The organism is Pantoea sp. BR_17 (assembly GCF_041955125.1).
Lineage (GTDB): Bacteria > Pseudomonadota > Gammaproteobacteria > Enterobacterales > Enterobacteriaceae > Pantoea > Pantoea stewartii.
Window position 1 is genome coordinate 109,758 of record NZ_JAVAXT010000006.1, and the last position, 56,580, is coordinate 166,337.

The window sequence follows — 56,580 nt, forward strand, 5'->3', positions numbered from 1 at the left end:
GGCTGCCAGTTGTGCGCCGGAGTAATGCAACGGTTCTATCACCGGCATGATCAAGCCCACCGTCGTCAGGCAGGCCACCGTCGCCGACCCCTGAATCACCCGGACCGCACCGGACAGAATAAAACAGGCCAGAGCAACCGGCAGCCCGGCACCGGTTAAGGCATTGCCCAGTACCGGCCCTACGCCAGAATCAACCAGCACCTGTTTAAAGACGCCGCCCGCTCCTATTACCAGCAAAATAATCCCTGCAGGCTGCAGCGCACTGCCACAAATCTGCATCACTTTTTCTTTATCCATGCCCTGACGGTACGCCAGGCCATAGATAGCGACCAGACAGGCCAGCAGAATCGCGATGAAGGGATGCCCGATGAATTCCAACCACTCGTAAAGTGTAGAGCCCTCAGCGGTGAAGCGTGCACCAATGGTTTTCAGCCCGACCAGCACAAGTGGAAACAGGATAAGCGCCAGGCTAAAGCCAAAAGAGGGCAGCTTGCCGGCATCAACGTCGGGCTGATGATCTTCCGGTGGTGCGCTGAACGTTACGCGCTTCGCGATAAAATTGCCAAACAACGGCCCGGCAATCAGCATGCCCGGCAGAGAGGCACACAGCCCAAGCAAAATCATCCAGCCGAAATCCGCATGCATTTGCGAAGCTAACAGCATGGGCGCAGGGCCCGGCAGCAAAAAGGCCGCCGCCGCCGCCACACCGGCAAACAAGGGAATAACCAGCCTGACCAGGTTATCCCCTGTCCGCCTGGCGACAGCGAATGCGATGCTAATCAGCAGCACTACGGCCACCTCAAAGAACAGCGGCAACGCGCAGATTAAGCCGGCAATGCCCATGGCAAAATGCGCCCGGCTCTCGCCAAAGGTTTTCAGCATGCGAATCGCAATCTGATCCACCGCCCCGGTTTCGTGCAGGATCTTGCCAAACATGGCACCCAGCGCCACGACGATGGCTAAGAAACCGAGCGTGCCGCCCATGCCTTTCTGCATCGTTTCCGCGATTTTATCCAGCGGCATGCCCGACAACAGACCCGCGCCCACAGAAACCAACATCAGGGCAAGAAAAGCATGCATCCGGGCTTTCATCACCAGAAAAAGCAGCAGCAGGACAGAGCCTGCTGCAGTCAAAATAAGTGTTGCGGTATTCATGGTCTAGCCTTGATTGATTGCATCCTTAATGGTTGCAACCGTTGCCGCTACAACCTCGTCCAGGGAGTGCGTGATATCGACAGCCAGCACATCCGTTTCATCCGCACCCGGCTCTTCCAGCGTCGCAAATTGTGTTACCAGCATTTGCGGCTTAAAGAAGTGCCCTTTGCGCGCTTTCAGACGCGATTCGATGGTGTCGAAATCCCCTTTCAGGTAGACAAAACGCAGGTTGTCGTTGCCCTGTCGAAGCATATCGCGGTAATGCTTTTTCAACGCTGAGCAGACGATGATCGAGATCGCCTGCGTACGTTGCATGGCGAACGCCGCGTCGTTCAATGCCTGTAACCATGGCAAACGGTCGTTATCGTCCAGCGGATGGCCTTCTGCCATCTTTAAGATATTGGCGCGGGGATGAAGAAAATCGCCATCGAGAAAAGCGGTGTTCAACTGGTGGGAGACCCGGTTTGCCACAACGGATTTGCCGCTGCCTGAAACACCCATCAAAATAAAAACGTGATGTGGCGTGGATTGCGTCGTCATTTTCTACTCCGGCAAGTCAATGTGCCATGTTACCGATAACAATGATGCTTATCATTCTCCTGGTGACATTACACTCTGGCAACCTTTTTACTGACTGAAGCCTTAAAGTGTGAGCTGACTCATAAATTTGCGCGAATCAGATACTGCCGCCTTCCACAATAGCAAATCCCATATCCAGCGGCTGGCTGACCCGGTTTTCACCGGCAATGCGCGCCAGTAACAACGCGGCCGATTCACGACCTATTTGGTCTCGCGGCGTCAGAACCGTCGCCAGCGCAGGCGTCACCACCTGACTGATATCATGACCGTGAAAACCGGCAATAGCCATTTGGGAAGGCACCTGAAGCCCCTGACGCTGGCACTCAAACATCGCGCCCACCGCCAAATCGTCGTTGGTACAGAACAGGCTGTCCGTCTGAGGATAGCGTCGCTGCGATTCGCGGAGCAATTCGCCACCGGCACTGAAAGAGGAGGCTTCTTCCATCATGACACTGCGCGGCGTTAATCCGGCTTCGCGCATGGCACTTTCATAACCCCGCTGCTTTTGCAGCGTGCGTTCATCCAGGCGCGCGCCCAGATAAACGGTATGACGGTGCCCTTTTTTCAGAATCGCCAGCGTCATTTGCCGGGCGGCTTCGACGTTGTCAAAGCCTACCGCCATATCCAGACAGGGCGTAACGCTGTCCATCATTTCAATCACCGGAATACCGGCCACCTCCAGCATGCGTAACGTCCCTGCTGTATGTGTGCGTTCGGTCAGAATCACGCCATCGATGTTCCAGCCAAGCAGCGACCGCAGCTGGCGCTCCTCTTTTTCCGGGTTATAACCAAAGTGTGCCACCAGCGTCTGGTAACCGGCTTCATCTGTCACCGCTTCGATTCCCCGCAGAACATCGGCGAACACCTGATTGGTCAGCGAGGGCAGCAACACGCCGATGGCGCGGCTGGTCGCGTTGGACAGCATATCGGGGGCGCGATTGGGGATGTAACCCAACTCATCCAGCGCAACGGCGATCTTCTCCCCCAGCGCAGCCGACACCTGCTCAGGATTGCGCAGATAACGACTGACAGTCATTTTGGTGATACCGATACGATCGGCAACGTCCTGTAAAACCGGTCTTTTCTTCTTCATCGTAAGCGCCTGGATCTCGCTGAAAGCACATGACGACGAGTCTACCACTTTTTTACAGGCAGATTGCTAATGGGGCGAGACAGGCTCGCCCCCTTCAGGCTCAGACCGGCGGTAGGTCGAACAACAACACTTCGGCCGCGCTGTCGGCTTCAAGCGTCAGGCCAGTTTCGTCCCAAACGGCAAAGGCATCACTGTTTGACGCGGATTGCCCGTTCACCTTCACGTCGCCTTTGACAACCTGAATCCAGATACGGCGTCCCGGCTCAATGGTCACGCTGTCGCTTTCGCCTGCCGCAAATACCCAGCGCGATAGCGTCATGTCCTGCCAGACTTTGAGCGAACCGTCACGGGCATCCGGGGTGAGGATAAACTGGCGACCCTGCACATCCGGAAAGCGACGCTGATCGTAACGCGGCTCAATCCCCGTGCGCTCTGGAATGATCCAGATTTGGTAAAGATGCAGCGGTTCTGTTTTGCTGGCGTTGTATTCTGAATGACGTACGCCGGTACCTGCACTCATGATCTGGAACTCACCCGCGGGAATCTGTTCCTTGTTGCCCATGCTGTCCTGGTGTTCCACGGTACCCGACAGGACATAGGTCAAAATTTCCATGTCTTTATGCGGATGCGTACCAAATCCCTGGCCGGGATCGATCACATCTTCATTAATCACCCGCAGGGCTGAGAAGCCCATAAAATTTGCATCGTAATAGTTGGCAAACGAGAAGGTGTGCCAGCTGTCCAGCCAGCCATGATTAGCGTGGCCACGTTCTTCAGCTTTACGTAAATAGATCATGTTCAAATCTCCTCACTGTTTTTTATAGTTTGGTATCAGGTGAGAAAGATTGATAGCTGAAAAACTTCACCTCTCTGTTCAAAAATTATGAACCTCTGGCAAAGGGTTGTTGAACGGAACTGAAGGAAAGCAGGACGGGCGCGCAAAAAAAAAAGCCAGCACCCGGCTGGCTAAATAATACTGGAAGCAATGTGAGCAATGTCGTGCTTTCTGACGTCTCGACAACATCCAGAAGGCATGACAATAATAATCATTATCATTCTCGTCTGTAAAGCGCTTTTGTGTATTATTTCTGTTGACGCCTGACGTAAATCCCCTGATGTTTAAAGGGTTTACCACGTGCTCATAAGGATAACCGCCATGCCTTCAGTGATGATTCGCCATGCTGTCCCGGCTGATGCCCCCGCGTTAACTCGTCTTTACAGCCAGCCTGAAACCCAGGCCGCAACCCTGCACCTGCCCTATCCCTCGCCCTCACTATGGGAGCAAAAACTGGCCAGTCCACGCGCCGGTGTGCATATGTTGGTAGCCTGTATTGATGAGCAGGTGGTCGGGCAACTCACGCTTGAAGGCGTTACGACAGCACGGCGGCGACACTGCGCCAGCATAGGGATGGGCGTTGATCCGGCGTTTCATCGACGCGGGGTGGGCAAAGCTTTGATGGCGGCAATGGTCGATCTTTGCGACAACTGGCTTCAGGTGACGCGCATTGAACTGACGGTCTTTGCTGATAATCACAAAGCAATCGCGCTGTACCAGCAGTTCGGTTTCCGAATTGAAGGCACCGCGCAGCGCTATGCGATACGCGAGGGGAACATGACAGATGCGCATTTTATGGCGCGTATCAGAGCATAACGAAACGGGCAGCCAGAAGGCTGCCCACCGATATCAATAACCGGCACTCAGATCGCCCACCGTGCGGGGATCAGACGCACCGTACAGCGTACCGTCAGGACCAATCATAATACTTTGTGTACTGCCCATGGCCGGTTGCACTTTAACGTGTTGCCCTTTCGCTTCGAGTAAGCGCAACGTATCCGGGCTGAAGCCCTTCTCAACCCGTAACTGATCGGGCAGCCACTGGTGATGGAAACGCGGCGCATTGGTCGCCTCTGCCACGTTCATGCCGTAATCAATGCTGTTCACGACCATTTGTAATACCGTGGTGATAATGCGACTGCCGCCCGGGCTACCGGTAACCAGCCAGGTTTTTCCGTCCTTCGCAACGATAGTCGGTGACATTGAGGATAACGGACGTTTGCCAGCCTGCACCGCGTTGGCTTCCCCGCCCACCAGCCCATATACATTCGGCGTGCCCGGTTTGGCCGAGAAATCATCCATCTGGTTGTTCATCAGAATGCCGCTGTTACCCGCTACGATGCCACTGCCGAAGTTAGTGTTTAAGGTGTAGGTTACCGCAACCGCATTGCCGCTTTTGTCCACCACAGAGAAGTGAGTGGTTTGATTACTTTCGTAAGGGGCCAGTTTACCGGGCTTAATATCACTGGATGGCCGTGCCTTCGCCAGATCGATTTGCTGTGCCAGCGATTTGGCATAGGCTTTGCTGGTCAGCGCCTGCCACGGGACTTTGACGAAGTCTGGATCGCCCAGATACTCGGAACGATCGGCATAGGCATACTTCTCTGCTTCAGCCATGACCTGCATGGCGTCGGCGCTGCCAAAACCCATTTTTCCCAGATCGAAATTTTCCAGGATATTCAGGATCTGCACGATATGAATACCGCCCGATGAGGGTGGTGGCATCGAGAAGACCTCATAGCCCCGGTAAGTGCCGCTGATCGGCTTACGCTCTACCGCATGATAGGCCGCGAGATCGGCTTTCGTTATCAGGCCGCCATGCTGCGCCATCTCGGCCGCAATCTGATCGGCAATCTTGCCTTTATAAAACGCATCCGGGCCTTGTTGTGCGATCAACTGCAGGCTGTGAGCCAGATTCTTTTGTACCAGACGTTCGCCTTTCAGCCAGGGCGTGCCATCCGGTTTGAAGAAAATAGCTTTACTGTTGGGATGGGCGAGCAGGACTTCCTTGCCATAGGTGTTAAGATCGTCCGCCAGCGCATCATTCACGATAAACCCGTCGCGCGCCAGTTTGATGGCAGGTGCCAGCAGTTTATTCAGCGGCAGCGTACCGTATTTGTTCACCGCCAGCGCAAAGCCAGCCACGGTGCCAGGCGTGCCTGAAGCCAGCGGTGACGTTAGAGAAAGCTTACTGTCGGCGTTGCCTTGCTTGTCCAGGAACATATCGCGCGTGGCCGCCGCCGGGGCCATTTCACGAAAATCGATCGCCGTGGTCTGTCCTGATGCCGTTCGCAACAGCATAAATCCACCGCCGCCCAGGTTGCCCGCCTGCGGATGCGTCACTGCCAGCGCGAAGCCAACCGCCACAGCGGCATCGACCGCGTTACCGCCCTGACGCAGGATATCCACGCCCACATTGGTGGCCAGCGCATCGACTGACGCTACCATGCCGTTATGGGCTTTGACCGGATGAAACGTATCGCTGTCCACGCCATAGGAGACGGGCGGCGCCTGAACCGGTGCGGCATGTGCCCCCGTAACAACAGTAAAACTCATTAGTAGTGACCAGCTCAGCTGGCGTAACCTGGCTTGCATCATCATTCCGTTCCCACCTTCACGGTTATTTACATTTCTTTATCCTTTATGTAACTGACTACAAACAAAGCCGAATATCAAGGATTAACGCAAATTCAGTGCACTCCTGGAGCAGTAATCTGAACCAGCGCATAAACTTACGCTAACGATCACATGACCTGCTTCAGGCATGCACACACAGCACCGGTCGTTTACTGGAGGATTAAAATGAAAAAGTGGCTTATGGTTTTCGCCGCCCTGCTGCCGTTAACTGGCATGGCGAACATGCTGAACAGCACGAATGATCCCAACAAGCCTGGCTATAATCCCAGCCAGCAACGCATGCAGACCCAGATGCTTAACCAGTCGCAGCAACAGCAGACGAAGTTACAGCAGGACCAGCAGCGGCAGAATCAGGACGTACAGCGGAAGTTGCAGGAGCAGCGGGATAGTGCCCAGCAGCGCGTGATCAAATCGCAGCCGGGCCAGCAGCAGAACCAACAGAATATGAACTAGTGAAAATCGGGGCCAATGCTGTCGATGCTGTCGGTACAGATGGCATCGACGCCCCATTTCAGTAATGTCCTTGCCCGTTCCGGGCTGTTCACGGTATACACCAAAATACGCAGATCGGCCTCTTTCAGCTCAGCGACTCTGGCCTCAGTAAGGACCTTGTGATTCAGGTGAATTGAAGTGCAGTCCAGCGCCCGCGTCTTCTCCTGCCATGCGTTATCCCAGTGATGAGATAACAGGCCGCGCGGCAGTTGTGGTTCGGCCTGCATGGCTGCTTCCAGTGCCACAAAGGAGAACGAGGATAGAAGAGGAAGAGGTTGCCCCTGCCACTGCGTGGCAGCGGCCTGCGCAATGGCGCGTCCGGTTTCGGCGTCGGTCCCTGTGGTCGGTTTAATTTCGATATTGGCCATCAAGCCATGCTGACGGCAGCGTGCCGCGACCTCATCCAGTCGGGCCAGCTTTTCGCCCTGAAAGGCCGCGCTGAACCAACCGCCCGCATCAAGCTGCGACAGCTTGTCCCACGGGAGCTCGCCCGCAATGCCCCAGCCGTCGCTGGTGCGATCTAACGTATCGTCATGCAGCAGAAAAATGTGCGCATCTGCCGAGAGTTTGGCATCAAACTCAATCATCAAATGTCCGTATTTTGCGCCAACATCAATCGCAGCAAGGGTATTTTCAGGTGCCAGCTTGCCACCACCACGATGGGCGACAATGCGCGGATAGGGCCATTGCTTTTCACTCATTCCAGACGCTTCCCGTGACTTGAATCGAAGAAATGTAACGCCTCAACAGGCAGATGCAGCCACAGGGTGCTGCCTGCTTCCGGGCGCTCGCTATGGGGTAAGCGTACCACTAAACGTGCCTCACCGATGCGACCGTGTGCCAGATTGTCGGCACCCAGCATCTCAAGCGTCTCAACACGGAAGGGAATGCCGCCCTGCTGCTGGCTACTGAGTTGAACATGTTCGGGCCGGATACCGAGCACCACGGGGCGATTGGCCCATTTGGCTTTGCCCTCGCCCACCGGAATAGCGTGGGACGCATCAACCACAAAGCGAGCGCCATCTTCGCTGAAATTGCCCTGTATCAGACTCATCGCGGGGGAACCCATAAAGGAGGCCACAAACAGGCTGGCCGGGCGCTCGTAAACGTCGACCGGCGTGCCAATCTGTTCCAGCACGCCTTTGTTCATCACCATCACGCGCTGGGCCAGCGTCATCGCTTCAACCTGATCGTGCGTCACATATAAGCTGGTCGTTTGCAGACGGCGATGCAGTTGCTGAAGCTCAAGGCGCATTTGTACGCGCAGGCGCGCATCCAGGTTAGAGAGCGGCTCGTCGAACAAAAATACGGCGGGTTCACGCACGATGGCACGCCCCATGGCCACGCGCTGGCGCTGTCCACCGGATAACTCACGTGGACGGCGCGTTAACAGATGATCCAGCTCCAGGCTCCGTGCCGCATCCAGCACGCGTTGGCGAATATGCTCTTTACTCATCCCACGAATCCTGAGGCCGTAAGCCATATTTTCTTCGACGGACATATGGGGATAAAGTGCGTAGTTCTGGAACACCATGGCAATGCCGCGATCCTTGGGCTCCTCATGCGTGACGCGTTTATCGGCGATATAAATATCGCCGGACGTGACGCGCTCCAGTCCGGCCACCATGCGCAACAGCGTGGATTTGCCACAACCCGAAGGGCCTACCATCACCATAAACTCGCCGTCATTGATCGTGACGTTGAGCGGCTGGATGATTTGATTTTTACCGTCGTAAGATTTGGTCACCGCCTGAAGGGTTACGCCTGCCATCACTATTTCTCACTCTCAACCAGACCACGCACGAAGGCGCGCTGCATAACAAACACCACCACCACGGGTGGAATCAGGGTTAATAACATTGCGGCCATCACTTCGTTCCACTGCGTTGGCGAACCGTTGGTAGAGATCATGCTTTTAATCCCCGCCACGGCCGTGCCCAGGCTGGCGTTATCAATGATTAATAATGGCCAGAGGTACTGGTTCCAGCCATAGATAAACGTGATAACGAACAGCGCCGCCAGATTGGTTTTTGACAAGGGCAGCACGATGTCCCAAAAAAAACGCATCGCGCTGGCACCGTCAATGCGCGCGGCTTCAATGAGCTCATCCGGCAGCGACATAAAGAACTGCCGGAACAGGAAAGTGGCCGTCGCGGAGGCCATCAAGGGCAGTGTCAGACCGCTGTAGCTGTCCAGCATGTTGAGATCGGCAATCACCTGCACCGTTGGGAAAATGCGCACTTCGACCGGCAGCATCAGGGTGATAAAGATCATCCAGAAGAACAGTGAGCGCAGGGGGAAGCGAAACCACACCAGGGCAAAAGCGGACAGAATCGACACCAGAATCTTACCGACGGTGATGCCCAGCGCCATGATAACGCTGTTCATCAGCATCAGGCTAAAGGCCGGACCGTTGCCGTTCACGCCCTGCGTCCAGATATGCGAAATGTTTTCCCACAGGTGAGTACCGGGAATCAGCGTCATCGGGACGTTATAGACGGCGTCGTTATCCAGCGTGGCGGCCACAAAAGCCACATAGAGTGGAAACAGGATGGTCAGAATACCCAGCACCAGGACGACATGGCTGAAAATGTCCAGCCCGCGACGATTTTCAATCATTGATATTGCACCTTACGCTCGACGAAGCGGAACTGAATGACGGTCAGCGCGATAACCAACAGCATCAACACCACAGACTGCGCAGCAGATGAGGAGAGATCCAGACCGGTAAAGCCTTCACGATAAATCTTATAGATGAGCGTCGTCGTCGCCTGGACCGGGCCACCGCCTGTCGCGGCATCAATGACCGGGAACGTATCGAAGAAGGCATAAATCAGGTTGACCACCAGCAGGAAAAAACTCACCGGGGTAATCAACGGAAGCGAAATAGAGAAGAACCGACGCACCGGCCCTGCCCCATCAATGGCGGCGGCTTCGACCAGCGACTTTGGTATCGACTGTAACGCGGCAAAAAAGAACAGGAAGTTGTAGCTCATCTGCTGCCACACGGAGGCCAGCACCACCAGGAACATGGCCTGGCCGCTGTTCTGTGCGAAGTTCCAGTTATAGCCCATGTGGTTAAGCAGGTAGCTCAGCAACCCCAGTCCGGGACTGAACAGGAACATCCACAATACGGCCGCGATCACCGGTGCCACCGCATAAGGCAACAGCAGCAACATCTGATAGAGCTTGCGCAGGCGTACGACGTAGTCCACCAGCGCCGCCAGGAGCAATGAGGACACCATGCCAAAAAAGGCGACCATGCTGCTGAACTTGATGGTGGTCCAGAAGGTGTCCAGATAAAGCCCGTCGGAAAAGAGCCGTTCAAAGTTCGCCAGACCCACAAAGGTGCTGGAGATGCCGAAAGGATCCAGGTTTTGCAGTGAATACCACAACGCTTCACCCGCTGGCCAGACAAAGAAAATAGCGGTGATCAGGAGTTGCGGCAGCACCAGCAAATAGGGTAACAGGCGATTACGAAACACCGGGCGAGATGGAGACATAACGTTCTCTGACTTGGGTGAAAAAAGGCCAGCCGGAGCTGGCCTGCAGAACGGATTATTTATTCTGTTGCTCGAAACGACGCAGCAGCTCATTACCCCGCTTCACGGCGTTATCTAACGCAGCCTGCGGTGTCTGCTTGCCGGTCCAGACGCTTTCTAACTCTTCATCCAGAATGGTACGAATCTGCGGCATATTCCCCAAACGCATGCCTTTGGTGTAAGGCAACGGCGGCTTGTTCATCATCTGGCGAATCGCAATATCCGCACCTGGATTTTTCTCGTAGAAGCCTTCTTTCTTCGTCAGCTCATACGCGGCGGTAGTAATAGGCAGGTAGCCCGTTTTCTGGTGCCATTCCGCGGCAATTTTTGGCTCGGTAAGGAACTTCATAAATTCCGCCGCGCCTTTGTAGGTATTGGCATCTTTGCCTTTCATCACCCACAGGCTGGCACCGCCGATAATCGCGTTCTGCGGGGCATTCGGAATATCCGCATCGTAAGGCATCATGCCGACGCCGTAATGGAATTTGGCGTAATGGCGGATATCGGCCAGTGAACCTGACGAGGCCGTGGTCATGCCACAGTCACCGTTATAGAACTTCGCGGTGGATTCATCTTTACGACCAAAATAGGTGAAATCACCTTTCTTGTTCATGTCTTCCAGCAACTGGATATGGCGAACCTGCGCCGGTTTATTGAATTCCAGTACCGCATCGGTGCCGTCGAATCCGTTATTTTTTGTGGCCACCGGCAGACCGTTCCAGGCGCTGAAGTTCTCAATCTGAATCCACCCCTGCCAGCCGCTGGCATAGCCACAGCTCATGCCTGATTTACGCAGTGCATCGGCATCTTTTGCCAGTTCCTGCCAGGTTTTGGGTGGCTGATCCGGGTTTAAACCGGCTTTTTTAAACGCATCTTTGTTGTAGTACAGCACAGGCGTGGAGCTGTTGAACGGTTGCGAGATCAGCTGGCCTTTTGAATTGCTGTAGTAAGCCGCGACCGCAGGAACAAACTGCTTCTCGTCCATTGAAATGCCCGCGTCTTTAAAGACCTGATAAACAGGCACAATGGCTTTAGAGGCCATCATGGTGGCGGTGCCCACTTCGTAAACCTGTAATAGCGCGGGCGCTTTTCCGGTGCGGACCGCGGCGATACCTGCCGCCAGACTTTGTTCGTAGTTCCCTTTGTACACAGGGACGATTTTGTAGTCAGGGTGTTCCTGGTTAAAACGTTGTGCCAGTGAGTCAACTTCTTTGCCTAACTCGCCTTCCATTGAGTGCCAGAAAGGGATCTCAGTGACGGCCAGTGCATTACCACTGATCGCCAGACCGAGCAGGGCGCTCATCAGGCTACGACGAAAAGTAACAACGGACATAGGATTTTCCTGTTCAGGTAGGTACGCGCGCTATCACGCATTTTTTGCTCGCGAAGTAACATGACATGTGGAAATGACGGAAAAATAACAGTCAGATGACGGAAAAATGACGACAGAATGTCAGGATATGACAGTGATAAGCGCGTTTAATGGACCGGAAAGCGCCGGGCTGAACCGCGCTGCTGAAGCAGGGATAAGTATGTGCCGTAAGGGAAGGAAAATTCGCCGGGTGACAGCCCGGCACAGAGCCTGCAGTCACCCGGCATAGATGATGGCGGAGAAACCTAGGCGCCCAGATAGGCGCTGCGCACGGCTTCATTCGACAGCAGTGCCGCACCGCTGTCCTCCAGCACGACATGACCATTTTCCAGTACGTAGCCCCGATCGGCCAGCTTCAGCGCCTGGTTCGCGTTCTGTTCAACCAGGAAAATCGTCATACCTTCGCTGCGCAGTTGCTCAATCGTGTCAAAAATCTGCTGGATAATAATCGGCGCCAGACCCAGAGAAGGCTCATCGAGTAACAACAGGCGCGGCTGGCTCATCAACGCGCGGCCGATGGCGAGCATTTGCTGTTCACCGCCCGACATGGTGCCCGCACGCTGCACCTTACGCTCTGCCAGACGTGGAAACAGGGTGTAAACGCGCTCGATGCGCGCCAGATACTCCGGGCGACTGGCAAAAAAACCGCCCATGGCCAGGTTCTCTTCCACCGTCATGCGTGAGAACACGCGGCGACCTTCGGGCACGATGGCAATCGCCTCACGCATAATGCGCGCCGTTTGCCAGTCGGTAATGGTTTTGCCGTCAAACGTGATCGTACCGCTGGTGGCGCGCGGCTCGCCGCATAATGTGCCCAGCAAAGTGGTTTTGCCTGCGCCGTTTGCGCCGATCAGGGTGACGATTTCGCCCTGATCGATATGCAAACTGACATTATGCAGCGCCTGAATTTTGCCATAGTGCGCACTGACGTTATCAATGGTTAACATGGCCATATTACGCCTCTCCTAAATAGGCACGGATCACATCCGGATTATTACGAATCTCTTCCGGCGTGCCGTTCGCCAGTGGCGTGCCCTGATTCACCACATAAATACGGTCAGAAATGCCCATTACCAGCTTCATATCGTGCTCAATCAACAAAACGGATACCTTATGCTCGCCTCGTAACTCGGCGATCAGCGCATCCAGCTCATGCGTCTCTTTCGGGTTAAGTCCGGCTGCCGGTTCATCCAGCATTAGAATCTCCGGCCGCGTCACCATGCAGCGGGCGATCTCCAGTCGGCGCTGCTGACCGTAAGCCAGATTACCGGCCTGGCGATTCGCCATATCGAGTAAGCCAACCCGCTCAAGCCAGGTGGCAGCGCGATCCAGCGCCTCGCCTTCACTGCGGCGAAAAGCCGGGGTTTTCAGCAGCCCCGCAAACACGCCACTTTTCAGGTGCTGGTGCTGGGCGACTAACAGGTTTTCAATCACCGTCATTTCGCGGAATAAACGGACGTGCTGGAAGGTCCGCACGATCCCCATACGGGCGATCGTCTGTCCGGGCAGGCCAGTCAGGTTCTTGTCGCGTAAGGTGATACTGCCGCCCGTTGGCTTATAAAAGCCGGTCAGGCAGTTAAACACGGTGGTTTTACCCGCACCGTTTGGACCAATAAGCGACACAATTTCCTGGGGGCGCAATTCCAGTTTAACGTTGTTCACGGCTAACAGACCGCCGAAGCGCATCATCAGGCCTTCAACGGCTAATAAAGGCTGACTCATGCCTGTTCTCCTTGTTTATCCTGACGCAGTTTCAGGTGCGGTCGTTTCATCGGCAGTAAGCCTTGCGGACGCCAAATCATCATCAGCACCATCAGCGCCCCCAATACCAGCATGCTGTATTCGTTGAGGTCGCGCATCAGCTCACGCGAAACCACCAGCAAAATGGCGGCCAGAATAACGGCAAACTGCGAGCCCATTCCGCCCAACACCACGATAGCCAGAACAAAAGCGGACTCGACAAAGGTAAAGGACTCCGGACTGACAAAGCCCTGGCGAGCAGCAAACAGCGTCCCCGCGAAGCCAGCAAAGACGGCGCTGATAGTAAACGCGGTCAGCTTAATGCGGGTCGGGCTCAAGCCCAGCGAACGACAGGCGATCTCATCTTCACGTAACGCTTCCCATGCCCGACCCAGCGGCATGCGCAGCAGGCGGTTGATCACAAACAGCGTCAGCACCACCAGCAACAACGCCACCAGATAGAGGAATATCACCCGGTCGTTAGGATCGTACTTCATGCCAAAGACATCGTGAAACGTGCCCCATCCCCCCTCGCTGACGCGACGGCCAAACTCCAGGCCAAAAAAGGTGGGCTTAGGAATCTGAGCAATCCCATTCGGACCGCCGGTGATTGCCGTGTTATTGAGCAGCAGAATACGGACGATTTCGCCGAAGCCGAGCGTGACAATAGCCAGATAGTCACCGCGCAAGCGCAGCACCGGGAAGCCGAGCATCAGGCCAAATGCGCCCGCCACCAGGCCCGCCAGCGGCAGGCTTTGCCAGAAACCAAAACCATAGTAATGATTAAGCAGCGCGAAGGTATACGCGCCAATGGCATAGAAACCACCGTAGCCCAGCACCAGCAGACCCGATAGCCCTACGACCACGTTCAGTCCCAGACCCAGCATGATGTAGATCAGTGTCAGGGTGGCAATATCGACGCTGCCGCGTGTAACCAGGAACGGCCAGATAACCGCCGCGGCGATCATCAAGCCCATAATGGCTTTTTGCTTTGGCGTTGAGCCGTCGAAGCCCGGCAACACCAGGCCACCACCGCTACGTGTCAGCTTGCCCTGAAACAGCGGACGTAGCAGTTGAAACAAAAACACAACGGCACAACCGATGAATATCCAGTTCCAGCGCACGCTGCCGGCATTCACTATCTGTAGCTGCGTACCATTCAGATCGAGGCGCATTCCCATAAAGAAGGCCGCCAGCACCAGCAGCATGACCGCTGAAACAATCGCATTGACCAGACCAAGGCGTTTCATACTTTCTCCACCTCCGGGCGGCCCAGAATACCGGTAGGCATGACCAGCAGCACCACAATCAGTAAGGCAAACGACACCACATCTTTGTATTCGGTGGAGAGATAAGCCGAGGTCAGCGCTTCGGCAATGCCCAGCACCAGCCCGCCAATCATCGCGCCGGGAATACTGCCGATGCCGCCCAGGACCGCCGCAGTAAAGGCTTTCATCCCCGCCATAAAGCCGATAAACGGGTTAATCGAGCCATAAAACTGCCCCAAGAGCACGCCCGCAACCGCCGCCATCGCCGCACCAATCACAAAGGTCAGCGAGATCACCCGGTCAGTATTAATGCCCAGCAGGCTGGCCATTTTGAGGTCTTCCGCACAGGCGCGGCAGGCGCGTCCCATGCGGGAATAACGGATAAACAGGGTCAGGGCCAGCATTGCCAGGAACGTGACCACCCAAATCACGATCTGCATCGTCGACAGCGTGGCGGCAAAGCCGTTACTTTCGCCCAGCGTCCACTGGCCGGTGATTAAGCTCGGCAGGGCAAGGTCACGTGAACCCTGCGTCAGGCTGACGTAGTTTTGCAGAAAGATGGACATTCCGATGGCGGAGATCAACGCAATCAGACGCTTGGATGCCCGTACGGGACGATAAGCCACCCGTTCGATGCTCCAGCCATAGGCACTGGAGATGATAACGGCCATAACAAAACCGGCGGCAATCATGAGCCAGCCGGTATCAATACCCATCATCATCAGGGCTGCAATAACCATAAAAGAGACATAGCTACCGATCATATAGACTTCGCCATGGGCGAAGTTAATCATGCCGATAATGCCGTAAACCATGGTGTAACCGATGGCGATCAGCGCGTAGGTGCTCCCCAGAGTCACCCCGTTGAACATCTGCTGAATAAAATAGAGAAACTGCTCGGACATAGTGAGGACCTGCTCAGAAACCAGAAAACCCCTCTCCTGCTGCCAGAAGAGGGTTAGCCAGGCGATGGCGCGTCAGTCACGCCTTCTCCTGCTTCCCCGCTGTCGTACGACGGGGAAGAATCAGTGCCTTATTTAACTGCGGTAGACGAACCGTCTTTGTGCCATTTGAAGACGCCAAACTCGAAGCCTTTCAAATCGCCTTTCTGATCCCAGCTCAGGTCGCCCATCACTGTCGGAACCGGTGCGCCGGTTTTCAGGTTCTTCGCAATCGCATCCGGCTCATCGCTCTTACTGCGCTCCATGCCGGTCACCAGAGACTGGATAGCCGCATAGGTTGTCCAGACAAACGGGCCGGTAGGATCTTTACGGTTAGACGCGCTATTCGCTTTGATGGCGTCCACGATGGCCTTGTTCTGAGGCAACTGGTCGTAACGTTTTGGCAGGGTTACGTAGAGCCCTTCTGACGCGTCGCCCGCAATGTTAGACAGCGAGGCGTTGCCCACACCTTCTGGCCCCATAAAGCCTGCTTTCAGTCCTGCCGCTTTTGCCTGACGCAGAATCTGGCCCAGCTCCGGGTAATAACCACCGTAATAAACAAAGTCGACGTTTTCTTTCTTCAGTCGCGCAATCAGCGTTGAGAAATCTTTATCGCCCGCGGTGATCCCTTCAAACATCACCACGTTGCCGCCTTTCGCTTTCAGGGTTTTCTGTACCGATTCTGCCAGACCCTGGCCGTATTGCTGCTTGTCGTGCACCACAGCAATGCGTTTTGGCTTGATGACATCCAGAATGTAGTTCGCCGCAGTTGGACCCTGATCAGAATCCAGACCGGTCGTACGCATCACGTCGGCATAGCCACGTGCAGTCAGTTCTGGCGCGGTGGCCGCAGGCGTAATCATCAGCACGCCTTCATCGTTATAGATATCTGATGCAGGCTGCGTAGAGGAGGAGCACAGGTGACCGATAACATATTTGATACCGTCATTGATGACCTTGTTAGCCACCGCAACCGCCTGTTTCGGGTCACAGGCATCGTCATATTCGACACCAACCAGTTTGTCGCCGTTTACGCCACCTTTGGCATTGATGTCTTTAATCGCCTGTGCGGCGCCGGTAAATTCCATATCACCATATTGCGCGACCGGGCCAGTAGCGGCACCTACGATAGCGATCTTAATGTCTTTCGCCATTGCCACATGGCTCATCGCCAATGCAATGCATCCTGCCAGTAACGCGCGACCTGTCATTTTCATGCGAACTACCCCATCAGTTATGTCGTGTTTGTTGTGAGTGGTTTTATTTTGGCCAGATAAAGGGGAAAACTGATTTAACAATAAGGAGTTAGCACGCTTTTCTGGCTTTTATTAATAATAAGGCTTTATATTTCAGTCTATTAAACAGGAAGTTTATTCTGTAAAGCAACTGACATATTCATGATTCGCGGCCAAAAGCAGCATAATCAACTGGATGCAATGCGCGGCTTTTGTTCACCAGGCCAGCGCGTTATGCTGGCTTTAAATGCTGACTACCTGTTTATAACTATTATCCTGGCACTCTGTCGCTGTTTTGACCTGTTTTATTGCGTAAAATGTGCCGGGGTTCTGATTACGGGAATTGACTACACTTTCGGCTTATACACGGACAGGTGTTTGTTATGAAGCTTACTATTTTGCGGTTGACCTCTCTAACGCAGCAGGATCGGATCGATCTGGAGAAAATCTGGCCTGAGAGGGATTTGGCCACGCTGGAAAACGCGTTAAATGAAAATCACCGCCTTTATGTCGCACGCTTCAACGACCGTTTGCTGGCGGCGTTACAGTTAGAGATAGCCGGTATCCACGGTAAAGTGCATCATCTGACCGTCAGAGATGTCACGCGACGTCGCGGTGTCGGGCAATATTTGCTGGAAGACACGATGAAGCAGAACCCATCGCTGGAGGACTGGTGGATTGCTGATGACGGTAGCGAAGATCAACGCGTTCGGGCGGCGTTTATGCAGGCCTGTGGATTTCGTGCGCAGGTTGATGGCTGGGTAAAATAAATCGCGGGCAATAAAAAGGGCGACCTGAGGTCGCCCTGTCTCGTCAGGCTTCGATAGCCATTCGGAGTTTTTTCATCGCGTTCTTCTCAAGCTGTCGGACACGCTCAGCAGAAACACCGTATTGATCGGCCAGTTCCTGCAGGGTGGTTTTGTTGTCTTCGTCCAGCCAGCGGGCACGGATGATATGCTGGCTGCGCTCGTCCAGCCCTTCCATTGCATAAGTCAGCTTATCGGCTGCATGCGATTCCCAGTTGTCCTCTTCGATGCCGTCCGCAAAGTCAGAGGTTTTATCCTGGAGATACAGCACCGGCGCCATGGATTTTCCTTCGCCGCTTTCATCGTCAGCGGACATATCGAAGGTCATATCCTGAGCCGCCATGCGCGATTCCATTTCTCGCACATCTTTGCTGCTCACGCCCAGCTCACGCGCCACCATCTCGACTTCATCCTGGTTAAACCAGCCCAGACGCTGCTTGGTTTTACGCAGGTTAAAGAACAGCTTGCGCTGTGCCTTAGTGGTCGCCACTTTCACGATGCGCCAGTTACGCAGCACATATTCGTGAATTTCTGCTTTGATCCAGTGAACGGCAAAGGACACCAGACGAACACCCACTTCAGGATTGAAGCGACGAACGGCTTTCATCAAGCCAATGTTACCTTCCTGGATCAGGTCAGCCTGAGGCAGGCCATAGCCAGAATAGTTACGAGCGATATGAACAACAAAGCGTAGGTGAGACAGGATCAGCGTCTTTGCCGCATCCAGATCGCCCTGGTAATGCAGCCGTTCAGCCAACGCTTTTTCCTCTTCTGCCGACAGCATCGGCCAGGTGTTGGCAGCCCGAACGTAAGATTCCAGGTTGCCCAGAGGAGCAATAGCTAAAGTTTGCATTTCTTTGGTCATTCAAACCCTCACAAAATCAGTGGAATTGCCGCATCTTTCCATAAGCGCACGTCACATTATGTCAACGTCGCAGGAAAACCAAAAGCAATCTGTGCTACTTAGAAAACAAAGTTATCCACAAGTTCAATTATAGCAGTGAATATTTTACACACAGATGACAGCAGGGCAACATCCTCTGCGCCCACTGTCGGCAGCAGAGGATGATTATAACAAAAAAATGTTGCAGCGCTTTACTGGGGCGTAAATCGACGTAAATGTTGTACGGTTGCCAGCCAGGCGGCAATCCAGCCGATAATGGCGGCGATGAGCAACAGCAGTAACGCCTCATCCCAGGAAAACCCTTCCAGAGAGAAGGTGGTGCCAAATACCGACGCCACCTGAGCCACAACAGACTGCAGGCGCAGCACCAGCACTTCAGACAGGATCAGGGAAAGTACCGCGCCACTGAACCCCAGTAATGCGCCACCATACAGGAACGGCCGCAGGATAAATCCATCCGTTGCCCCGATCAGCTTCTGAACGTTGATCGTATCGCGGCGGGCAAAAATACTCAGCCTGACGCTGTTACCAATCACGAGGAAGACCGCCACGATCATCAGGATACCGATCATCGACGCAATTTGACCGACCAGGCCGGTCAGCGCCGCCAGACGGGCGAACCAGCTGTCATCCATCCGTACCTCATCGACGCCCTGCACTTTCGCCACTCTGTCGCGTAACGTTTGCATGGTGTCCGAATTCTGGAAGTTGAGCTTTGGCGTAATGATAACGACAGCAGGCAGCGGATTCTGTTCCAGCATGTCCATCGCGCCGCCGAAGCCTGACCAGTTGCGGAATTCATTCAGGGCTTCTTCACGCGTCAGATAGTTAACGTGATCCACGCCCTCAACCTGTTTCAGTTGCGCGGTCACATTCTCAGCAGCCGTATCATCCAGCGTTTTTGAGAGATACACCGTCAGCTGCGGCGCGGGATACCACTGCGAAGCCGCCTGACTGACGTTTTTCCACACCATATAGCAGACGCTGGGCAGCGTCAGGGAAATCGCAATCACCATCACTGTCAGCAACGTCGCCAGCGGCTGACGCCACATATCTGACAGCGTACCGCGTAGCGCGTAGCGCCACTGTTCCTGCCAGCCACCGCGTAACGCTTTACTCTTTGACGGTTGCTTCGCCTTCGGGGCTGCCGCGCGTTTGTTGCGTTTATTGACCATCGTGGCCTCCGTGCAGGCGTCCTTTATTCAGCGTCATTACCCGATAATTGCGGCGACCAATAAGGGCAACATCATGCGTCGCCATCAAAACGGTCACACCTACGCGGTTAAATTCTTCAAACAGCCGCAGGATGTCTTCTGACAGCGCCTCATCCAGGTTACCCGTTGGTTCGTCAGCCAGCAGAACGGCGGGCTTATTCACGACGGCACGGGCAATACCGACACGTTGCTGTTCACCGCCGGAGAGCTGAATAGGAAAACTTTTCGCTTTGTCGAGCAGGCCCACTTTATCGAGCGCCGCCGAAACACGACGACGGATATCCTCGCCGCTGGCACCGGAGATGATCAACGGGATGGCCACATTGTCATAAACGCTACGATCCATCAGCAGATGGTGATCCTGAAAGATCATCCCGATCTGACGACGCAGGAACGGCACTTCGCTGTTACGTAGGCGCGAAATATCGTGTCCGCTAAACCAGATTTGCCCGGCGCTGGGGCGCTCAATGCCACAAATCAGCTTCAGCAACGTACTCTTACCTGCCCCGGAGTGGCCGGTCAAAAACGCCATTTCGCCAGGACGCAGATTAAAATCTACGCCCTGCAGCGCCTGACGTCCGCCGAGATATGCCTTACTGACCTCTTCAAAGCGAATCATCCTAATTAGTCCTCTCGGGCAAACAGTGCCTCAATAAAATCCTCGGCCTTGAAGGGCCGTAAATCGTCGATGCCTTCTCCGACACCGATATAACGGATAGGGATGCCAAACTGATCGGCGACCGAGAAAATCACGCCACCTTTGGCTGTCCCATCCAGTTTAGTCAGTGTAATGCCGCTCAGCCCTACCGCTTCATGGAACAGTTTGGCCTGGCTGATGGCATTTTGCCCGGTACTGGCATCCAGGGTCAGCATGACTTCATGTGGTGCCTGCTCATCCAGCTTCTTCATCACACGGGTAATTTTCTTCAGCTCTTCCATCAGGTGCGATTTATTTTGCAAGCGCCCTGCGGTATCCGCGATCAACACGTCAACGCCACGTGATTTGGCCGCCTGGATGGCATCGAAAATCACCGAGGCAGAATCCGCGCCGGTATGCTGCGCGACAACGGGAATGTTGTTGCGCTGGCCCCAGACCTGAAGCTGTTCAACAGCTGCCGCACGGAACGTATCGCCCGCCGCCAGCATCACAGATTTACCTTCTGCCTGATACTGACGTGCCAGCTTGCCGATGGTGGTGGTTTTACCCACGCCGTTCACGCCGACCATTAAGATGACAAACGGGGTTTTACCTTCGACATTCAGCGGTTCATCGACTTTCGCCAGGATCGCCGCCATTTCGCTTTTCAGCAGGCCATAAAGCGCTTCCGCATCGCGCAGTTGCTTACGGTCAGCATGCTGCGTCAGGCTGGTAATAATGCGCCGCGTCGTTTCCACGCCCACGTCGGCAATCAGCAGTTGTTCTTCCAGTTCTTCGAACAGGTCATCGTCGATTTTCTTGCCACGGAACAGGCTGATAAAACCCGAGCCCAGGTTCTGGCGGGTCTTCACCAGGCTGCGCTTCAGGCGGGCAAAGAATCCCTCTTTGGTGGGGCGCTCCTGTTCCTGCTCGTGCGCTACCAGCGGTGCGGCGGCTAACGGAAGATCGCTGACCGTGTCGTCTGGCGCTGTCGCCCCGGCATCGTGCCCGACAGTTTCAACGTTAACGACATCCGCGTCTCCCAGCGCCAGTGCAGCCAGTTCTTCGTCACTCAACGGCGCATCGTCCGCCTGTTCAGTTTCAGCGATGGCAGCGTCGTGCGGCGCGATATCTGTCACGTCGGCATCCGCCAGCGCCAGCGCGGCCAGTTCATCGTCGCTCAGCGGCGCATCGTCCGCCTGTTCAGTTTCAGCGATGGCAGCGTCGTGCGGCGCGATATCTGTCACGTCGGCATCCGCCAGCGCCAGCGCGGCCAGCTCATCGTCGCTCAGCGGCGCATCGTCCGCCACAGGTGCCTGTTCAGGCGCGGATGAGGCAAGCTCAACCTCCGCTGACGGCAGCGCGGTCAGTTCCTCATCGTTGACGTCATCGGCAGGCTCAACGGGCGTGATCATACCGGTATGCGGATCAACCGCCGTTTCAGGCCCGGCTACACGGGCGGTAACCGGTACGTCTTCAGACGTAGCTGCATCACTTTCCTGTTGCTGTTCAACACGGTTTTCAGGTGCGGCACCGCGTTCCTGTTCAGCGGTTTCCGCCTGACTGCGTGCCGGGGCTTCCTGTTCTGGCTGCTGGGCTTCCGGTTGTGCCGTCTGCGCATCCGTTAAGGGTTGTTTCTCTTCTTCTTTGCCAAATCCCAGCCAGGAAAAAAAGCCTCGTTTCTTCTCTTTTGCCATTGTGTAACCACACTCCTCGATGGCTTCATCCCGGTAGCACAATGTTCCCAGGGTTAAAAACAGTATTGGTGATAAACGCCAAAGTGGCGTTAAACCGCAGAATTATGCATAACATCAGCAGCGTCGTAGTCTAACACTTTCCTGGCGGCTCACCACAGCACCCTTTTTTAACGTTTCTTCTCATCGTTTCGCCCGTTAAACTACGCAACAAATTATGACGATTTGTGAGCAAGATGATAAAACCTCCCCGTAAAACAGGTGGTGCGGGCCAAATCCGCATTATTGGCGGACAGTGGCGCGGCCGCAAATTACCGGTGCCAGACAGCGCGGGTCTTCGTCCCACCACCGACAGGGTGCGAGAAACCCTGTTTAACTGGCTGGCACCCCACCTGCAGCAGGCTGACTGCCTGGATTGCTTTGCCGGAAGTGGCGCACTGGGGCTGGAAGCGCTCTCACGCTATGCCGCGTCGGCAACGCTGCTTGAGCTGGAGCGCCCGGTGGCGCAACAGCTGAGCAAAAACCTTCAGACATTGCAGGCCTCAAACGGCAACGTTGTACAAACCAACACTCTGAGCTGGCTGGCGCAGGACGGCCATCCCTTTGGTATCGTGTTTGTCGATCCTCCGTTTCGGCAGGGTTTGCTGGAGCAAACCCTGCAACTGCTGGAAAAAAATAACTGGCTGACAGCGGATGCACTCGTCTACGTTGAAAGCGAAGTTGAAAACGGCCCACCGCCGGTGCCGGTTCACTGGGATTTACATCGCGAAAAAATTGCGGGCCAGGTGGCCTATCGTTTATATCAGCGCCAACAGGAGACGCATGATGTTACTTAATTTAGGACGCCTGCTGATGCTGTGCGTATGGGGTTTTTTACTGTTTAACCTGATTCATCCGTATCCGAAGCCCCTGACCTGGTTCATCAATGTGGCCTTGATATTTATGATCCTGATGCACGGCCTGCAGTTAGTCCTGCTGCGCACGACGCAGGGCAAAGATGCACCACCGCTCGATCGCGCTACCCAGATCAAAGTCTTTTTGTTTGGCGTGTTCGAACTGGTTGCGTGGCAGAAAAAAAATTTCCCACGTAAATAAAGGATAACGGCGGGCATCACGCTCGCCGTCAGTTTTCGGCAGGCGTGAAGCGGATAAAACGCGTGCCCTGAAGTGTCAGCTCGCCTTTCGTGCCCTTGTCCATCAGATGGTAGTCGCTTTCATTAACGCGCATCTTAATATCGCTTTCGCCATTGAGCGGATGAAACCAGGCCTCATAGCGCATTTCGTCTCCGGCGATCACTTCGCGCTCACGTGAGCGGCGACTGGATACCGAAAACTCACGCTTGGTTTTGACCTCAACCGCGACGGTGCGTACCGGCGAGGCATCGTTGACGGCTGCCTCGCGCCGCTGTTTGATGAACTGGCGTGTCGCGAGTACGGCAATAATGGCCACGACGATAATAAAAAGTAGCGGTGGTTTCATCTTTCCTCAGCGTTTATCCGGTCTCAGATCGTCTTGCATTGCGCGATAAAGCATACAACCAGAGTTGACCGATTGTCACATCGCGCTGGCATAACCTAGACTGACAGGAGTGTTTCAGGAACTGTCACCATTTTGGTAAAAAGGGAGAAGCAATGCTCTGGTCCTTTCTCGCTGTACTTTTCTCCGGCTGGCTGTACGTTGATGCCTCTTACCGGGGCCCGCAATGGCAACGCTGGTTATTTAAACCTGTTACGTTGCTCCTGTTAGTCGGTCTGGCCTGGCAGGCCCCCACACGCAATACATCTGATTACCTGATTGTGGCTGGGTTAGTCGCCACGCTCATCGGCGACACGCTGACGCTGCTCCCGCGGCAACAAATGCTTTATGCGCTGGGCGCGTTTTTCCTGTCGCATCTGCTGTACACGCTGTGTTTTGCGGCCAATATGACGATGACATTTTACTGGCCCATCCCACTAACGTTTCTGATCATCGGGGTGGTTGTGATTGGTGTGCTGTGGAGTAAGCTGGAAACGCTGCGCTGGCCCGTCTGTACGCTGATCGGCATGACGCTGGTCATGAACTGGATGGCTACTGAACAATATGTCTTCCGCCCCAGCGATTACAGCTTCTCAATTCTGGTTGGCTCTGCCCTGCTGCTGCTGGCCAATATCGTGTGGTTTATCAGTCATTATCGCCGCCGTTTCAGCGCCGACAGCGCGATTGTCGCGGCCTGCTACTTTGCCGGTCACTTTATGATCGTCCGCTCCCTGTGGATCTACTGAAAAAAGGCACAATAATGCTGGCGTTGGGTTAAACCTCTGGGTGTAAGATAAGCCGTGGGCACGTCGCCCACGTCTTCCGGAGGTTATATGCATCAACATCATGCTTGTGGCTGCGGTAAGCCACGCAATACTCATCGAGCCGCAAAACCACTTTGTGCCATTCGCCCTGTTCGTCCGGGCACCTTATCCATTACTGCGGCCTCTCCTGAAACGACAGAGAGCACCAGCTGCGGCGGCGACTGTAGCTGCTCTGCCGCGTCTGCCGGCGAAGCCAGTGACGAAGGTGACCGACGACGATCCTCTGATGCTTTTCAGTTCAGCTGGCAGGTTAGCGGTATGGACTGCCCCAGTTGTGCCCGCGCAATCGAAACCGCCGTTCGCCAACTCCCTGACGTCCTGCAGGTCCGCGTCGTCTTTTCCAGTGAAAAACTTGTCGTTAATGCCCGTGCCCCGGTTCAGTCTGCAATAGAAGACGCCGTGATAAAAGCAGGTTTTCATCTCTCCTCAACCTCTGTTTCTGCGCCTGCGCCATCGCCCTGGCGTGCCCGTTTCCCGCTTTTACTGCTTGCTGCGCTCATGGTAGCCAGCGCTGCGCTTACGCAGGTGAATGCCGTTTGGGGCGACCGGTTATTTATTCTGACGACGCTGGTCGGGCTGGTGCCGGTCGCGCGTAAGTCGTGGCAACGTCTGCGAACCGGCTCTGCCTTTACCATTGAAACTCTGATGACCCTGGCGTCGGCAGGTGCGTTATTAATTGGTGCGCATGCGGAAGCCGCCATGGTTCTGCTGCTGTTCCTGTTGGGCGAAAAACTGGAAGCCTATGCCGCAACCCGCGCGCGCAGTGGGGTAAGCCAGCTGATGGCGCTGCGTCCCGAGTTCGCTGTGCGCCTGCAAAATGGCACCCGTAGTGAGGTGCCCCTGTCCGCGTTGCAGCCTGGCGACCGGATCGTAATCGCCGCCGGTGGCCGTTTGCCGGTCGACGGCTGCTTACTGGCGGAAAGCGCCAGTTTCGATGAGAGCGCGCTGACGGGCGAGTCGGTACCGGTGCTGCGTCAGCGTGGCGAAAAAATACTGGCGGGTGCGACCAGCGTTGATCGTCTGGTGGAACTGGAGGTGGTTTCCAGGCCTGGCGAAAGTGCCATTGACCGCATTTTGCAGTTGATTGAGGAAGCCGAAAGTCATCGTGCTCCGGTAGAACGTTTTATCGATAACTTTAGCCGGATTTACACGCCAGCCATCATGCTGCTGGCCCTGCTGGTGATGGTGCTCCCGCCCCTGTTTGGCGCGGGTGCCTGGCTGCCCTGGGTTTATAAAGGCCTGACGCTGCTGTTGATCGGCTGTCCCTGTGCGCTGGTGATCTCCACGCCCGCCGCCATCACGTCCGGACTGGCCGCCGCCGCCCGCCGTGGTGCGCTGATTAAAGGAGGCGCGGCCCTGGAACGGCTGAGCACAGTGCAGACGATCGCGTTCGATAAAACGGGTACGCTGACAGAAGGCCGGCCGCAGTTGACGCGAATTTTGCCGTTCGGCGAGGCTAACGAAGACGCGATTCTGCAATTAGGTGCCGCGGTGGAACAAGGTTCTACCCATCCACTGGCAACGGCGATTGTGGCAGCCGCACAGTCCAGGGCACTGCCGCTTCCGTCTGCCACTCAACAGCAGGCACTGGCGGGAAGCGGTATTCAGGCTGAAGTGGACGGCCAGCGTATAACGTTGCTGGCACCGTCGTACGTCAGCAGCCTGAGCCCGGCGCACCAGGCAATGGTGCATGAGCAGGAAGCCCAGGGCGAAACCCTTGTGATAGTGCTGCGTAATGGCGAGGTGCTGGGGGCGCTGGCCTTACGGGACAAGCTGCGCAGCGAAACCCCCGCCGCCTTGCAGGCCTTAAAAGCGCTTGGCATCAACAGCCTCATGCTGACAGGTGATAACCCGCGGGCGGCCGCTGTCGTCGCCCAACCTTTAGGCATCGCCTGGCATGCCAGCCTGTTGCCAGCCGGTAAGGTGGAGGCGGTTCGTCAGCTCAGTGAGCAGCAGGTGGTGGCGATGGTGGGCGACGGTATCAACGATGCGCCAGCCATGAAGGCCGCCACGCTGGGTATTGCGATGGGCAGTGGGACGGATGTCGCGCTGGAAACGGCGGATGCCGCCCTGACGCGCAATCAGCTCAGCAACCTGGCCCCGATGATTGCTCTGGCGCGCCGCACCCGGGCGATTATCCGTCAGAATATTGGTATTGCGCTGGGGCTGAAGGCTCTGTTCCTGGTGACGACGCTGGCGGGGTTAACGGGATTGTGGCTGGCGGTGCTGGCTGATTCCGGTGCCACCGCACTGGTCACGGCAAACGCGTTGCGGCTGTTGCGCACGCGGGATGCATAACCTGACGGCGGCTCACTGCCGCCGTTATTCTCCCATCCCTTTCTGAATCAAAAACTGGTAAGGCAGCGTGTCGGTTTGTTCGGCCAGTAGTTGATGCTCCATAAACCGGCAAAAACCGGGGATATCCCGCGTGGTTGCCGGATCGTCCGCGATAATCAGCAGCGTTTCACCGTCCTGCATGCCGCGCACCGTTTTACGTACCATCATGACCGGCTCGGGACAACGCAGGCCCTGAGCATCCAGTTGATGGTCGGCGGAAGAAAATGCATCACTCATGACGGTCTCGATTTCAGTTAACGGGCGCTTATTCTAGCGCGTCCGCCCTTTGACGCAAGGCGGTAACGATTGCGTTAAAATTAGCCATTGCATTAATAGCACAACAGGGTAAGATGCGGCCGTTTTTTGTTCATAAAACTGCAGCGCACTGAATGTTCAGTTGCCTGCACTGGGTTCCCTCACCCCACCACTAAAAAGGCTTACTATGCTCGCATTTACCCCGCGTCAGCGCGCTCATGCGCTCGTCTGGTTGTCCCTGTTTCATCTGCTGGTGATCACTTCCAGCAATTATCTGGTGCAGTTGCCTGTTTCCCTTTTCGGTTTTCATACCACCTGGGGCGCCTTTAGCTTTCCGTTTATTTTCCTGGCCACTGATCTGACCGTGCGCATCTTTGGTGCGCCGCTTGCACGCCGCATTATTCTGGCGGTGATGGTGCCGGCCCTGTTTATCTCTTACGCGATTTCCAGCCTGTTTTACCAGGGCGAATGGCAAGGCTGGCAGGCGCTGCAACAGGTAAACCTGTTTGTCGCCCGTATCGCCTGCGCCAGCTTTATGGCTTACGCATTGGGCCAGATTCTGGATGTGCACGTTTTCAACCGCCTGCGTCGCTTGCCGCAGTGGTGGGTGGCGCCAGGCTGTGCCATGTTTTTAGGCAACATCAGCGATACGCTGGCCTTCTTTTTCATTGCCTTCTACAAAAGCTCCGATCCGTTTATGGCACAGCACTGGGTAGAAATCGCTCTGGTCGATTACAGTTTCAAAGTGCTGATTTGTATAATTTTCTTTTTGCCTGCCTATGGTGTTTTACTCAACGCTGCGCTCAAACGCCTGGCCGAACGCCAGGCCCAGCCGCAGATACATTTCGGCTAACCGGCAATACAGCCTTTCCTGACAATCCGCTAAAATCTCCTGACAATACTTAGGTTGCGTTTGCAACCTGATTCCTGTTGTATAAACGCCTTCGTGGAATGTTAAAAAGGGATTCTGATGCGTAATTTAGTGAAATATGCGGGAATTGGTTTGCTGGTACTCGGCCTTGCCGCCTGCGATCAAAAGAAAGATGAAGCAGCAAACGATAATGGCGCATCTGCCAGTCAGTCTGCACAAACCGTGGCGCTGATGGACGGTAAATTACGTTTTACCCTGCCACCTGGCCTGTCAGATAAGAGCGGTAAACTGGGTTCTCAGAGTACCAACATGCACGTTTATGCTGATGAAAGCGGTGCGCGGGCGATTATCGTCATTGCCGGTGAGCCGACGAATGAGACCCTGGATGTGTTAGCGCAACGCATGGAACAACAGCAGCGTAATCGCGATCCCCAGCTTCAGGTTGTCTCCAATAAAGCGGTCACGCTGGGCGGTGAGCCGGCACAGCAGCTGGATACCGTCATCTCAGCAAACAACCAGACCTCCTGGTCCTCGGTTGTTCTGGCCAAAGTCGATGGTAAGCTGATGACGATGCAGATTACGCTGCCCGGGGACAATCAACAGCAGGCCCAAAGCGATGCTGAAACCGTGGTGAAAAGCATTACCCTGAAATAACGGCAAGGGCACACCACACCACCGCGCGTTAATACTGAGCCATGCAATGATCATTCTGCCGCATGGCTCAGTTATCACTCATCCCTTCTGCTTCAGACACACTGTTCGCGCGCCTGACGCCAGTAATCAATCAGCCGCAGGTAGTTCTCTTTTACCGCCGCCACCAGTGCGTCGTCACGTATTTCACCCTGCAACCACTGGCGCGAGGGCTGTGCAAAGATTGTGCGCCCCACCGCAAACCCTTTTACCCACGGGGCCTGCGCCGCCGCGGCAAACCCCGCTTTAAGCGTGGCTTCTGGCGCATCAAGTCCCAGTAATAAAATGCCACGACAGTAAGGATCCTGCTGTTCGATCAAGGCACCTATGTCACGCCAGCTTGCCGGAGACAGGGGTGGGAGCTTCCACCAGTCAGGCTTGATGCCAAGCGCATAAAAGTGGTTCAGCATCTTCAGAAAATGCGCTTCATTGTGGTCTGGCTGGCTGTCAGGCAGGATCACTTCCAGCAGTAACTCATGACCGCTCTGGTTACAGCTTTTCCACACTTCCAGCAACAGCGCGTCCTGCTCCTCGCGCAGTTCGGCACTGTCGTGAGGATGATAAAACACCAGGCATTTTACCACATGCTCCGCTGGCCAGCCGATCAACTGGGAACCAATGCTGCCATGTTCCAGGCGTAACGGACGCGACCCCGGTAGTTCAATGGGTCGGCCAATCCATCGGTTCTTACCCGTAATCGCATTCAGCGTTTTCTGACCGAAGGTCGTGTCCGCCAGAATGCCGCTTCTACTTTCAATGCCGGCTTGCTGCACGGCCTGCTCCGCAGCCTGCAATAGCAAAAGTTTCAACTGCGGAATGCGCGAAACGTCCGCGCCAGCCTCCGTAGCCATCTCTACCAGCTGTTTGCGGTGATCAAAAGCGAAAATATTCAGTTCCGGCCAGGCGTGTTGACGCGACGTGACGCGGTGCAGATGGGTCAGACGGCTATCCAGATCGGGGCGTTTCACGTCCTGTTCGCGGCTTAAAAAGTCATCCAGCTCCTGTCGGGTGGGCATCGCAGGGGCGCACCCGTGTCGCGAAACCACCAACGCGCCACAGGCGTTTGCGTAGCGGCAGGCCTGTTCCCATCCTTCATCATTTAACCAACCGCGCAGCAGACCGGACATAAACGCGTCCCCTGCGCCCAGCACATTCAGGACCTCGACACGCACGCCGCTGTGCAGTTTCACCGCTGCCCAGTTGTCTGGAATCGCGCCTTCAAATACCACGCATCCCATTGCTCCTCGCTTACAGACCAGCGTTGCGTTGCTCACCGTGCGCACGTTTTTCAGCGCGGTCAGCGTATCGGTGCTGCCGCCTGCGATATGAAACTCTTCTTCCGTGCCGACAATGAGATCGAAATAATGCATAACCTGCTGCAGTTGCGCGGTGACTTCAGAGGAGGCAATAAACCGGGTTTCCCCGTCCCCCAGTGAAGTCAGGCCCCACAATACCGGGCGATAGTCGATGTCCAGCGCGGTACGCAGACCATGCTTACGGGCATACTCCAGCGCTTTCAGCACGGCCGCTCGCGTCTGCGGGTGCGACAAATGCGTGCCGGTTACCGCAACCGAGCGAGAAGAAGCGATAAAGTCTTCATTAATGTCGTCTGGCACCAGGGCCATATCGGCGCAGTTGTCGCGGTAAAAAATCAGCGGAAAAGTGTCTTCATCTTTAATGCCCAGGATGACCAGAGCGGTCAGCCGCTTTTTGTCCGTGATAAGTGCTTCTGTATTGCAGCCGACCCGCTGCAAACTTTCCCGCAGAAAACGGCCATTATGTTCATCGCCTACACGAGCCAGCATGGCGGATTTCAGCCCCTGAATCGCCGTACCGTATGCGACATTGCCTGATGACCCGCCCAGATATTTCGCGAAAGACGTGGTGTCTTCCAGCCGCGCGCCAATTTGCTGACCATAGAAGTCGACGGCAATGCGTCCGATACAAATCACATCAAGACGCTTCTGTTCTCTCTGCATGCTTCTGGTTTCCTTCTGTGATGAGCAGACACTGCGGACAGGTTGTGCGTGGGGTCTGAAGGTGTCTGGTTAACGATAAACGCAGTATGAGGAACAAATATTCCAAACTCAATTCAAAATGAAACTTACACTGCGATTATGTGAAGCAGTTAAAAATCTGTTATGCCCGACACGTCAGTCAGGCGTTGCCGGACGGGACCTCGCGGACCCGGTGCGACAGGGCCATGACGCTCCTGCCCGTTTTGCAGCATCTTTCTGCGTGATGAAATGAAATCTCGAAAACTTTGTAACTCTCACTAAACATTCCAGTTACGCTTATGGCATAGCTTCCCGCTGCCCTGTCAGCAAGGGTAAATTTGATCCCCCTCGCAAAATGAAATATTTCTTCTGTAATCGTATTTTATGAAAAATGCATTTGTTTATAATCCTCTGACATTTCAGTTCTTCAGGTAGCCTTTTCCGTTACGTCACGCCTTTTTAGCGCGGTGCCGGACTCTGCTACTGCCAGCACGTTGAGGAAGGTTTATGGCCACCATCAAACTGACTACCGCACAGGCATTAGTTAAGTTTCTCGATAATCAATACATTGACGTAGACGGCACAGAGACAAAGTTTGTAAAAGGCATTTTCGCCATTTTCGGTCATGGCAATGTGTTGGGACTGGGACAAGCGCTGGAGCAGGACAGCGGCGATCTGGTGGTCTATCAGGGGCGTAATGAACAAGGGATGGCCCACGCCGCAACGGGCTTTGCCAAACAGTCTTTGCGCCGCCAGATTATCGCCTGTACGTCGTCCGTAGGGCCCGGCGCCGCCAATATGCTGACGGCCGCCGCCACTGCCACCGCAAACCGAATTCCTCTTCTGCTCCTGCCGGGCGACGTCTTTGCCACCCGCCAGCCCGATCCGGTCCTGCAGCAGATTGAGCAGCCCTGGGATCTGAGTATCAGCACCAACGACGCCTTTCGTGCCGTCAGTAAATACTGGGACCGCGTCAGCCGTCCGGAGCAACTGATGAGCGCCTGTATTAACGCCATGCGCGTCCTGACCGATCCGGCTGAAACGGGTGCCGTCACGCTCTCTTTACCGCAGGATGTTCAGGGTGAAGCCTGGGATTATCCGGATTATTTCTTCCAGAAACGCGTTCATCGTCTGGATCGGCGTCAACCCACCGTTGCCCAGCTCGAAGATGCGCTGAAGCTCATCATCCGTAAACGTAAGCCATTAATTATCTGCGGCGGGGGCGTGAAATATTCCGGCGCAGGCGAGGCACTGCGTGCATTTGCCGAACGCTATCAGATTCCGTTTGCTGAAACCCAGGCGGGAAAAGGTACCTTATTATCTGATCATCCTCTCAACGTCGGCGGCGTGGGTGAAACCGGCTGTCTGGCGGCCAACCTGCTGGCAAAAGAGGCCGATCTGGTGATAGGCATTGGAACGCGCTACACCGATTTCACCACCTCGTCGAAATGGATCTTTCAGCATCCTGATGTGAGCTTTCTGAATGTCAACGTCAGCAACTTTGACAGTTATAAGCTCGATGGCGTGCAGCTGCTGGCCGACGCACGTGAAGCACTGCTGGCGCTCAGTCATGGACTGGTTTCACAGCACTATGCCAACGACTGGGGCGATCAGATTGCCCTGGCCCGGCAGCAGCTGGAAGACGAGACACAGCGCGTTTATCACATCACGCCCAACGATACCGCCTTTGAGCCTGAGATTACCGATCACCTTGACCGAAAAGCCGTCTATGCCGAATTTAACCGCCTTACGCAGTCTTTGCTGACACAAAGCAGCGTAGTGGGCACGCTGAATCAGCACCTGCCTGCCGATGCCGTGATCGTGGGCGCTGCGGGCAGCCTGCCCGGCGACCTGCAACGCGCCTGGCGTACGCGGGGTTATAACGGCTATCACCTTGAATATGGTTACTCTTGCATGGGGTACGAAGTGAATGCGGCACTGGGCGTCAAACTGGCGCAGCCTGAGCGAGAGGTTTATGCCTTGGCAGGCGATGGCTCGTTCATGATGCTGCATTCCGAGCTGGTGACCTCCCTTCAGGAAGGGGCGAAAATCAATGTGGTCCTGCTGGATAACATGAGCAATGGCTGCATTAACAACCTGCAAATGGGGCACGGCATGGACAGCTTTGTTACCGAGTTCCGTTTCCGTAATCCGGACGGTGGCAAGCTCGACGGCGGACTGGTTCCGGTGGATTTTGCCGCCATTGCTGCCGGTTATGGCTGCAAAACCTATCGCGTCAGTACGCTGGAGCAGCTTACCGCCGCGCTGGAAGACGCAAAAACGCAGCGCGTTTCCACGCTGATTGATATCAAAGTGCTGCCCAAGACCATGATTCACAACTACTTCAGCTGGTGGCACGTTGGTGTGGCACAAACCGCCCACTCGACGCGCGCGCAACAGGTGGCGAACACGCTGAATACGCATCTGGCTCAGGCCCGTAAATACTAATTTCCGGGCCGTCTGACGGCCCATGTTTCTACTCTCCGATTTAACCCTACAGGTGTAATTATGACATTGAAACTTGGTGTGATTGGAACAGGTGCGATTGGTCAGGAGCACATTCGGCGCTGCAACAATGTCTTACAAGGGGCAAAAGTGGTTGCGGTATCCGATATCAATGCGGAAGGCGCCAAAGCCGCGCTGCAACGTCTGAACAGTGATGCAGACGTATGCGAGGATGGCTTCGCAGTCATTCAGTCACCCAACGTGGATGCCGTGCTCGTCACCTCCTGGGACCCGACCCATGAAGCGTTCACGCTGGCTGCCATTGAGGCGGGCAAACCGGTCTTCTGTGAGAAGCCGCTGGCGATGAGCGCTGAAGGCTGTCGTCGTATCGTGGACGCCGAGATCAAACACGGCAAACGTCTCGTACAGGTCGGCTTTATGCGCCCCTACGATGCCGGTTATCGGGCATTGAAAAAGGTGATTACCGATGGTGATATCGGTGAGCCGCTGATGCTGCATTGCGCGCACCGCAACCCGACGGTGCCGGAAAACTACAACACCGAAATGGCGATTACCAATACGCTGATCCACGAGCTGGATGTCCTGCGCTGGCTGACCCGCGACGACTATAAAACCGTGCAGGTGGTGTTCCCGCGCGTCAGTTCTAAAGCCCGTCCACACCTGAAAGACCCGCAAATCGTTCTGTTTGAAACGCAAAAAGGGATTCGCATTGATGTGGAGATCTTTGTGAACTGTACCTACGGCTACGATATTCAGTGCGAAGTCGTGGGCGAGGAAGGTATCGCCAGACTGCCCGAGCCGTCATCGGTACAGTTACGTAAAGACGCCAAACTGTCCAATACCATTCTGGTCGACTGGAAAGATCGCTTTATTGAGGCATATGACGTTGAGCTACAGGCCTTTATCAACGACGTAAAAGCGGGCCAGTTAACCGGTCCTTCCGCATGGGATGGTTTTGCCGCCTCGGTCGCTGCTGACGCCTGTATCAAAGCGCAGAAGAGCGGCGCGATCGAACCCATTGAAATGCCCGCCCGTCCGGCATTTTATAACTGACTCCTCTCGCCTTCAGGCAGGTAACTGATGAACAATCAAAAGGTTAAGCTGGCGATCGCGCCCATTGGCTGGACGAATGATGATATGCCCGAACTGGGCAGCGAAAACACCTTCCAGCAAACGGTCAGTGAAATGGCGCTGGCCGGGTTCACCGGCAGTGAAGTCGGCAGTAAATACCCACGCGATCCTGCGGTTCTGAAACCGATGCTGGAGATTCGCGGTATTGAGATCTGTAACGCCTGGTTCAGCACCTTCTTTGCACAGGGCGACAAAGCGAAAACGATTGAGGGATTCACCGAGCACATGAATTTCCTCTTCGAAATGGGCGCCCGGGTGATTGGGTGCTCTGAACAAAGCAAGAGCATACAAGGCACGACGCTGGCGGTGCTGGACGATAAGCCCGTGTTTAACGACGATGAATGGCAGCGCACGGCGGAAGGCTACAACGAACTGGCCGCGATCGCCGCCCGTAAAGGCATGCGCGTCTGCCTGCACCATCACATGGGCACCGCTATCCAGACGCCAGCAGAAATTGACCGTTTTATGGCCATGACGAACGATACTGTCGGCTTACTTTACGACACCGGCCATATCTACTATTCCGAAGGCTCACAGCAGGTCATGCTGGCGGTACTGGAAAGCCACTTGCCGCGTATTTTCCACGTGCACCTCAAAGATGTGCGGGATGACATCGTCACTGAGGTCAGAGATCAGCATCTGTCTTTCCTGGACGGCGTAAAAAAAGGCACCTTTACCGTGCCGGGCGATGGCGTGATCGACTTTAAACCCGTGTTTAAAATCCTTGATGACTACGGCTATCAAGGCTGGATGGTGGTGGAGGCAGAGCAGGATCCCGCGCTGGCGAATCCATTTGAGTATGCGGTGAAGGCACGAAAATATATTCGCGAGCACACCGGGCTGTAAATTCACCCTGACGCAGGACGATATGCATAAGGCTGCCCCAGAGCAGCCTTTTTTCAGCCCGATCGCACCGTTTGACGACGAATCTGTGAGTCATTTCATAAACCAATGAAATAAATTATGCCTGAAAAACAAACAAATGAAATTTTCCATCCATCTGGTATCATAGCGATTCTTATCCAGCCACGCTTTCCGCACATGAGCCGACGTAATGAGCAATAACCCTTCCCAACTTTCACTGCTGCAGGACGAGATTCGTCGCCGTTATGAAACGCTGAGTAAGCGTCTGAAGCAGGTGGCTCGTTATATTCTTGATAACAGTAACAGCATCGCCTTTGATACCGTCGCGTCTATTGCTCAGCAGGCCGATGTGCCGCCTTCGACCCTGATTCGCTTTGCCAACGCCTTTGGTTTTAGCGGCTTCAACGAAATGAAACAAATTTTTCGTCAGCATCTGATGGAAGAGACGGTTAACTACACCGAACGGGCACGCCTGTTCCGCCAGACCGCCGCAGACGACGCAGCGAACGCGCCTGAAAGCCCGGCGGAAATTCTGAATGTCTTCACCATGGTAAACAGCCAGGCGTTGCAGCAACTGGCGATGCAGGTGAGCCCGGAGCAGTTGAACAAAACGGTGCAGTTACTCAATGATGCCGAGAACGTCTATGTTATCGGCCTGCGTCGCTCGTTCAGTGTCGCCTCCTATCTGGTTTACGCCCTGCGCCATCTGGAGCGCCGCGCCTTTCTGATTGACGGGTTAGGCGGCATGTTCACTGAACAGCTGACGCTGGTGAATCCGAAAGACGTGGTGATTGCTATCAGCTGTTCGCCTTACGCCCGCGAAGCGGTAGAAGTGGTTGAGCTGGGCGCCAGGCGCGGTGCCCGCCTGATTGCGATTACGGACAGCCAGGTGAGCCCTCTGGCCGCGTTCAGCGACGTTTGCTTTGTGGTGCGGGAAGCCCAGGTTGACGGTTTCCGCTCTCAGGTGGCGTCACTCTGTCTGGCTCAGACGCTGGCGGTTTCCCTGGCACTGAACAATGCCCGGACGCCCCCCGCATCCTGACGATTGCGCCACCTGACAGGGCGGCGTAGCCTGCGCCGGTCAATCGGAGACGGCCTCGTCAGGTAACAGACAGAGTCTGTCGCCGAACACCGTTCTCTGGTCAACTTACAGGTATCATCACGCAATAAAAAAGGCAGCGCATAGCGCTGCCTTGTCAGTTCTCGCCACGGATTAACGTCGCGGATAACTGTCGCTGTTAACCCAGGCGTGATCGTGCTCCCAACTGAACTTCCACAAACGTACCGGCCCCGCCATGACGTTAAGGTAGTAATTGTCGTAGCCTGCCAGCGTCGCCACAGGATGATAGCCGCGCGGCACCATGACCACATCACGGTTATACACTGCCATGCACTCATCCAGCGAACGGTCGTCAGTATAAACGCGCTGCATGGCAAACCCCTGCTCGGGTTGAAAACGGTGGTAATAGGTTTCTTCCAGATAGGTTTCGTGTTCGCTGTTTTCCTGATCGTGTTTGTGGCTCGGGTAAGAGCTGGTATTGCCCTCATCGGTATACACTTCCACGACCAGCAGGCTCTCTGCCGGTTGAGTGTCCGGCAGAATATTATGCACCAGGCGCTGATTTTGCCCTTTGCCCCGCCGTTCAACGCCAACATCCTCCGGCGCAATCAGGCGAGCGGGCAGCTTGCCGCCCTGCCCGGGTGCCTGGCAGACCGCCAGCTCAAGATCGCTTTCAGCCTGTACCCTGACGTCATCATCATGAGGAACATACACAGAATAAGGCGGCGTGCGCTCAAACGGTGACAGACGTTTGCCGATATTCGGGAAACGTGCGTGGCGCGTGGTGACGGAAGCCAGCCCCGCGACCAGCACCAGGCAAAGTTCGCTGTCGCCACTTTTCAGGTCGAGCGTTTGCCCTTTTTTCAGCAGATAGGATGAAAAACCGACATAACGCCAACCGGCGCGCGCTGGCGTCACCTGCTGAATGCAGCCGTTATTGTCGGGCTGTTTTACCTTCGAAAGTAAGGCCATTCGCCTCCTCCTGTTTTGCGGTCCTTCACCTGACAACCCGCGCCCCTGTGTGTGAAACGCTGCGTCAGTGGTGCAGGTGATTTAGCCTAACGTTGGCATGCTGAATTCGGACACCGTTTGCTGACCGCCTGGCCAACGCACGGTGGCGGTTTTCATGCGGGTGTAAAAACGCACGCCGTCTGGCCCGTGCACGTTTAACGCACCAAAGACTGACCGTTTCCAGCCCCCAAAACTGTGGAAGGCCATCGGCACCGGCACCGGCACATTGACGCCGACCATTCCGGCCTCAACATCCTGCACAAACTCCCGCGCGGTATGGCCATTGCTGGTAAAGATGGCGCTGCCGTTACCAAATTCGTGGCTGTTAACCAGCTTCAGGGCACTGTCGTAATCCGGCGCGCGCATAATGCTCAGCACCGGACCAAAAATTTCCTCACGCCAGATGGTCATCTTGGCGGTAACGTTATCGAACAGCGTACCGCCGACATAGTAGCCCTCTTCGAAACCGGCGACTTTGTGGTTGCGGCCATCAACGACCAGCTTCGCCCCTTCCTGCTCGCCCAGATCGATATAGCCCAGCACCTTTTTCTGGTGTGCCGCAGAAACCACAGGCCCCATTTCATTTTCATCGCTGCCTTGCTGGATTCCCGGCCCAACCCGTAATGCGTTGATCAGCGGTGTCAGGCGCGAAATGAGCTTATCGGCGGTATCGTTGCCCACTGCAACGACAACCGGCAGCGCCATGCAACGCTCGCCCGCCGAGCCAAACGCACCGCCCATAATCGCGTTTACCGTGGCGTCCAAATCGGCGTCTGGCATAACGATGGCGTGATTTTTTGCCGCGCCAAAAGCCTGAACGCGCTTACCGTGCGCACTGGCCGTTTTGTAAATATGCTCGGCCACACCGGATGAGCCAACGAAGCTGACGGCGGCAATACGCGGATCTTTATAAAGCTGTTCTGCATTGTCATTGGAACTGTGCACGACATTAAACACGCCATCCGGCAGGCCCGCCTCCTTCAACAGCTCGGCCATGCGCACCGACGCTGACGGATCCAGCGCAGGCGGCTTGAGAATAAAGGTGTTACCGCAGGCCAACGCAATCGGGAACATCCACAACGGCACCATCGCCGGAAAGTTGAAGGGCGTAATCCCTGCCACGACGCCCACCGGCTGCATCAGCGAGTAACTGTCTACGCCACCGCCTACATTCGGGGAATACTCGCCTTTAAGCAGGTGCGGAATACCACAGGCAAATTCGATGACTTCGATACCGCGCGTCAGCTCACCCAGCGCATCTGACCAGACTTTGCCATGCTCAGACACAATCAGCGCCGCCAGTTCATCGCGGTGCTGCTCCATCAGAGCTTTAAAATTGAACATGATGCGTGCGCGGCGCAGCGGGGAGGTTTTTGACCAGGCAGGAAAGGCCGCATGTGCCACATCAATCGCCTGAGCCACTTCATCTGCGCTGCTTTGCGTGAGCTCACGGATAACCTTGCCGGTTGCCGGATCGAACACAGGAATGGTTTCGTTGCTGGCGCTGAATGTGGTTTGACCGCCAATAAAGTTTCCTACGATAGTCATGATGTTGCCTCTTTGGTATGTACGGTTCCAGCGGGCAGAGCACAGAAGTGGCATGCTGGCTGGGCAGGAAAAGCCAAAAGCATGCTGGAAAACTATTACAATGGAATAAATTTTTCAAATAGATATTTTTGGAAAATTACTTTTTAGCGGCACAGATCGCATTTCTCTTTTCATAAAGGATTGACGCCTTCGCGGCGGCCATTCTGGCTCGTCATCGCTGACGGTGTAATCGGGCTCCCCATGACATTGTCGCTTCAGGGCGGTTTAACGCCTTTGCGGGATAAAAGGTTTTCGGCCTGACGGCATTAAGCAGCCCGGATATGTTTCATCAATTTTAAATATGAAATATACATTTTCTTTTTGCTGAGAGTCGGCCAGAAAAATGGCTGCTGGCCATGAGGACAGTTGTCTGGTGAAAAAACATCACTACGCACTAACGCAGTGCAAAAAAGGGCGTTAATCGTCATTTCATGAACCAATAATTTCTTCACTGCCCCATCAGGAATCATGTGTTTCACCTTTCCCGGGCGAGCGACGCGCTTCATCACAACATTATCGCTATGATTTTAAAGGCATTGATACCAGAGGAACGTTTATCAGATAAACCTGGCCTGCTTTATGCAACATCCGGTGACTTCCCCGCACTGAGATGAGATAACCGTGTCTGACGAAAAAAACAGTGGCTTACTGTACGGCCTTGATCAGCGAATTCCGCCTGTGCAGGCTTTTTTTAGCGCATCGCAGCATGTACTGGCAGGTCTGGTCGGGATTATCACGCCGCCTTTGCTAATTGGCACCGCGCTTGGTCTGGAAGCCTGGCTTCCGTATTTAATTAGTATGTCGCTCCTTGCTTCGGGCATCGGCACCTTTCTGCAGTCAAATCGCGTGTGGGGCGTGGGCGCGGGCATGATATGCATGCAGGGCACCAGCTTTGCTTTTCTCGGCGTCGCCATTTCAGGTGGCCTGTGGGTCAAAGCCCAGGGCGGCAGCCCTGAGGACATTATGGCGATGCTGTTTGGCATCAACGCCGTGGCCGCGCTGGTTCCGGTTATCGTCAGCCGCTTTATTGATACCTTAAAACGGGTCTTTACGCCGGTCGTGACGGGAAGCGTGATTGCGTTAATCGGTATCAGCCTGATTAAGGTCAGCGTGATTAACTGGTGCGGCGGTCAGAATGCACAGGATTTTGCCAGCCTTAGCAACCTCGCCCTGGGGGCGTTGACGCTTGGCGTGATCGTGCTGCTGAGCTGTTCGGGGAACCGCTGGCTGCGTCTGTCATCCATCGTGGTCGGCATTCTCACCGGCTGCATCGCGGCGGCACTGAGCGGCAAATTTCAGGTGCATGGTTTGGGGGACAGCCTGTTTCGCCTGCCCGCGCTGTTTCCGTTTGGCTTTCACTTCAACAGCAGCCTTTTTGTGCCTGTAGTGCTGGTTTCACTGGTCTGCATCATTGAGGCGGTAGGCGATCTTACCGCAAACCACCTGATCTCCGGTAAGTCGATTACGGATAAAGCGTTCAGTGCGCGCCTGAAAGGCGGCATTCTGGCTGACGGACTGAGTTGTATGATTGCCGCCATGCTGAGTGCCTTTCCAAATACCACCTTTGCGCAAAACAACGGCGTCATACAGATGACCGGTGTGGCAAGCCGTTTTGTTGGCCGCTATATCGGTGTGATGCTGATTTTACTGGCTCTGTTTCCGCCGTTTAGCGAAGCGTTGCGTCAGATTCCCACGCCCGTCCTGGGTGGCGCGACCATGGTGATGTTTGGCTGCGTGGTAACGGCCGGCATTCGTATTCTCAGCCAGACCGCGCTGACGCGCAGAGAGATGCTGATTGTCGGCCTGGCATTCAGCTTCGGCTTAGGGATTGAGTCCGTGCCTGCTGCCCTTTCCCATCTGCCGCCCCTGTTTGCGAACCTGTTTGGTTCAGCCGCCACCAGCGGCGGGATTGTTGCCATCGTGCTGAATATTCTGATTCCCGGCGGGCAGGAGCCGGTGCCACAGGACGCCACGAAAGAGGAATCTGCGCCCTCAGTGTAAGGAGGCGGCAGGCGGTCGCCTGCGTCGTTTCATTGCGGCGGCATCGCTGTTGACAGCATATCGCCGTGACAGTCGCCATTGTCCGCCGCGGCATCAGGACGCTTAACACCCTTTCGCGTCCTGTTTCCCGTCACCGTCTCGCCTCGCTTACCCTTTTCCTCAACGAATCCGCTTCTGATTTTTCCTTCAACTACACTTCAATCAGTTATTTATGCGTAGAGAGAACGAATGAACGGGTTGCAGCAGGAAAGAATTGGACAAAATATCTTAATCAAACTGGCGATGTTAGTGATTATCCTTGCCGGGATAAGAGCCGCTTCCGATATTCTGGTGCCGTTACTCCTGGCGGCGTTTTTTGCCATTGTGTTGAATCCCTTAGTCACGATACTGATGCGGCGCGGACTGCGGCGCGGGATGGCGATTACGCTGGTGATCACGGTCATTTTTGTTGTGATTTTGCTGCTGGGGGCCGTACTGGCCAGCTCCATGAGTGAGTTTTACGATCTCTATCCTCAACTGCGCACCATCATGGAAAAGAAAATGCTGGTCGTTCAGCATCTGGCGGCCAGCATTCATCTGAATGTCTCTACCGATGCGCTGGTTCAGCGCTTCGATCCCAACACATTGATGAATCTGGCCAGCGTGGCGCTGAGTGGTTTTTCCGGCGCAATGACCAATACTGTCCTGTTGATCCTTACCGTCGTCTTTATGCTGTTTGAAGTGCACCACCTGCCTTACAAAATGCGCAACTCGTTTGTGAACCCCAAAATTCGTATTGCGGGTTTACACAAAGCGCTTAAAGGCGTGACGCATTACCTGGCGTTAAAAACGCTGATCAGCCTGATTACCGGTATCTCGGTCTGGCTGACGCTGTACCTGCTGGATGTGAAATTTGCGTTACTGTGGGGCGTGGTAGCCTTTATCCTGAATTTTATTCCCAATATCGGGCCGATTATCGCCGGTATTCCCCCTTTCCTGCAGGCACTGTTGCTGAACAGTGTGTTTGACGCGGCGATGGTGGCGGCGCTGTTTACCGCCATTCATATGGTGTTTGGCAATATGTTAGAGCCGCGCATCATGGGGCGCGGACTGGGATTGTCGACACTGGTGGTCTTTCTGTCCTTGATCTTCTGGGGCTGGCTGTTGGGTCCGGTCGGTATGCTGCTCTCCGTACCGCTGACCAGCATTACAAAAATTTTGATGGAAACCACGCCAGGCGGAAGCCGGCTGGCAATCATGCTGGGCACCGGACGTCCTAAACCTGCCCGGCTGCTAACCAAGTAAACGCTGCTGCACATGCTGCAGATGCGCTCTCATCGCAGCCTGTGCAGCCTGCTCATCTCCCCCGACAATGGCCTCTGCAATGCACTGATGGTCGGCGTTCATTTCGTCAGCAAAGGTATTGTCTGCATAATGGCGTTCCAGCCGACGAAAATGCGCGCTGTCGCGTTTGTTCCACAGGTTTTCCATCATCTCCCGCAGCAGATCGTTACCGCTCATCTCGCTAATCAAAAGATGAAAGGCTTTATCCTGTTCTATAAACGCCGCATCGTTTTCATTAAATTGCTGGAGGCTGATGCTCATCGCCATGAGCCGCTCACGCTGCGCCTCACTGCCGTTACGCGCCGCCATTCCTGCCAGCAGACTTTCATAGGCTTCGCGCGCCTGTAAAAGATCCTGCAGGCTGAAATGTTCGGTGTCTTTGACCGCTGAGGGCTGAGGCAGGGTTTGGGCGACAAATACGCCCGTTCCGGTCTGGATAGTGACGTAGCCCGTCATTTCAAGCGCAATCAGCGCTTCACGCACGGACGAGCGACTGACGCCCAACTGCTTTGCCAGCTCTCGCTCCGGTGGCAACGCACCGCCGGGTACGAAATCCCCACGCTGAATGCCCGCGATAATGGCATTGGCGATCTGTCGATAAAGTCGTTCAGTTTTCAGTACCGGTAGCACCATCACCTTCTCCTGTTATGGCCGTCTTTGCAGAATCCAGCCGGACGTATTTACTATGCTGCGATCCGGATCACGGCCTTAATTTACGCGCTAATTTACTCTTGGTCCAGCGGCCTGACCACTGGGCCACCCGTTCATCAAGGAGTAATAATGGAACATACATGGCGCTGGTACGGCCCCAACGATCCTGTTTCACTGGACGATGCTCGCCAGGCAGGTGCAACCGGTATTGTTACGGCACTTCATCACATCCCAAACGGCGACGTGTGGCCCGTAGCCGAAATCAAAGCACGTCAGGCGCTACTGGCGGAAAAAGGACTCACCTGGTCTGTTGTTGAAAGCATTCCCGTTCACGAATCCATTAAAACGCAACGGGGCGATTATTCGCGCTATATCGCCAACTATCAGCAGTCGATTCGTAATCTGGCCGCCTGCGGGATCGATACCGTGTGCTACAACTTTATGCCGGTGCTTGACTGGACGCGTACCGATCTGGCCTGGACCTTGCCGGATGGGGCGAAAGCGTTGCGGTTTGACGCCGATGCGTTTGCTGCGTTTGAACTGTACCTGTTAAAACGTCCCGGTGCGGAAAAAGAATACAGCCCCGCCGAGCAGCAGGCCGCTGCTGCCTGTTTTGCCGCGATGAACGAAGAAGAGAAAGCCACGCTGGTGCGCAACATCATTGCGGGTTTACCCGGTGCGGAAGAAGGCTACACGCTTGAACAGTTCCAGGCCCAGCTGGCCCAATATGATGGCATTGATAAAGCCAGACTGCGCGAGCATATGGCCACCTTCCTGCGGGCTATTGTGCCAGTGGCAGAAGAGGTGGGCATCAAACTGGCGGTACATCCTGACGATCCGCCGCGTCCTATTCTTGGCCTGCCGCGCATTGTCTCCACCCAGGAGGATATGCAGTGGCTGAGAGAGACTGTCGACAGCCTGCATAACGGATTCTGCTTCTGTACAGGATCGTACGGCGTTCGCGAGGATAACCCACTGGTTACGATGGCCGAAACCTTTGCCGATCGTATTAACTTCGTGCATTTACGCGCCACAAAACGCGAAGCAAACCCCAACAGCTTCCACGAAGCCGCTCATCTGGCGGGAGACGTTGATATGGTTGGCGTCATCAAAGTCATTCTGGCTGAGGAGCAGCGCCGTCGCCGTGCAGGCAATCTACGCGCTATTCCTATGCGTCCCGATCACGGTCATCAGATGCTGGACGATTTGCACAAGCGCACCAATCCGGGCTATTCAGCAATCGGCAGGCTCAAGGGGCTGGCCGAGCTGCGTGGCGTAGAAGTCGCGCTGAAGCAAATCTACTTCCAGGATTAGCCCACCACGGTGCCGCTGGAGGGGGCGTGCCAGACCGGAAAGCCATCGTGTTCCGTTGACCCGGCGCATGTGGTCCGTGCCTGCGGCGTCAACGCCCTTTTGCTTTCTCCACCGCGCGGGGACATTCTTTTGCCCCGCGCGCACGGCTTGCCTGCCGGCCACAGGGACACCTGGCAGAAAATGTGAGTATTCACTTTCATCAGTACACTCTGTTATGTGTCGTCTTTCACCCAATCCGGGCATGAATTTTCTGTCAATAAATTATGGACGAGGCCGATAATGACGATTATCGGAGGCAAAGGATATCCGACCGTTCACCCGTGGTGTGAACTGGCGTGCTATGCTGAATAAACCCTTAGCACCGCTCAAAAACATGATTACAATTCAGAGGTTATACGGTGCCGCTGATTAAAGAAAAACCGGCCCATACCAGGCTACTTATCGTCTTTGCTGGCGTCCTGCCACTCCTTCTGGGACTGTTTTTTTGTGCCATTGATGCGCGTCAAACTGTGCGCGAGCAACAGATCAACACGGCAGCGACTTTACTGTCTCAGGCAGAAAAAATCAGCGACAACGCCTGGAGCATGATTGCCTGGCTTCGGCAGTACGAGGAGCAGCCCTGCGAGCAAATTGAGCATGCATTGCGGCTTAACGGCACGCTTTATCCCTATTTTCGTGGCCTGGGCACGCTGGAAAACGACGTGATCACCTGCTCTTCGGCTTACGGTAATAAACCCTCAACCCTGAAAGCGATGATTGGCGTAACGCCGCCGGTGGCGCGCAAAGACGGGTGGAGTTTGTCTCTGCGCGGCTCCTACAGCGTACCCGACCGGCCCGCCGTCATCTTTGTGCGTAACCTTACCGCAGGCAGAGCCGTCTGGGTAATGGTGGAAGGGCAATATCTCATCGATTTTATGAGTGCGTTAGGGAGCACGCACGATTATCAGATCACGATGCGCTTCAGTGACGGTGCGTCAATTGTGTCAGGTGAACATGATTTTACCGGAGATACCGGGCCTTCTCCTCAACTTTATCGCGCCACGTCATCGCGCTATCCCATCAGCGTAACGCTACTGGCACCGGGCACAGAACGCATAAAAGCACTGAAACAGTTGTTGCTCCTGATTATGCCTTTTGCTTCCGTGTTTTCCGTTTTGTTGATGATTCTCACGGCATCGTGGCTACGCCGGCGATTTTCATGGGCAGATGACATTCGTCGCGCCATTCGTTCCGGGCAGTTCAGCGTGCACTATCAGCCTACCTACAGCTATGCGCTTAAACGCTGCACCGGCGCAGAAGCCCTTTTGCGCTGGACGCTGCCCAATGGTGACAGCGTACGTCCCGATACCTTCATCAGCGCGGCGGAAGCCGAGGGAATGATCATTCCCGTTACCCGCCATTTAATGGATTTAATCGTTGAAGACGCGCGGCAGTGGAAAACGAATCCCGGTTTTCATCTGGCAATTAACGTGGCCGCCGACCATCTTCAGCATCCAGACTTCGTCGATGAGATGCTGAGCTTCGCGGAAAAGATGGCAGTAACGGAATTTAACCTCACTCTGGAGCTGACCGAACGAAGCCTGATTAAGGAAGGTAACGTGGTGGCGGACAAACTGGAAAGATTGCGTGCGGCGGGGATGAAAGTCGCGATTGATGACTTCGGAACCGGCCATTGCTCGCTCAGTTATCTGCAAACTTTCGCGCTGGACTATCTCAAAATCGATCGGGGCTTTATTAATGCCATTGAATCACTGGATGGCGAAACGCCTGTGCTGGACGCCATTATCAGCCTGAGCCACAAGCTTAAGCTACAGGTATTAGGTGAAGGTGTTGAAACTGCACTGCAATTCCACTACCTGCAACAGCACGGCGTGACCTTCGTGCAAGGCTATTTTTATGCCCGCCCTATGGAAAACAGCGCCTTCATTGCATGGATGGAAAAATATGGTCATTTGCCAGTGCCTCCTGAAGCGCTCTAGTGCACATCAGGTCACCATCGGATGACAACAGCACGAAATGATTTTGTAGGGATTTAGCGCCGTTTACGTGCCGCGCGCAATGCGACGGCTACCGTTTCTTCCTGCTGGCAGACAGACAGGCCTTCACAGGGCCGACGGGTTCGCTGACTTAGCCGCTGTAGCGTTGGCACCGACTGCTGGAGTAACTGCTGGCATTCTTCATATGCCGAGCACTGCTTCCCCGTTGTCGTCGACGTGATAAGCGTTTCGCTCAGCTTCGTCAGTCGGTTTATCCAGCGTTTCCCCCGACAGCGAAACCAACCCGGCGCAGAGTCCATCTGTGTCCTCTCGCCGCGCTGCCGATCAGCGGACAACAGAGTGGCAGGATAGATTAATTTTTTTTCCACACTATCGATGAGCGCCACCCAGGGATTTTGGCTCATGGCGATATCCTCCTTGACAATTTCTATCAAAATCAAGGGGGATGAGTATTACTGAAGGGAATTGATTAGGCAAGCCTCAACAGTCAACACGAAAAATCATAAGTAATTTTAACCTGTAATGCGTCAGAGCGCATTTTCACTTGCCATCGGCACGTATAGTTACCAGGCAATCGCGTTCGCCTGCTTCTTTTTTTAGCCAGTAAGACTGGTGTAAACACAAGGCAGAGTTGGTCACTTTCAGGCCAAACATGACAAATATCACACAAAAACGTTATACTCTGCGGTCGATGAAATGAATCACGGCAGTTTTCGTTGTGTTTATACGTCGAAAGATAATGCTGTTTTACGGCTATGCTTAAATTTCCTCAACGCAGCGGTCTGAACGCTGTGGTCGGTTCGCGCCGTTGAGGACTTTCATGTTCCATTACAGGGTAATTCTATGAAATTGCGTAGGAAGCGTGTAAAACCGATTGGGATCGATGATGTGACCATCATTGATGATGCCCGTTTACGAAAAGCCATTACCGCCGCGTCGTTGGGTAACGCCATGGAGTGGTTTGATTTTGGTGTTTATGGCTTTGTGGCTTATGCCTTAGGTAAAGTCTTTTTTCCGGATGCCTCGCCGGGCATTCAAATGATTGCCGCCCTGGCAACGTTCTCTGTTCCTTTTCTGATTCGTCCTCTGGGTGGCCTGTTCTTCGGCATGCTGGGTGATAAATATGGCCGTCAGAAAATACTGTCCATTACCATTGTCATTATGTCGGTCAGTACGTTCTGTATTGGTCTGATTCCCTCTTACGCCTCCATCGGCATCTGGGCACCGATTTTGCTGCTGTTGGCCAAAATGGCGCAGGGCTTTTCCGTCGGCGGGGAATATACCGGCGCATCGATTTTCGTGGCGGAGTATTCACCGGACCGCAAACGTGGCTTTATGGGAAGCTGGCTCGACTTCGGTTCTATTGCCGGTTTTGTGCTGGGTGCGGGCGTTGTCGTCCTGATCTCGACCATTATTGGCGAAGAGAACTTCCTTGAGTGGGGCTGGCGTCTTCCTTTCTTCCTGGCCTTGCCGTTGGGCATTATTGGTTTATATCTGCGTCATGCGCTGGAAGAAACGCCAGCATTCCAGCAGCACGTTGATAAGCTGGAACAGGGGGATCGCGAAGGCCTGCGTGATGGTCCGAAAGTCTCTTTCAAAGAGATCGCCACCAAACACTGGCGCAGCCTGCTAGCCTGTATCGGCCTGGTCATTGCGACCAACGTGACCTACTACATGCTGCTCACCTACATGCCAAGTTATCTGTCACACAACCTGCATTACTCGGAAGATCATGGCGTGCTGATCATCATCGCCATCATGATGGGGATGCTGTTTGTACAGCCGGTAATGGGCATGCTGAGCGACCGTTTTGGCCGCCGTCCGTTTGTGATTCTGGGCAGTATTGCGTTGATGGTTTTTGCTATTCCCGCCTTTATGATGATCAACAGCGGCGTGCTGGGAATGATTTTTGCCGGACTGCTACTACTGGCGGTAATCCTGAATGCCTTTACGGGTGTGATGGCATCGTCTCTGCCTGCAATGTTCCCTACGCATATTCGTTATAGCGCCTTAGCCAGCGCCTTCAATATTTCGGTATTGATTGCCGGTCTGACGCCAACGGCCGCGGCCTGGCTGGTCGAAGCGACCAACAACCTCTACATGCCCGCGTACTATCTGATGGTCGTGGCGGTGGTCGGTCTGATTACCGGTCTTTACATGAAAGAGACCGCGAATAAGCCGCTGAAAGGGGCGACGCCTGCCGCATCAGATTTAGAAGAGGCGCGCGAAATCCTTCAGGAACACCACGATAACATCGAACAGAAAATCGAAGATATCGACGCAGAAATTGCCCGTCTCGAAGCGAAACGTAAAAATCTGGTGCAGCAGCACCCGGACATTAACGAGTAAGCTCCTCCGTCTCCCGCCTTGTGGCGGGAGACGTTTTATTCTCTCAGCGCACCGCACACAAACCTTCATCGCCTGCTCTTAATCGGAGTAGACTGTCCGTCTTATTTGAATTAGCTACGTGAGTAACTATGTCTGATTTTTCCCTTACCCAACGTCCCAGAAGATTGCGCGCCAGCGCATCCATGCGTGCAATGTTTCAGGAGTCCACCCTCAGTATCAACGACCTGGCTTTACCCATTTTTGTTGAGGAAGGCGTTGATGACTATAAAGACATTCAGGCTATGCCAGGCGTAAGGCGTATCCCGGAAAAACGTCTGGCCCACGAGATTGAACGTATCGCCAGGGCAGGCATCCGCTCCGTGATGACCTTCGGGATTTCTCATCATACCGACGCGACCGGCAGCGATGCCTGGAATGAAAACGGCCTGGTCGCACGGATGTCGCGCATTTGCAAAGATACCGTGCCTGAAATGATTGTGATGTCGGATACCTGCTTCTGTGAATACACCAGCCACGGCCACTGTGGCGTGCTGTGCGATCACGGCGTGGATAACGACGCAACCCTTATTAACCTGGGTAAGCAGGCCGTTGTCGCGGCAGCGGCAGGCGCTGACTTTATCGCGCCCTCGGCCGCGATGGATGGTCAGGTGCAGGCTATCCGCCAGGCACTGGATGCTGCGGGCTTTACGCAAACGGCGATTATGTCTTATTCCACCAAATTTGCGTCATCCTTCTACGGCCCGTTCCGTGAAGCCGCCGGAACCGCGCTGAAAGGCGATCGCAAAACGTATCAGATGAACCCCATGAATCGCCGCGAGGCCATTCGCGAATCACTGATTGATGCCGCCGAAGGTGCCGATTCGCTGATGGTGAAACCGGCTGGCGCCTATCTGGACATCCTGCGCGACATTCGTGAACGCACTGAGCTTCCCCTGGCGGCTTATCAGGTCAGCGGTGAATATGCGATGATTAAATTTGCCGCGCAGGCCGGCGCGATTGATGAACGTAACGTGGTGCTTGAGAGCCTGGGGGCCATTAAACGTGCGGGTGCCGATCTGATCTTCAGTTATTTTGCGCTCGACCTGGCGGAGCAAAATCTGCTGTAGGCAGTCGTTCTCTGCGATGCGACAACGTGTCGCAGAGAGGCCTGCTTTAACTTTGCTCAGGGTGACATTTTACTTGCGGCATGGTAACGTGATGTAATAGTACCACAAAGTCACCCCTCCCACCTTTGCAACAAATAATATACATATCACGCATAAATATAATTGCTCATCATGTTATTTCACATTCCTGGAAATAACCATGCACTTCCTTGAGAATCTTTACGTAACGCCTATTTTGAGAAACATATGTTAATTTAAAATCATCCTCATTATTTAAGGGGGTGTTATGAATGAGAACAAATACAATGAGAGCGTAATTATTTCTGTTACTGAATGGATTAATGAAAATCTCGATCAGCGATTAAGCATTGATGATATTGCTGAAAAGGCGGGCTATTCAAAATGGTATCTGCAGAAGTTATTTTCCCGCTATAACGATGAAACGCTTGCACGCTATATTCGCAAGAAGAAATTAATATCCTGTATTAACGATCTCAAAAACAGCCGTACACCTATTATCAACCTGGCCGTTAAATACCATTTTGAAAGCCAACAATCTTTTACGCGCTCGTTTAAACAGATGATGGGCTGTACGCCCAGCGTTTGCCGCAAAAGACAAATGAAAGGGGGAACGGACAGCGCCACGTCCACCGGTGCGCATCCCTGTAGTCTCTGCATACGGACGCCGAAAAAGACAAAAAAGCCGGTTTACAGCGGAATAAATGACACCCGGAGCAGCGACGATTTAGTCCGCTTTTTTTAAATACAGGCGTTACTCGTCCGGCTTATAATATTGCACGCCAATCTGAATTCGCTCTCGCCCGTTGGCAACACGATGACGATTGGTATCGCGTAATGAGTAAATACATCCGCAGTACTCTTGCTGATAAAAGCTTTCGCGCTTACTGATTTCGATCATACGCGCCGAGCCGCCGCCTTTGCGCCAGTTAAATTCCCAGTAGGTCAAATCGGGATATTTTGCCGCCGCACGGACACCGCAGTCATTAATCTGCTGCATGTTCTTCCATCGGGAAATCCCCAGACAACTGGTGATAACAGGAAAACCATTTTCATGCGCATAGAGCGCCGTACGCTCAAAACGCATATCGAAGCACATGGTGCATCGCTCACCACGCTCAGGCTCCCATTCCATGCCTTTGGCCCGTTTAAACCAGTCATCACGATCGTAATCTGCATCGACAAAAGGCACATTAAACTTTTCAGCAAAGCGGATATTCTCCTCTTTACGCAGTTCGTACTCTTTAAGCGGATGAATATTCGGGTTATAGAAATAGATCGTGTATTCAATGCCGGAGGCCAGCATGGCTTCCATGACTTCCCCTGAACAGGGCGCACAGCAGGAGTGCAGAAGCACTTTTTTGTGTCCACCGGGCAACGGTAGCGGTTGACGCTGATAGGGCTGAGACATAAGCACCTTCAATCAATGAAATAAAAAGGGCAGTGTAATGCCGGGACAGGTCTGTTGCAAAACTTCAGTGTATCGGATCGCCCCTGCCTGTAGTGAAGGCCTGAGGGCGAATTCCTTTACGCCATTACCATTGCAGCGTTTTTCCCGCGTAGTCCACATAGTGGTGACCACCGCGCCCCTGAAACATCGTCAACTGCGTGAAGATCCCTTCCGCGCTTTTTTCAGCCGTAAGGGGGGCCTTATCGCCGCCCATATCCGTTTTCACCCAGCCGGGATGCAGCGTTAACAGCGTGCCATTCTGCGCTTCTACCCCTCTGGCAAGGGAACGGGTCAACATATTGAGCGCCGCTTTACTGGCCGAATATAGAGGAGCGTCCGCGCTGCGGTTCTCATTCAGGCTGGCAAGCTGCGAAGACGTTAACGCAATCACGCCCTTTTGCTGATTCAGCAACGGCAGCAAAATCTCAGCGCAACGTACCGGCGCGACGGCATTGGTCAGGAACAGCTGCATCAGTTCGCTGTCATCCGTCTCGGCCAACTTTTGATGCGCTGGCCCGTAAATGCCTGCATTAATCAAAATGGCGTCATAAGGCTCTCCACTCAGCTGGACCGCAACGTGTTTAACCGCGTCGGTATCCGTTATATCCACTTGATGCCAGTCAACCTCAGGGTGCTCGCCTTGTGGCGGAATAGCACTACGGTAAGTGGCCGTCACCTGCCAGTGATGGGCTACAAACGCGTTAACCACGGCGAGTCCGATGCCGCGCGACGCGCCGATAACTAAGATTTTCCCCTGATGAGCCATAGGATTGTCCTCGTTGATGAAGTCAGTAAGCAGAGTAGAGGCGGGTTAGCGCACGCACTGCATTATACAGGCTGTTTTGTGCGGATACCGCCGCTCCGACCCTGCTGTGTGTCCTGATACGCCCTGCCTGGGTTACTCAATCTGCTGATCAGGCGGCGAAGATTTGTTGCCATCCCGGCTCTTTTCCACACTCTGCGGATGATCTTCTCCCATTGCCAGGGCTGTCGCGCTGGCGGGATCGAACAATGAGAAGCTCTCGATCTGGTCCAGCATGATCACTTTGCGAAACGCCATGGCATTTTTGGGTTCTGAATCCAGCGTGATGCCGTGCTCGGCGTACCAGCTACTGTAATTATGTTCGACCGCCAGCTTTAATGTATGGCTGTCGCGATAACCGCTCAGCATCGGAATGAGCACGATATTGGCGGTGCTTTCATATTCAAAAGTTGCCGCATGCACCATGCCTATGTAGATGCGTCGCGATTTTAGCGTGATCCATGCCAGTTCCCCCTCCTCCATGCACTGGAAAAGCATCTGCTCGACGCCGTTAGAACGGGAGAGTTTTTGATAGAGGTCTTTTCGGCCAGAGACATTAAGCCGTGCGCTGCCCGCCCAGTTCGAGCGATAAAGGCAAAACAGAATGGCGAAGGTTAGCATAATGACTACCGGTGCCTGAATACCTAAAAAGCTCCAGTTCATAAACTTCATTTGCAGCTGAAGATGATCGCCGGGGAAAATATAAAGCGCGTTGGAAACGGAGGAAATAATAAATAAGACAAACCAAATAAATGCGGTGGCAAAAACCCCCTGAAGCACGAATATACAACCGTATAACGCCACCAGAAAATAGACATCCCAGCCTGAGGTACGGCGCATTTTGAAACGGCTGGAAAGATCCCGACTGGTGTACCAGTAACCACTTACCATCAATACCATAAAAATCGCGGTACCCACCTCAGACTCCTTTTAAGCTATTGACGTGCCGGTTGAAATCCTCTTTTACTTCCTCACTGAGGATATTGACCGCGGCGTTACCGTTTTCATCGATAATAATGCGTTCACCATCGGCAATGGAGTCGTTTATGTCCTGGCGGCTCATTATCTGGAGGAATTTATCCGGGCTGGCGAACAAGGAACGAACAAAGCTGATCATGACAGGTCACTTACTGAGTTAAAAAACACAAGTATGTGACCGAATTGGCTTTGCTGCCATTTTATTGCCGGTAAACATTCTTAAAAGCCTGATTAACGAAGCGGTAAATGTTGCTGATTTTTTCGCGTTCTGCTCTCCCCCTTTATAAAAGATGGCGAAACGCATTCATTCATCCCTGACGATGATGCCCTTCTTAACGCAATCCGGTCTGCCCGATGCACGCCATAAAACGACAGGGCACAAACCGCTTTTGTCGCCTGATGGCAGCTCATCGCGGCGCTCGACAGCGCCGTGCATCGTACGCACCTTGTTGCCGGCCCCGACGTAAAGGATCGGCCACTCGCTCGTACGCGGAAAGAGGAACATCGTTTCTTCAGTCTGGATCACATTACCGGGTTATTTTGTTGCACTAGTGTGATGCAAGTTTCAATTACGTTGCACCTCGATTGCGCTTAATTTATCGGCAGGCTATCAACTCCACCATTCCGTTGCACATAATCACCTGACGTGGCTGTTTTTTAACAGGCCAGGGCAAACTGGCATGCATTGTGCTTGTTACTTAAATAACAACATTGCGAGCAATGACAGCCAGGTAACATTGAGGACGACATGAGCGCTCACACCGAACTGCTGAAAAAAATCGAGGCTGCCATTAGTCAGCAAACGCCCAGCGAAAAACGGATAAGTTCGTGGCTGCTCAGCCATTCCGAACAAATCCCCTTTGAAACGGCGGACAGCATTGCCCAGGCGACCGGCACCAGCGGAATTACTGTCGGGCGTTATTTGCGCAAGCTGGGATTTAAAAATCTTGATGATGTGAAAAACCTGCTGCGCGATGTGCCGAATACGCCGTACAAGCAATGGGGCGTGATTGACCGTCTTGATTCATGGGAGCAGCAACGCACGCTGCCGGATCCAGCCAGTCAGTCATTACAAATGGAGTTAGAGGCTATCCGCTATGTCTACCAGCTGGCGCAGACGGAGACCTTTCGCCATATCAGCCAGCAAATAGCCGAGGCCGAAACCGTCATCGTGTTGGGGATTCAGTCCACCCGGGGCATCGCGAATACCTTCTTCAGTCATCTGGAATATCTGCGACCGCGCGTGACCTATGCCGATGGCAGCTCGGGCAGTTGGCTGGAGTCGCTGAACTCCGAGTCGTCAAAGCCTTACGTCATTCTTACGGATACGCGAGCCTATTCCACCGTAGCAAGACAGTTTTGTCGGGTCGCCACCGCACGTGGCGTGTCGATGGCGCTGGTTACCGATATCTGGTGTCCGTGGGCCCGGGATTATCCGGTGGATTTACTCCAGGTAAAAACGGACACCGCCAATTTTTGGGATTCGCTGGCCCCCATCAGTTGCCTTTTCAACCTTCTGCTGTCTGCAGTCGTCGAACGCCTTGGCCCCGCGCTTTCTCAGCGCCTGGCACAAAACCGACTGTTGCAGCAGGAATTTGGTCAGTTTGAACATTGATAAAACAGGGATTACAGAATGATGCAGGAAACAGAGCTGGTCGATATCGCAGTGGCCTTTCCGGCGCTGACTATCGATCTGAAATATGCCACCGCCGATAACATCACGGGCCAGCCCATCTACAGCGTAGCCCGCTGCCTGCTGCATCCCGATGCCGCCGTCGCGCTGGAGAAAAGTATTGCTATTGCCAGCGTGGCGGGTTTTACGCTGCTGGTGCTGGACGCCTATCGCCCACAAAAAGCGCAGGAGCTGCTTTGGCACGCCTGTCCTGATCAGAATTACGTCGTGCCTTTATCGCAAGGCTCGAATCACAGCCGTGGCACCGCGATTGATGTCACGCTAATCGATGCTGACGGGCACATTCTGGATATGGGAACCGGGTTTGATGAAATGCAGGCGCTGTCGCACCCGTACCATCCCGACGTGCCGCTGGCTGCTCAGCGCAACAGGCTACTGCTTAATGCCGTGATGTTTGGCGGTGGCTTTACTGGCATTGCGACCGAATGGTGGCATTTCGAGTTACCGGAAGCGGCCCGTTATCCGCTGATTAACGATGTTTTCACCTGCATATCCCCAGCCCAGACTGACGGAGTTTTACCATGACAATGACGCACACAGCACCCCGTTATTTTCGCCCTTTGTTACTTGCTATTACCCTCGCGGCCACGACGACATCCGTGCTGGCTGCGGTACCGAAAGACATGCTGGTGATCGGAAAAGCGGCCGATCCGCAGACGCTGGATCCGGCGGTGACGATTGATAACAATGACTGGACCGTTACGTATCCTGCCTACCAGCGCCTGATCAAATACAAAACAGAAGACGGTAAAGGCACCACGGAGATCGAGGGCGATCTGGCTCAAAGCTGGCAGAGTAGTGACGATGGCAAGGTCTGGACGTTTACGCTACGTCCGGATGCCGCGTTTGCCGATGGCTCACCCGTGAATGCTGAGGCGGTTAAGCTCTCTTTTGAGCGTCTGATGCGTATCAAACAAGGCCCGTCGGAAGCCTTTCCAGCCGACATGAAAGTCGAGGTAGTCGATCCGCATACCGTGCGTTTCACGCTGAACACCCCGTTCGCACCGTTTCTTTATACGCTCGCGAATGACGGCGCGTCCATTATTAACCCTGCCGTGCTGAAAGCGAACGCCGCCGATGATGCGCGCGGCTATCTGGCCGAGCATACCGCAGGATCCGGTGCCTATATGCTGCAACGCTGGCAGAAAGGTCAGCAGCTGGTGCTGGTGCCTAACCCGCACTTTACGGGGCCTAAACCGGCCTTTAAGCGCGTTTCCGTGAAAATTATCAGCGAAAGCTCTGCTCGTCGTTTGCAACTGGCAAAAGGCGATGTCGATATTGCCGATGCGTTACCGGTAGACCAGTTCGCCGCGCTGAAGAAGCAAGGTGACGTCACCGTCATGGATTGTCCCGCCCTGCGTGTGACCTACCTCTATCTGAACAACAGCAAAGCACCGCTAAATCAGCCTGATTTACGCAGAGCGATCTCCTGGGCGACCGACTACCAGGGCATGGTACAGGGCATTCTGGGCGGCAACGGTAAACAGATGCGCGGTCCGATTCCGGAAGGCATGTGGGGCTATGATCCTCAGGCCATGCAGTACAGCTTTAACATGGATAAAGCCAGGGCTGAACTGGCTAAACTGCCCAGCAAACCGCAGACCTTGTCCTTTCTCTATTCGGACAACGATCCAAACTGGGAGCCGATTGCCCTTTCCATGCAGGCCAATCTGAAGACGCTGGGCATCAACGTTAAGCTGGAAAAACTGGCCAACGCCACCATGCGCGAGCGTATCGGTAAAGCGGACTATGACATTGCCATTGGCAACTGGAGCCCGGATTTTGCCGATCCCTACATGTTCATGAACTACTGGTTTGAATCAGACAAAAAAGGTCTGCCCGGCAACCGCTCTTTTTATTCCAATCCGGCGGTCGATGCGCTGCTGAAGAAAGCGGTTTCCACGACCAGTCAGGCTGAACGGACCCGCGATTACCAGCAGGCCGAGCAGATCGTGATTAACGATGCGGCTTACGTGTATTTATTCCAGAAAAATTATCAGGTTGCGATGAATAAGTCGGTTAAAGGCTACGTGTTTAATCCGATGCTGGAGCAAATCTTTAACCTCGCCACCATGCATAAAGAATAACAACCTTCACGCCCGTTCACGCAGGGCCTGCCTGGCCCTGCTGAGGAAGACATGATGA

Annotated in this window: 55 protein-coding genes (2 of these 55 running past the window's edge); 24 read left to right on the plus strand and 31 right to left on the minus strand. The window is 54.4% G+C overall.

From position 1 onward, the window contains the following. From gntU to RAC60_RS11485, 4 genes are all read right to left on the minus strand, one after another. On the minus strand, nt 1-1,155 hold the 5' portion of the coding sequence (gene gntU, locus RAC60_RS11470) for a gluconate transporter (RefSeq protein WP_375093749.1). Its footprint begins 186 nt before the window's first position; only the first 1,155 of its 1,341 coding nucleotides appear in the window; it begins with the start codon at nt 1,153-1,155; its stop codon lies beyond the left edge, outside the window. 3 nt (nt 1,156-1,158) lie between these two features. Then, the gene (gene gntK, locus RAC60_RS11475) at nt 1,159-1,695 is read right to left on the minus strand and encodes a gluconokinase (protein ID WP_006121033.1); all 537 of its coding nucleotides are present in this window, start codon (nt 1,693-1,695) and stop codon (nt 1,159-1,161) included. Nucleotides 1,696-1,831: 136 nt separating this feature from the next. Beyond that, nucleotides 1,832-2,827 carry a gluconate operon transcriptional repressor GntR gene (gntR, locus tag RAC60_RS11480; protein ID WP_375093750.1) on the minus strand — a complete coding sequence of 332 codons (996 nt, stop codon included), beginning with the start codon at nt 2,825-2,827 and terminating at the stop codon, nt 1,832-1,834. Nucleotides 2,828-2,927: 100 nt separating this feature from the next. Beyond that, nucleotides 2,928-3,623 carry a pirin family protein gene (locus RAC60_RS11485; protein ID WP_033738177.1) on the minus strand — a complete coding sequence of 232 codons (696 nt, stop codon included), beginning with the start codon at nt 3,621-3,623 and terminating at the stop codon, nt 2,928-2,930. A gap of 360 nt (nt 3,624-3,983) precedes the next feature. Here RAC60_RS11485 and RAC60_RS11490 point away from each other — a divergent pair, with 360 nt between their 5' ends. Next, the gene (locus RAC60_RS11490; protein ID WP_033738179.1) at nt 3,984-4,478 is read left to right on the plus strand and encodes a GNAT family N-acetyltransferase; all 495 of its coding nucleotides are present in this window, start codon (nt 3,984-3,986) and stop codon (nt 4,476-4,478) included. Between the two features lie 33 nt (nt 4,479-4,511). Here the strand turns inward: RAC60_RS11490 and ggt are convergent, their stop codons facing one another. Continuing rightward, nucleotides 4,512-6,257: a gamma-glutamyltransferase gene (ggt, locus tag RAC60_RS11495; RefSeq protein WP_375093826.1), complete on the minus strand. Its 1,746-nt coding sequence runs from the start codon at nt 6,255-6,257 to the stop codon at nt 4,512-4,514. 207 nt (nt 6,258-6,464) lie between these two features. Between ggt and RAC60_RS11500 the strand changes: the two genes are divergently transcribed. Continuing rightward, on the plus strand, nt 6,465-6,752 hold the full coding sequence (locus tag RAC60_RS11500) for a DUF2756 domain-containing protein (RefSeq protein WP_033738183.1): 288 nt from the start codon (nt 6,465-6,467) through the stop codon (nt 6,750-6,752). On the opposite strand, the gene ugpQ is transcribed toward RAC60_RS11500, so the two are convergent. From ugpQ to RAC60_RS11550, 10 genes are all read right to left on the minus strand, one after another. Continuing rightward, complete coding sequence (gene ugpQ / locus RAC60_RS11505) at nt 6,749-7,492, minus strand: glycerophosphodiester phosphodiesterase (protein WP_375093753.1); 744 nt, start codon at nt 7,490-7,492, stop codon at nt 6,749-6,751. The two genes, RAC60_RS11500 and ugpQ, sit on opposite strands and share 4 nt — an antisense overlap. Then, entirely contained in the window at nt 7,489-8,562 is a 1,074-nt protein-coding gene (locus RAC60_RS11510) for a sn-glycerol-3-phosphate import ATP-binding protein UgpC (protein ID WP_033738186.1), read from the minus strand. Before RAC60_RS11510 ends, ugpQ begins: the two co-directional genes overlap by 4 nt. 2 nt (nt 8,563-8,564) lie before the next feature. After that, nucleotides 8,565-9,410 (minus strand): sn-glycerol-3-phosphate ABC transporter permease UgpE, encoded by an 846-nt coding sequence (ugpE, locus tag RAC60_RS11515; protein WP_039342718.1) that lies wholly within the window; start codon nt 9,408-9,410, stop codon nt 8,565-8,567. Continuing rightward, nucleotides 9,407-10,294 (minus strand): sn-glycerol-3-phosphate ABC transporter permease UgpA, encoded by an 888-nt coding sequence (ugpA, locus tag RAC60_RS11520; protein WP_006121041.1) that lies wholly within the window; start codon nt 10,292-10,294, stop codon nt 9,407-9,409. The genes ugpE and ugpA overlap by 4 nt, the downstream gene beginning before the upstream one ends. Nucleotides 10,295-10,349: 55 nt before the next feature. Continuing rightward, the gene (gene ugpB / locus RAC60_RS11525) at nt 10,350-11,666 is read right to left on the minus strand and encodes a sn-glycerol-3-phosphate ABC transporter substrate-binding protein UgpB (RefSeq protein ID WP_033738192.1); all 1,317 of its coding nucleotides are present in this window, start codon (nt 11,664-11,666) and stop codon (nt 10,350-10,352) included. A gap of 284 nt (nt 11,667-11,950) precedes the next feature. Further along, nucleotides 11,951-12,658 carry a high-affinity branched-chain amino acid ABC transporter ATP-binding protein LivF gene (livF, locus tag RAC60_RS11530; protein ID WP_006121045.1) on the minus strand — a complete coding sequence of 236 codons (708 nt, stop codon included), beginning with the start codon at nt 12,656-12,658 and terminating at the stop codon, nt 11,951-11,953. A 1-nt stretch (nt 12,659) separates the two neighbouring features. After that, on the minus strand, nt 12,660-13,427 hold the full coding sequence (livG, locus tag RAC60_RS11535) for a high-affinity branched-chain amino acid ABC transporter ATP-binding protein LivG (RefSeq protein WP_058708187.1): 768 nt from the start codon (nt 13,425-13,427) through the stop codon (nt 12,660-12,662). Then, nucleotides 13,424-14,695, minus strand: coding sequence for a high-affinity branched-chain amino acid ABC transporter permease LivM (locus RAC60_RS11540; protein WP_375093756.1), 1,272 nt, complete (start codon nt 14,693-14,695; stop codon nt 13,424-13,426). Before RAC60_RS11540 ends, livG begins: the two co-directional genes overlap by 4 nt. Continuing rightward, nucleotides 14,692-15,618, minus strand: a complete 927-nt coding sequence (livH, locus tag RAC60_RS11545) for a high-affinity branched-chain amino acid ABC transporter permease LivH (protein ID WP_033738195.1) — start codon at nt 15,616-15,618, stop codon at nt 14,692-14,694. The genes RAC60_RS11540 and livH overlap by 4 nt, the downstream gene beginning before the upstream one ends. 128 nt (nt 15,619-15,746) lie before the next feature. Beyond that, entirely contained in the window at nt 15,747-16,871 is a 1,125-nt protein-coding gene (locus tag RAC60_RS11550; protein WP_375093758.1) for a branched-chain amino acid ABC transporter substrate-binding protein, read from the minus strand. Between the two features lie 401 nt (nt 16,872-17,272). Here RAC60_RS11550 and panM point away from each other — a divergent pair, with 401 nt between their 5' ends. After that, nucleotides 17,273-17,659 (plus strand): aspartate 1-decarboxylase autocleavage activator PanM, encoded by a 387-nt coding sequence (gene panM / locus RAC60_RS11555; RefSeq protein ID WP_058701437.1) that lies wholly within the window; start codon nt 17,273-17,275, stop codon nt 17,657-17,659. A 43-nt stretch (nt 17,660-17,702) separates the two neighbouring features. On the opposite strand, the gene rpoH is transcribed toward panM, so the two are convergent. The 4 genes from rpoH to ftsY form a co-directional block, all read right to left on the minus strand. After that, on the minus strand, nt 17,703-18,560 hold the full coding sequence (rpoH, locus tag RAC60_RS11560) for an RNA polymerase sigma factor RpoH (RefSeq protein ID WP_006121051.1): 858 nt from the start codon (nt 18,558-18,560) through the stop codon (nt 17,703-17,705). 230 nt (nt 18,561-18,790) lie between these two features. Next, nucleotides 18,791-19,774: a permease-like cell division protein FtsX gene (gene ftsX / locus RAC60_RS11565; protein ID WP_033738206.1), complete on the minus strand. Its 984-nt coding sequence runs from the start codon at nt 19,772-19,774 to the stop codon at nt 18,791-18,793. After that, the gene (gene ftsE, locus RAC60_RS11570) at nt 19,764-20,432 is read right to left on the minus strand and encodes a cell division ATP-binding protein FtsE (RefSeq protein WP_006121054.1); all 669 of its coding nucleotides are present in this window, start codon (nt 20,430-20,432) and stop codon (nt 19,764-19,766) included. Before ftsE ends, ftsX begins: the two co-directional genes overlap by 11 nt. 5 nt (nt 20,433-20,437) lie before the next feature. Further along, nucleotides 20,438-22,147 carry a signal recognition particle-docking protein FtsY gene (gene ftsY, locus RAC60_RS11575; RefSeq protein WP_054686868.1) on the minus strand — a complete coding sequence of 570 codons (1,710 nt, stop codon included), beginning with the start codon at nt 22,145-22,147 and terminating at the stop codon, nt 20,438-20,440. 233 nt (nt 22,148-22,380) lie between these two features. On the opposite strand from ftsY, the gene rsmD reads away from it, so the two are divergent. Both rsmD and RAC60_RS11585 read left to right on the plus strand, forming a co-directional pair. Beyond that, nucleotides 22,381-22,980: a 16S rRNA (guanine(966)-N(2))-methyltransferase gene (gene rsmD / locus RAC60_RS11580; protein WP_033738212.1), complete on the plus strand. Its 600-nt coding sequence runs from the start codon at nt 22,381-22,383 to the stop codon at nt 22,978-22,980. After that, nucleotides 22,970-23,239 carry a DUF1145 family protein gene (locus tag RAC60_RS11585; RefSeq protein WP_006121057.1) on the plus strand — a complete coding sequence of 90 codons (270 nt, stop codon included), beginning with the start codon at nt 22,970-22,972 and terminating at the stop codon, nt 23,237-23,239. Before rsmD ends, RAC60_RS11585 begins: the two co-directional genes overlap by 11 nt. Before the next feature lie 28 nt (nt 23,240-23,267). Here the strand turns inward: RAC60_RS11585 and RAC60_RS11590 are convergent, their stop codons facing one another. Beyond that, the gene (locus RAC60_RS11590; protein WP_006121058.1) at nt 23,268-23,624 is read right to left on the minus strand and encodes a DUF2500 domain-containing protein; all 357 of its coding nucleotides are present in this window, start codon (nt 23,622-23,624) and stop codon (nt 23,268-23,270) included. Nucleotides 23,625-23,776: 152 nt separating this feature from the next. Between RAC60_RS11590 and RAC60_RS11595 the strand changes: the two genes are divergently transcribed. Together RAC60_RS11595 and RAC60_RS11600 are read left to right on the plus strand one after the other, a co-directional pair. Further along, nucleotides 23,777-24,406 carry a lysoplasmalogenase gene (locus RAC60_RS11595; RefSeq protein WP_033738214.1) on the plus strand — a complete coding sequence of 210 codons (630 nt, stop codon included), beginning with the start codon at nt 23,777-23,779 and terminating at the stop codon, nt 24,404-24,406. An 87-nt stretch (nt 24,407-24,493) separates the two neighbouring features. Further along, complete coding sequence (locus RAC60_RS11600) at nt 24,494-26,782, plus strand: zinc/cadmium/mercury/lead-transporting ATPase (protein WP_054686866.1); 2,289 nt, start codon at nt 24,494-24,496, stop codon at nt 26,780-26,782. 24 nt (nt 26,783-26,806) lie between these two features. On the opposite strand, the gene tusA is transcribed toward RAC60_RS11600, so the two are convergent. Beyond that, entirely contained in the window at nt 26,807-27,058 is a 252-nt protein-coding gene (tusA, locus tag RAC60_RS11605) for a sulfurtransferase TusA (protein WP_006121061.1), read from the minus strand. 205 nt (nt 27,059-27,263) lie between these two features. Here tusA and RAC60_RS11610 point away from each other — a divergent pair, with 205 nt between their 5' ends. Continuing rightward, nucleotides 27,264-27,929 (plus strand): 7-cyano-7-deazaguanine/7-aminomethyl-7-deazaguanine transporter, encoded by a 666-nt coding sequence (locus RAC60_RS11610; protein WP_054686865.1) that lies wholly within the window; start codon nt 27,264-27,266, stop codon nt 27,927-27,929. A 117-nt stretch (nt 27,930-28,046) separates the two neighbouring features. Beyond that, the gene (locus RAC60_RS11615; RefSeq protein ID WP_375093762.1) at nt 28,047-28,601 is read left to right on the plus strand and encodes a DcrB family lipoprotein; all 555 of its coding nucleotides are present in this window, start codon (nt 28,047-28,049) and stop codon (nt 28,599-28,601) included. A 92-nt stretch (nt 28,602-28,693) separates the two neighbouring features. Here RAC60_RS11615 and iolC read toward each other — a convergent pair whose 3' ends face one another. After that, a complete protein-coding gene (gene iolC, locus RAC60_RS11620) occupies nt 28,694-30,616 on the minus strand; it encodes a 5-dehydro-2-deoxygluconokinase (RefSeq protein WP_054686861.1) in 1,923 nt (640 codons plus the stop codon). Nucleotides 30,617-31,141: 525 nt separating this feature from the next. On the opposite strand from iolC, the gene iolD reads away from it, so the two are divergent. The 4 genes from iolD to RAC60_RS11640 all read left to right on the plus strand — a co-directional run bounded on the left by iolD (nt 31,142) and on the right by RAC60_RS11640 (nt 36,137). Beyond that, nucleotides 31,142-33,082 (plus strand): 3D-(3,5/4)-trihydroxycyclohexane-1,2-dione acylhydrolase (decyclizing), encoded by a 1,941-nt coding sequence (gene iolD / locus RAC60_RS11625; protein ID WP_375093763.1) that lies wholly within the window; start codon nt 31,142-31,144, stop codon nt 33,080-33,082. Between the two features lie 60 nt (nt 33,083-33,142). Further along, nucleotides 33,143-34,153 carry a Gfo/Idh/MocA family protein gene (locus RAC60_RS11630; protein WP_033738232.1) on the plus strand — a complete coding sequence of 337 codons (1,011 nt, stop codon included), beginning with the start codon at nt 33,143-33,145 and terminating at the stop codon, nt 34,151-34,153. A gap of 27 nt (nt 34,154-34,180) precedes the next feature. After that, nucleotides 34,181-35,077, plus strand: coding sequence for a myo-inosose-2 dehydratase (gene iolE / locus RAC60_RS11635; protein WP_205950849.1), 897 nt, complete (start codon nt 34,181-34,183; stop codon nt 35,075-35,077). Between the two features lie 208 nt (nt 35,078-35,285). Beyond that, on the plus strand, nt 35,286-36,137 hold the full coding sequence (locus RAC60_RS11640; protein ID WP_006121069.1) for a MurR/RpiR family transcriptional regulator: 852 nt from the start codon (nt 35,286-35,288) through the stop codon (nt 36,135-36,137). Between the two features lie 171 nt (nt 36,138-36,308). On the opposite strand, the gene iolB is transcribed toward RAC60_RS11640, so the two are convergent. The 3 genes from iolB to RAC60_RS11655 all read right to left on the minus strand — a co-directional run bounded on the left by iolB (nt 36,309) and on the right by RAC60_RS11655 (nt 39,223). Then, on the minus strand, nt 36,309-37,127 hold the full coding sequence (gene iolB / locus RAC60_RS11645) for a 5-deoxy-glucuronate isomerase (protein WP_033738235.1): 819 nt from the start codon (nt 37,125-37,127) through the stop codon (nt 36,309-36,311). Between the two features lie 81 nt (nt 37,128-37,208). Then, nucleotides 37,209-38,714 carry a CoA-acylating methylmalonate-semialdehyde dehydrogenase gene (locus RAC60_RS11650; protein WP_375093766.1) on the minus strand — a complete coding sequence of 502 codons (1,506 nt, stop codon included), beginning with the start codon at nt 38,712-38,714 and terminating at the stop codon, nt 37,209-37,211. A 305-nt stretch (nt 38,715-39,019) separates the two neighbouring features. Continuing rightward, nucleotides 39,020-39,223: a hypothetical protein gene (locus RAC60_RS11655; protein ID WP_047694971.1), complete on the minus strand. Its 204-nt coding sequence runs from the start codon at nt 39,221-39,223 to the stop codon at nt 39,020-39,022. A gap of 151 nt (nt 39,224-39,374) precedes the next feature. On the opposite strand from RAC60_RS11655, the gene RAC60_RS11660 reads away from it, so the two are divergent. Next, nucleotides 39,375-40,754, plus strand: a complete 1,380-nt coding sequence (locus RAC60_RS11660; protein ID WP_375093768.1) for a nucleobase:cation symporter-2 family protein — start codon at nt 39,375-39,377, stop codon at nt 40,752-40,754. 228 nt (nt 40,755-40,982) lie between these two features. Then, entirely contained in the window at nt 40,983-42,038 is a 1,056-nt protein-coding gene (locus RAC60_RS11665; protein ID WP_006121073.1) for an AI-2E family transporter, read from the plus strand. Here RAC60_RS11665 and RAC60_RS11670 read toward each other — a convergent pair. Next, nucleotides 42,027-42,710, minus strand: a complete 684-nt coding sequence (locus tag RAC60_RS11670; protein ID WP_039342744.1) for a FadR/GntR family transcriptional regulator — start codon at nt 42,708-42,710, stop codon at nt 42,027-42,029. The genes RAC60_RS11665 and RAC60_RS11670 overlap by 12 nt on opposite strands. 147 nt (nt 42,711-42,857) lie before the next feature. Between RAC60_RS11670 and uxuA the strand changes: the two genes are divergently transcribed. After that, nucleotides 42,858-44,042 (plus strand): mannonate dehydratase, encoded by a 1,185-nt coding sequence (uxuA, locus tag RAC60_RS11675; RefSeq protein WP_375093770.1) that lies wholly within the window; start codon nt 42,858-42,860, stop codon nt 44,040-44,042. 398 nt (nt 44,043-44,440) lie between these two features. Continuing rightward, nucleotides 44,441-46,021, plus strand: coding sequence for an EAL domain-containing protein (locus tag RAC60_RS11680; protein WP_054632928.1), 1,581 nt, complete (start codon nt 44,441-44,443; stop codon nt 46,019-46,021). Between the two features lie 53 nt (nt 46,022-46,074). On the opposite strand, the gene RAC60_RS11685 is transcribed toward RAC60_RS11680, so the two are convergent. Further along, complete coding sequence (locus tag RAC60_RS11685) at nt 46,075-46,443, minus strand: hypothetical protein (protein WP_226376310.1); 369 nt, start codon at nt 46,441-46,443, stop codon at nt 46,075-46,077. Between the two features lie 439 nt (nt 46,444-46,882). Between RAC60_RS11685 and proP the strand changes: the two genes are divergently transcribed. The 3 genes from proP (at nt 46,883) to RAC60_RS11700 (ending at nt 50,257) form a co-directional block, all read left to right on the plus strand. Continuing rightward, complete coding sequence (proP, locus tag RAC60_RS11690; protein WP_006121078.1) at nt 46,883-48,388, plus strand: glycine betaine/L-proline transporter ProP; 1,506 nt, start codon at nt 46,883-46,885, stop codon at nt 48,386-48,388. Between the two features lie 128 nt (nt 48,389-48,516). Next, on the plus strand, nt 48,517-49,494 hold the full coding sequence (gene hemB / locus RAC60_RS11695; protein WP_006121079.1) for a porphobilinogen synthase: 978 nt from the start codon (nt 48,517-48,519) through the stop codon (nt 49,492-49,494). Between the two features lie 286 nt (nt 49,495-49,780). Continuing rightward, nucleotides 49,781-50,257, plus strand: coding sequence for a helix-turn-helix domain-containing protein (locus RAC60_RS11700; protein WP_054686856.1), 477 nt, complete (start codon nt 49,781-49,783; stop codon nt 50,255-50,257). Nucleotides 50,258-50,266: 9 nt separating this feature from the next. On the opposite strand, the gene RAC60_RS11705 is transcribed toward RAC60_RS11700, so the two are convergent. From RAC60_RS11705 to RAC60_RS11720, 4 genes are all read right to left on the minus strand, one after another. Then, nucleotides 50,267-50,923, minus strand: a complete 657-nt coding sequence (locus tag RAC60_RS11705) for an epoxyqueuosine reductase QueH (RefSeq protein WP_006121081.1) — start codon at nt 50,921-50,923, stop codon at nt 50,267-50,269. Between the two features lie 124 nt (nt 50,924-51,047). Next, nucleotides 51,048-51,728, minus strand: a complete 681-nt coding sequence (locus tag RAC60_RS11710; RefSeq protein ID WP_375093773.1) for an SDR family oxidoreductase — start codon at nt 51,726-51,728, stop codon at nt 51,048-51,050. A gap of 132 nt (nt 51,729-51,860) precedes the next feature. After that, nucleotides 51,861-52,682 (minus strand): hypothetical protein, encoded by an 822-nt coding sequence (locus RAC60_RS11715; RefSeq protein WP_006121083.1) that lies wholly within the window; start codon nt 52,680-52,682, stop codon nt 51,861-51,863. Nucleotide 52,683: 1 nt separating this feature from the next. Continuing rightward, on the minus strand, nt 52,684-52,881 hold the full coding sequence (locus RAC60_RS11720; RefSeq protein WP_033738245.1) for a hypothetical protein: 198 nt from the start codon (nt 52,879-52,881) through the stop codon (nt 52,684-52,686). Between the two features lie 609 nt (nt 52,882-53,490). Here RAC60_RS11720 and RAC60_RS11725 point away from each other — a divergent pair. The 4 genes in view from RAC60_RS11725 to RAC60_RS11740 are tightly spaced (at most 54 nt apart) and all read left to right on the plus strand, a layout consistent with a single transcriptional unit that may run on beyond the window. Beyond that, nucleotides 53,491-54,357 carry a MurR/RpiR family transcriptional regulator gene (locus RAC60_RS11725; protein WP_006121084.1) on the plus strand — a complete coding sequence of 289 codons (867 nt, stop codon included), beginning with the start codon at nt 53,491-53,493 and terminating at the stop codon, nt 54,355-54,357. Between the two features lie 18 nt (nt 54,358-54,375). After that, a complete protein-coding gene (ddpX, locus tag RAC60_RS11730) occupies nt 54,376-54,960 on the plus strand; it encodes a D-alanyl-D-alanine dipeptidase (RefSeq protein ID WP_039342773.1) in 585 nt (194 codons plus the stop codon). Further along, nucleotides 54,957-56,522 (plus strand): ABC transporter substrate-binding protein, encoded by a 1,566-nt coding sequence (locus tag RAC60_RS11735; protein ID WP_375093776.1) that lies wholly within the window; start codon nt 54,957-54,959, stop codon nt 56,520-56,522. Before ddpX ends, RAC60_RS11735 begins: the two co-directional genes overlap by 4 nt. Before the next feature lie 54 nt (nt 56,523-56,576). Beyond that, nucleotides 56,577-56,580 carry the beginning of an ABC transporter permease gene (locus RAC60_RS11740; protein WP_054632925.1) on the plus strand. It continues 1,013 nt past the right edge of the window, so 4 of the gene's 1,017 nt are visible here — the first part of the coding sequence; the start codon lies at nt 56,577-56,579; its stop codon lies off the right edge, out of view.

Excerpts from the sequence above, each read along its gene's own strand:
- gntK (WP_006121033.1), bottom strand. The coding sequence starts at position 1,695 with ATGACGACGCAATCCACGCCACATCACGTTTTTATTTTGATGGGTGTT.
- gntR (WP_375093750.1), bottom strand. The coding sequence starts at position 2,827 with ATGAAGAAGAAAAGACCGGTTTTACAGGACGTTGCCGATCGTATCGGT.
- RAC60_RS11485 (WP_033738177.1), bottom strand. The coding sequence starts at position 3,623 with ATGATCTATTTACGTAAAGCTGAAGAACGTGGCCACGCTAATCATGGC.
- RAC60_RS11490 (WP_033738179.1), top strand. The coding sequence starts at position 3,984 with ATGCCTTCAGTGATGATTCGCCATGCTGTCCCGGCTGATGCCCCCGCG.
- ggt (WP_375093826.1), bottom strand. The coding sequence starts at position 6,257 with ATGCAAGCCAGGTTACGCCAGCTGAGCTGGTCACTACTAATGAGTTTT.
- RAC60_RS11500 (WP_033738183.1), top strand. The coding sequence starts at position 6,465 with ATGAAAAAGTGGCTTATGGTTTTCGCCGCCCTGCTGCCGTTAACTGGC.
- ugpQ (WP_375093753.1), bottom strand. The coding sequence starts at position 7,492 with ATGAGTGAAAAGCAATGGCCCTATCCGCGCATTGTCGCCCATCGTGGT.
- RAC60_RS11510 (WP_033738186.1), bottom strand. The coding sequence starts at position 8,562 with ATGGCAGGCGTAACCCTTCAGGCGGTGACCAAATCTTACGACGGTAAA.
- ugpE (WP_039342718.1), bottom strand. The coding sequence starts at position 9,410 with ATGATTGAAAATCGTCGCGGGCTGGACATTTTCAGCCATGTCGTCCTG.
- ugpA (WP_006121041.1), bottom strand. The coding sequence starts at position 10,294 with ATGTCTCCATCTCGCCCGGTGTTTCGTAATCGCCTGTTACCCTATTTG.
- ugpB (WP_033738192.1), bottom strand. The coding sequence starts at position 11,666 with ATGTCCGTTGTTACTTTTCGTCGTAGCCTGATGAGCGCCCTGCTCGGT.
- livF (WP_006121045.1), bottom strand. The coding sequence starts at position 12,658 with ATGGCCATGTTAACCATTGATAACGTCAGTGCGCACTATGGCAAAATT.
- livG (WP_058708187.1), bottom strand. The coding sequence starts at position 13,427 with ATGAGTCAGCCTTTATTAGCCGTTGAAGGCCTGATGATGCGCTTCGGC.
- RAC60_RS11540 (WP_375093756.1), bottom strand. The coding sequence starts at position 14,695 with ATGAAACGCCTTGGTCTGGTCAATGCGATTGTTTCAGCGGTCATGCTG.
- livH (WP_033738195.1), bottom strand. The coding sequence starts at position 15,618 with ATGTCCGAGCAGTTTCTCTATTTTATTCAGCAGATGTTCAACGGGGTG.
- RAC60_RS11550 (WP_375093758.1), bottom strand. The coding sequence starts at position 16,871 with ATGAAAATGACAGGTCGCGCGTTACTGGCAGGATGCATTGCATTGGCG.
- panM (WP_058701437.1), top strand. The coding sequence starts at position 17,273 with ATGAAGCTTACTATTTTGCGGTTGACCTCTCTAACGCAGCAGGATCGG.
- rpoH (WP_006121051.1), bottom strand. The coding sequence starts at position 18,560 with ATGACCAAAGAAATGCAAACTTTAGCTATTGCTCCTCTGGGCAACCTG.
- ftsX (WP_033738206.1), bottom strand. The coding sequence starts at position 19,774 with ATGGTCAATAAACGCAACAAACGCGCGGCAGCCCCGAAGGCGAAGCAA.
- ftsE (WP_006121054.1), bottom strand. The coding sequence starts at position 20,432 with ATGATTCGCTTTGAAGAGGTCAGTAAGGCATATCTCGGCGGACGTCAG.
- ftsY (WP_054686868.1), bottom strand. The coding sequence starts at position 22,147 with ATGGCAAAAGAGAAGAAACGAGGCTTTTTTTCCTGGCTGGGATTTGGC.
- rsmD (WP_033738212.1), top strand. The coding sequence starts at position 22,381 with ATGATAAAACCTCCCCGTAAAACAGGTGGTGCGGGCCAAATCCGCATT.
- RAC60_RS11585 (WP_006121057.1), top strand. The coding sequence starts at position 22,970 with ATGTTACTTAATTTAGGACGCCTGCTGATGCTGTGCGTATGGGGTTTT.
- RAC60_RS11590 (WP_006121058.1), bottom strand. The coding sequence starts at position 23,624 with ATGAAACCACCGCTACTTTTTATTATCGTCGTGGCCATTATTGCCGTA.
- RAC60_RS11595 (WP_033738214.1), top strand. The coding sequence starts at position 23,777 with ATGCTCTGGTCCTTTCTCGCTGTACTTTTCTCCGGCTGGCTGTACGTT.
- RAC60_RS11600 (WP_054686866.1), top strand. The coding sequence starts at position 24,494 with ATGCATCAACATCATGCTTGTGGCTGCGGTAAGCCACGCAATACTCAT.
- tusA (WP_006121061.1), bottom strand. The coding sequence starts at position 27,058 with ATGAGTGATGCATTTTCTTCCGCCGACCATCAACTGGATGCTCAGGGC.
- RAC60_RS11610 (WP_054686865.1), top strand. The coding sequence starts at position 27,264 with ATGCTCGCATTTACCCCGCGTCAGCGCGCTCATGCGCTCGTCTGGTTG.
- RAC60_RS11615 (WP_375093762.1), top strand. The coding sequence starts at position 28,047 with ATGCGTAATTTAGTGAAATATGCGGGAATTGGTTTGCTGGTACTCGGC.
- iolC (WP_054686861.1), bottom strand. The coding sequence starts at position 30,616 with ATGCAGAGAGAACAGAAGCGTCTTGATGTGATTTGTATCGGACGCATT.
- iolD (WP_375093763.1), top strand. The coding sequence starts at position 31,142 with ATGGCCACCATCAAACTGACTACCGCACAGGCATTAGTTAAGTTTCTC.
- RAC60_RS11630 (WP_033738232.1), top strand. The coding sequence starts at position 33,143 with ATGACATTGAAACTTGGTGTGATTGGAACAGGTGCGATTGGTCAGGAG.
- iolE (WP_205950849.1), top strand. The coding sequence starts at position 34,181 with ATGAACAATCAAAAGGTTAAGCTGGCGATCGCGCCCATTGGCTGGACG.
- RAC60_RS11640 (WP_006121069.1), top strand. The coding sequence starts at position 35,286 with ATGAGCAATAACCCTTCCCAACTTTCACTGCTGCAGGACGAGATTCGT.
- iolB (WP_033738235.1), bottom strand. The coding sequence starts at position 37,127 with ATGGCCTTACTTTCGAAGGTAAAACAGCCCGACAATAACGGCTGCATT.
- RAC60_RS11650 (WP_375093766.1), bottom strand. The coding sequence starts at position 38,714 with ATGACTATCGTAGGAAACTTTATTGGCGGTCAAACCACATTCAGCGCC.
- RAC60_RS11655 (WP_047694971.1), bottom strand. The coding sequence starts at position 39,223 with ATGATTCCTGATGGGGCAGTGAAGAAATTATTGGTTCATGAAATGACG.
- RAC60_RS11665 (WP_006121073.1), top strand. The coding sequence starts at position 40,983 with ATGAACGGGTTGCAGCAGGAAAGAATTGGACAAAATATCTTAATCAAA.
- RAC60_RS11670 (WP_039342744.1), bottom strand. The coding sequence starts at position 42,710 with ATGGTGCTACCGGTACTGAAAACTGAACGACTTTATCGACAGATCGCC.
- uxuA (WP_375093770.1), top strand. The coding sequence starts at position 42,858 with ATGGAACATACATGGCGCTGGTACGGCCCCAACGATCCTGTTTCACTG.
- RAC60_RS11685 (WP_226376310.1), bottom strand. The coding sequence starts at position 46,443 with ATGAGCCAAAATCCCTGGGTGGCGCTCATCGATAGTGTGGAAAAAAAA.
- proP (WP_006121078.1), top strand. The coding sequence starts at position 46,883 with ATGAAATTGCGTAGGAAGCGTGTAAAACCGATTGGGATCGATGATGTG.
- hemB (WP_006121079.1), top strand. The coding sequence starts at position 48,517 with ATGTCTGATTTTTCCCTTACCCAACGTCCCAGAAGATTGCGCGCCAGC.
- RAC60_RS11700 (WP_054686856.1), top strand. The coding sequence starts at position 49,781 with ATGAATGAGAACAAATACAATGAGAGCGTAATTATTTCTGTTACTGAA.
- RAC60_RS11705 (WP_006121081.1), bottom strand. The coding sequence starts at position 50,923 with ATGTCTCAGCCCTATCAGCGTCAACCGCTACCGTTGCCCGGTGGACAC.
- RAC60_RS11710 (WP_375093773.1), bottom strand. The coding sequence starts at position 51,728 with ATGGCTCATCAGGGGAAAATCTTAGTTATCGGCGCGTCGCGCGGCATC.
- RAC60_RS11720 (WP_033738245.1), bottom strand. The coding sequence starts at position 52,881 with ATGATCAGCTTTGTTCGTTCCTTGTTCGCCAGCCCGGATAAATTCCTC.
- RAC60_RS11725 (WP_006121084.1), top strand. The coding sequence starts at position 53,491 with ATGAGCGCTCACACCGAACTGCTGAAAAAAATCGAGGCTGCCATTAGT.
- ddpX (WP_039342773.1), top strand. The coding sequence starts at position 54,376 with ATGATGCAGGAAACAGAGCTGGTCGATATCGCAGTGGCCTTTCCGGCG.
- RAC60_RS11735 (WP_375093776.1), top strand. The coding sequence starts at position 54,957 with ATGACAATGACGCACACAGCACCCCGTTATTTTCGCCCTTTGTTACTT.